We start from the raw sequence: 56,704 nt of genomic DNA on the forward strand, positions 1-56,704 counted from the left end.
GTTCCCCGCGACATTTACGAATCAGCAGCCCTGGATGGAGCCGGCGCTGTGCGTCGCTTCTTCTCGATGACGCTGCCGAGCATCCGCCCCACCATGATCTTCGTGATCATCACGGCCACGATCGGTGGCCTGCAGATCTTCACCGAACCGAAGCTCTTCAACCCCACCAGTGCGAACCTGGGCGGTGCTCACCGCGAGTACCAAACCACGGTGCTCTACCTGTGGGACATGGCCTTCAACCGCGGCGACTTCGGTAAAGCCTCCGCCATCGCGTGGCTGCTGTTCATCATCATCGTCGGCTTTGGGCTACTGAACTTTGCCATCTCGCGCAGAATCGCCTCCACCGAAGTGAAGGTCATCTCCAAGCGTCGCGCTAAGAAACTTGCGAAATACCGCGCCACCACCGCGGCGAACACCCCCGCCAATGCCAGCACTGGTGCACCGGCGGCAACCGTCGCAGACGAGGAGAAGCGCTCATGAGCACCACGAGCCCCACACGTGCCCCGAAGGAAACGACGGATGCGCGCACGCAAGTGAAGGAGAACCGCCGCGGCCGCACCCGTGCTCGCGGACTCGCCGAACGCCCCGGCTTCTTCGTCTACGGAATTCTGCTCGCCCTCTTTCTCGGCGGCTCCTATCCGCTCTGGTGGTCGTACGTCGTCGGCTCAAGCGACAACACGGCGATCACCGAGACTTGGCCGCCGCTGCTGCCCGGCGGTCGGTTCTGGATCAACGTGGGTGAAGTGCTCTCGACCGTTCCGTTCTGGCAGTCGCTGCTGAACAGCATTATCGTCTCGACGATCATCACCACCTCGGTCGTGTTCTTCTCGACGCTCGCGGGCTACGCCTTCGCCAAGCTGCGCTTCAAGGGCCGCGAAGGGCTCATGATATTTGTGATCGCTACCCTCGCTGTGCCGACTCAACTCGGAATCATCCCGCAATTCATGCTCATGAAAGAGCTCGGCTGGACCGGCACGCTCGGCGCGGTTGTCGTGCCGACTCTGGTGACAGCGTTCGGTGTGTTCTTCATGCGCCAATATTTGGTGGATGTCATTCCCGACGAACTCATCGAAGCGGCCCGGGTCGACGGGGCCAACATGTTCCGCACCTTCTGGAACGTCGGCATCCCGGCAGCGCGCCCGGCCATGGCGATCCTCGGTCTCTTCACGTTCATGACCGCGTGGACCGACTATCTCTGGCCGCTGCTGGTGGCGCCGCAAAACCCCACTCTGCAGGTGGCCCTCAGTCAACTGCAGAGCGCCAAATACGTCGACTATTCGGTCGTTCTTTCCGGCGCAGTATTGGCTACGCTGCCACTACTGATCGTCTTTGTACTCGCGGGGCGGCAACTCGTCTCGGGCATCATGTCTGGAGCAGTAAAAGGCTAATGAAGAATCTCACTACCACCTGGCCCGACGGTTTTCTCTGGGGCTCCGCCACTGCGGCCGCCCAAATCGAAGGAGCAGCCCACGAAGGCGGCAAAGAGGATTCCATCTGGGATCACTATGCTCGCCAGCCTCTCGCCGTCGCCAATGGCGACACCCCGGAAGTTGCAGTCGACCACTACCACCGCATGAACGATGACGTGCAGCTCATGAAAGAGCTCGGCCTCGACTCGTACCGTTTCTCCACGAGCTGGGCACGGGTTGTTCCGGGAGACCGCGAGCCGAATGCTGAAGGTCTCGACTTCTACAGCCGTCTCGTTGACTCGCTGCTGGAAGCCGGCATCCTGCCGTGGCTCACGCTGTATCACTGGGATCTGCCGCAGGCTCTTCAAGAGAAGGGCGGCTGGGCGAACCGCGAAACCGCGTACCGTTTCGCCGACTATGCCGAGGCCGTGTACAACGCTCTCGGCGATCGGGTCAGCCACTGGACGACCTTCAACGAGCCGCTGTGCTCCTCGCTGATTGGCTACATCGCGGGCGAGCACGCTCCCGGTCTCACCGACCCGAACCAGGGCCTCGCAGCGCTGCACCACCAGCACCTCGCGCACGGCCTCGCCGCTGAGCGACTGCGCAAGCTTGCCGCCGCCCAGGGCCGCGAGATCGAGCTCGGCATCACGCTCAACCTCACCAACGCCGTGCCGAACGACCCGAATGACCCCGTCGACCTCGACGCTGCACGCCGTATCGATGGCATCTGGAACCGCATGTTCCTTGAGCCCCTCGTGCTCGGTGCCTACCCAGCCGACGTCATCGATGACATGCGCGAGTACGACTTCGAACAGTATGTGCAGGATGGCGACCTGGCGATCATCGCCGCCCCTATCGATTTCTTGGGAGTGAACCACTACCACGATGACAACGTGAGTGGGCATCCCGCTCCCGCAGATGCTGCGCCCGGACTTCGCCCCACCACTAAGCCCGGTCGCTCCATGTTCGTCGGCAGCGAGTTTGTGTCGATGCCCCCTCGCGACCTTCCCCGCACCGCGATGGATTGGGAGGTCAACCCGAGCGGTTTGCACCACCTTCTTGTTCGCTTGGGCAAGGAATACCCCACGCTGCCGCCGCTCTACGTCACCGAAAACGGTGCCTCGTACGACGACACCCGCGTGGGCGATTCCATAGGCGACACCGAGCGTGCCAGCTACATTGCCCAGCATATTCAGGCCGTAGCGGATGCCATTGCTGACGGTGCCGATGTGCGCGGCTACTTCGTGTGGTCGCTTCTCGACAACTACGAATGGGCGTGGGGCTACAACAAGCGCTTTGGCATCGTGTACGTCGATTACGAGACGCAAGAACGCATCCCGAAACAGAGTGCCAAGGAGTACGCTGCCCTGATCGCGGCCACGAAAACCGCGGTCTAATCGCTACTCTTAGAGAAACGATCAGGCAGAGAGTGGATTCGTGAGCGATAACCTGCGCAGCGGTTCGATGCCGACACTCGAGATGGTGGCGGCAGAGGCGGGCGTTTCGCGCGCCACTGTATCGCGCGTGGTCAACGGTTCTCCCAAGGTGAGCCCGGATGTCGCGACCGTCGTTCAGGCCGCAATTGAGCAGCTCAACTATGTGCCCAATCGCGCTGCCCGCTCGCTCGTGAGCCGTCGCACGCAAGCCATCGCCATGGTGGTTCCGGAATCGGCAGCCAAGGTCTTCGATGACCCCTTCTTCGCCGCCGTTGTCCAGGGCGTTGCGCAGTACCTCGAAGACACCGACTACACGCTCAACATGATCATCGAGTCGGGAGTGACGTCGCACAAGACTCGTCGCTATCTTCTGGGCGGCAACGTGGATGGCGCGCTCGTGGTCTCGCACCACACCGGCGACCACTCCTACTCTGAACTCAGCCATAACCTTCCGGTGGTCTTCGGTGGGCGCCCGCTCGGCGAAGTCGACGGCGACAACTATTACGTGGATGTCGACAACTTCGCCGGCGCCTGTTCTGCCGTTGAGCACCTGGTGGCGTCGGGTCGCACGCACCTCGCGACGATCGCGGGACCGCAAGACATGCCGCCGGGCGTTGACCGCCTCTCGGCCTTCCACGCCACGCTGACGAAGCACGGCCTCGCGAGCCATCTTGTCGAAGGGGGCGACTTCTCGCCGCCGTCGGGCGCTGACGCAATGCGTCGCCTTCTCGCGCGGGGCGAGCCGATCGACGGAATCTTTGCGGCCAACGACCAGATGGCGATTGGTGCCTACTCGGCCATCCGCGAAGCGGGGCTGTCAGTGCCCGGAGACATCGCCGTGGTTGGTTTCGACGACGACAACTATGGGAGCACCGCGACTCCGCCCCTCACGACGGTGCGCCAGCCCTCCGTCGAAATGGGCCGACGCATGGCCGAAAAGATTGTCGGGCTGATTGAAAAGCGCACCATTGAAACCGTGACGACGCTGAAGACCGAGCTCGTCATCCGCGACTCGGCCTAGGCCGCAGCAGGCAAAGACGCGCAACCGCGCCAGTCAGTGCGGTCGATCAGTTCAACCCCGCCGGGCAGCTGGCAGTGGCGGCTAGTCGACAGCGAACGACTGCACGACCTGCTCGAGCACGTCGCGGCACGCCACGATCGAGGGGCGGCTGACGCTCGACTCGCGCACCGACGTGAACACGGTGCGTCGCGGCAGTCCCGGCATGGGCCGCAGCTCGACGGTCGCAAGGCGGGTGCCCCACACGAGTCCCGGCAAGATGGCGGTGGCGTGGCCCGATTCCACGAGGCGGATGTGCGCCTGCAAGTCGGCGGTCTCGAAGCGCACGTCGGGTTCGATCCCCGCTCGGCGGCACTGCTGTTCTGCCCAGTGGCGGGAGGCGGTGCCGCGGGGTTCCATCACCCAGGGGCTGGAGGCGGCATCCGCGAGGCTCGTGATGCCGCTGCCGGTGGGCACGGCGAGCGAGAGTTTGTCGGCGTAAAGGGGAATCATGTCGAGGTCGGGATGCCGGGGCGCGGCGTGGCCGGGGTACTGTTCGGCGATCACGAGGTCGAACTCGCGGGTCCACGTTTCGAAGAGAGCACTTTCGGGCTCACGCTGGGTCATCTTGATTCGTAGTTGCGGGTGCTCAGCGGCAATGATGCTGAGCGCTTGGGGGATGATGCCAAGGGCCGCCGATTGGAAGACGGCGAGGCGCACAGTTCCTCGCACTTCGGTGAGGGACGAGTGGAGCTCGGCCTCCATCAGTTCGAGACGTTCGAGTAGCGCGACGGTGTGCTCGACGAGCAGCTCGGCTTCGGGGGTGAGCTGTACGCGGCGACCGGCCTTCACGAGCAGAGGAACGCGCGCTTCTTCCTCCAGAAGAGCCAATTGTTGAGAGACCGCGGAGGGCGTGTAACTGAGCGCGCTGGCCACGGCAGCGATGGTGCCGCGCAGCTTGAGTTCTCGCAAAAGTCGTAGTCGTCGAACATCGAGCATTTCTCCGCCAATCGTTAACTTATTCTAACCGAAACCATGCGCTTTCCGTCGCTTTTGCTAAAGGCACTCCGGGGCGCACACTGAGAGTTCCAGCCACAATCCCGTTCGGAGGCCTATTCTCGTGAGCATGTCAAATCTTGCCGACAACATTGATGCTTCACACCAGCAGATTGCCGACCAAACGGTAGCCACCGTTCGTCGTTGGCTGGCTGAAAGTGAAGAGTTTCCGACCGATGCGAGCGCCACGCGCCTCGCCGGTGTACTGAAAGATCCGAACGGACTCGAGTTCACTCTTGGCTTCATTGACACCGTGGTTCGCCCCGAAGATTTGCGTGTCGCCGGCCGCAACCTCGAGCGCCTCACCCACATCATCCCGGCGTTCCTGCCGTGGTACCTCCGCTTCGCCATTCTCGTCGGCGGTGGCTTCGCGCCCCTGCTGCCGTGGATCATCGTTCCCATCGCTCGCCGCGTGCTTCGCGGCATGGTCGGGCACCTCATCATTGACGCCACCCCGGCCAAGCTCGACAAGGCCCTCGTGCACTTGCGTCGTGAAGGCGTCAACCTGAACCTCAACCTGCTCGGTGAAGCCGTTCTTGGCGACGACGAGGCAGACAACCGCCTCGCCGGAACCCGTGCGCTTCTGCACCGGGATGACGTTGACTACGTCTCCATCAAGGTGTCGTCGGTCGTCTCCCAACTTTCCATGTGGGCCTTCGACGAGACCGTCGACCGTGTTGTCGACCGGCTCACCCCGCTCTACTTGGTCGCATTGCGCTCGCCGCAGAAGAAGTTCATCAACCTCGACATGGAAGAGTTCAAAGACCTCGACCTCACCATCGCGGTCTTCGAGAAGCTTCTCGACCAGCCAGAACTGCTCGAACTTGAAGCGGGCATCGTGCTTCAGGCGTACCTGCCGGATGCCCTCACCGCGCTGCAGGAACTGACCCGCTGGTCAACGGCTCGTCGCGCTCGCGGCGGCGCCAACATCAAGGTTCGCGTTGTTAAGGGCGCCAACCTCGCGATGGAACACGTCGACGCGGTAACTCACCACTGGCCGATGGCTACGTGGGGAACCAAGCAAGACAGCGACACTCACTACAAGCGCGTTCTCGACTGGGCATTCACCCCCGAGCACATCGATGCTGTTCGCATTGGTGTTGCCGGCCACAACCTCTTCGACATCGCATTCGCGTGGCACCTCGCTCAAGAGCGTGGCGTCACTGAGGGCATCGAATTCGAAATGCTTCTCGGAATGGCTACCGGCCAGGCCGAAGCAGTTCGGAAGGATGTCGGCAGCCTGCTGCTGTACACGCCCGTCGTTCAGCCGAGCGAGTTCGACTCGGCCATCAGCTACCTCGTGCGCCGCCTCGAAGAGAACGCCAGCACCGAGAACTTCATGTCGGGCCTCTTCGAACTCTCCAGCAACGAGCACATTTTCGTGCGCGAGCAGGACCGCTTCTTGGCGTCGCTCGCGAACCTCGACGTACCGGCTCAGACCACCAACCGCGTTCAGGACCGCTCCACACCTGCCGCGATCATCGGCGACCGTCCCTTCAACAACGTTCCCGATACCGACCCCGCCATTGGCGAAAACCGCACGTGGGGTCGCGCTATCTTGGCCCGCAGCGCAGAGTCGCAGCTCGGTATCGAGACCGTCACCGCTGGTGCTGTCACCACCACGGAACAGATGAAGGGCATCCTCGCATCCACCACGGCTGCCGGACGCCGCTGGGGTGCGATGCCCGCCGCCGAGCGCGCCGCAATCCTGCACCGTGCCGGTGACGCCCTCGAGAACTCACGTGCCCTCCTCATCGAGGTCATGGCCAACGAAGCAGGAAAGACCATTGCTGAGGGCGACGTTGAAGTAAGCGAAGCGATTGACTTCGCGCACTACTACGCCGAGCGCTCCCTCGACCTTGAAAAGATTGAAGACGCCACCTTCGTGCCGTCAGGGCTGATCGTTGTTACCCCGCCGTGGAACTTCCCGGTCGCTATCCCCGCCGGTAGCGTGCTGTCGGCACTCGCCTCCGGCAGCGGCGTCATCATCAAGCCCGCGAAGCTGTCGCAGCGCAGCGCAGCGGTGATGATTGAAGCGCTCTGGGAAGCCGGAGTGCCCCGCGACGTTCTCACGTTCGTTGATCTGAAGGATCGTGAACTCGGTCGCGTCATGATTGCCGACCCCGCCGTTGACCGCGTGATCTTGACCGGTGCCTGGGAGACCGCAGCAATGTTCCGTTCGTGGCGCAATGACCTGCCGATTCTGGCAGAGACCAGCGGTAAGAACGCGATCATCGTGACGCCGAGCGCAGACCTCGACCTCGCCGTGGCTGACGTCACCAAGAGCGCGTTTGGGCACGCGGGCCAGAAGTGCTCGGCTGCGTCTCTCGTGATCCTCGTCGGATCGGTCGGAACGAGCGAGCGCTTCGAGCGCCAGCTTGTTGACTCGGTACGCACGCTGCGCGTTGGCCTGCCCCAGGATCCGCTCACCACGATGGGCCCGATCGTTGAGCCCGCTCAGGGCAAGCTGCTCGGTGCCCTCACCACTCTCGCTCCCGGCGAGAGCTGGCTCGTGAAGCCCCGTCAGCTTGATGACGAAGGCAAGCAGTGGACCCCCGGCGTTCGCACGGGTGTTGTTCCCGGCAGCGAGTTCCACATGACCGAATACTTCGGTCCGGTGCTCGGCGTCATGCGCGCCAAGAACCTCACCGAAGCGATCGAGATGCAGAACGCCGTGGATTACGGTCTGACGGCGGGCATCCACTCGCTCGACCCCACCGAGGTAGCGCGTTGGCTTGACGAAGTTCAGGCCGGTAACGCCTACGTCAACCGTGGAATCACGGGTGCCATTGTTCGCCGCCAGCCCTTCGGTGGGTGGAAGCGTTCCGCTGTTGGCTGCCACGCCAAGGCCGGCGGACCCAACTACTTGATGACACTCGGACAGTGGAAGGCCGTCGAGCAGCCCGCTGCTCGTGACATTCAGGTCCGCGGTCTCAGTGACCAGGTTTCTGCGGTCGTCAAGAAGGCGCAGTCGGGCATGGAATTCGACGAGTTCGACCGTGTTCGTCGCGCGGCCGAAAGCGACCAGCGCGCGTGGGAGACAGAGTTTGGCGTTAGCCGTGACGTCTCCGACCTCGGCGTTGAACGCAACGTCTTTCGCTACCGTCCGGTGCCCGTCACCGTTCGCCTGTCCGAGGGCGAGCCGATGGGCCACCTTGTGCGAATGATTGCCGGCGCCGCACGTATTGGTGCGACCGTTCACATCAGCTCTGCTATCCCGCTGCCGTCGCTGCTTACCGAATCGTTCGAGTCGGCAAACACGGGAGTCTCGGTTGGTGAAGTTGTTGTGGAGTCGGATGCTCGGTGGAACGAGCGTGCGGCCAAGGGTGAGTTGAAGACCAGCCGGGTGCGCCTCATCGGCGGTTCCGCTGTCGATCTCGCTGAAGCCGTTGACGGCAACCCCGACGTGGCTGTGTGGTCGGGAGAGCTCACGACCTCCGGTCGTGTTGAACTGCTGATCTTCGTGCAGGAGCAGTCACTTTCGATCACGGCTCACCGCTTCGGAAACCCCGACCCGGCGATGGCCGCCCTCGAGGTCTAAGGACTCTCAATAGCCAGCTCACGATAGTGCGCGGGGATTCGCTTCAGCGAGTCCTCGCGCACTGTCATATCCGTCGTTTAGCCTAAGAACATGATCCCTTCGATACCGCTCAATGATGGCCACAGCATTCCCCAGCTCGGTCTCGGAACGTGGCCGCTCAGCGATGCCGAAGTAGCCGTAGTCGTTCCCACCGCCATCGAGCTCGGGTATCGCCACATCGATACGGCCGTGCGCTACGGCAACGAAGCGGGCGTGGGCGAGGGCATCCGCCGCAGCGGTGTCGATCGCGACGAACTCTTCGTCACGACCAAACTCGATGGTGAATTTCAGGGCGACGACCGTGCCATCGAGGGCCTGCGTGGCAGCCTCGAACGGCTCGACCTTGAGTATGTCGACCTGCTGCTCATCCACTGGCCACGGCCCGACCGCGGCGAGTTTCTTTCCACCTGGCGCACCTTCGAGAAGCTGCAGGCCGATGGCTTCGCGCGCTCTATTGGTGTCTCCAACTTTAAGCCCGCACACCTTGAGGTGCTGCTGGATGCTGGTGCGACCGTTCCCGCCGTCAACCAGGTCGACCTGTCGCCGACCAACGCTCGCCTCACGGACCGGGCCTATCACGACTCCCGCGGAATCGTCACGGAATCATGGAGCCCCATCAAGGGTGTGCTCGACCAGCCAGTTCTGCTCGAGATCGCCGAAAAGCACGAACGTTCAGCGGCTCAGGTTGCCCTGCGCTGGCACCTGCAGAACGGCCTTGTCGCGATCCCGAAGTCGGCCAACCCCGACAGGCTGGCCGACAACATTGCGGTCTTCGATTTCGAGCTCGACTCGCGCGACCTTGAAGCTATCGCCGCGCTCGATGTGCCGGGGTCAGGCGCAGACTCCGACGAGGTCGGTCACTAGGCGCCACGGCGCGACCGCGATCGCGCGGCGGTGTGCAGAGCAGCGGCGCAGTACCCCAGAGGGCACCGCGCCGCAGTATCACCTCGACCGCGGGTGGCTCGCGCTAGCTCGCGAGGGGCTCGTTTGTAACGACGACCTTGCCGAGTGTGCGGCCGGTCTCGACGCTGGCGTGCGCGAGGCGCAGCTGCTCGGCGTTTAGCGGGCTGAAAGCCGAGGTCATGGTGCTGCGGATCGTGCCGGCGTCGATCATTTCGCCGACCGTGGTGAGGAGCTCGTGCTGCACCACCATGTCGGCTGTGGTGAAGACGGAACGCGTGAACATGAGCTCGGAGTGCCACGAGAGGCTCTTGCCGCCGAACAGGCCGAGGTCGACCAGACCGGGGTTGTCCGTGGCGACGATCTCACCGAAGGGGTTCAAGATCTCGACGAAGGCTTCAACCTGGCCTACGGTGTTGGTGCTGTAGATGTAGTCGATTCCTTCGGGGGCGACGCGCTTCACGTCTTCGGTGAGGTGTTCGCCGTGACGGACGACCTCATCCGCTCCGAGCGAGCGAACCCACTCTTGGCTGGCGTCGCGGCCGGCGGAGGCAATGATGCGGATGCCGGGGGTGCGTGCCTTGAGAAGCTGGATGATCATCGAGCCCACGCCGCCGGCACCGCCGACGACGAGCAAGGTTCCCGTGCTCTTGGCGGTGAGCTTGAGCTTGTCGAACAGGCCCTCCCACGCGGTGAGGGTCGTGAGGGGGAGTGCGGCGGCTTCGGCGAAGGTGGCCGACTTCGGCTTGGTACCGACGATGCGCTCGTCGACGGCCTGAAATTCAGCGTTGGAGCCTGAACGGCCCATCGCTCCCGCGTAGTACACCTCGTCGCCGACGGCATACAGGGTGACATCGCTGCCCACTGCCGCGACGGTTCCAGCGGCGTCGAAGCCGAGGACGGTCGGGACCCCACCCGGATCCATGTCGGAGCGAACCTTTACATCGGCGGGGTTTACAGAAACGGCGACGACCTTCACGAGGAGGTCGTGCGGCCCCACGGCAGGAACCGGAAGAGTCACGCCTTCCAGGCTCGTGGGGTCGTCAATGGGCAAAGCATGCGAGTACGCTACGGCGTTCATGGTGTCGGTCATGGCCATAATGCTCCTGCATGACCCCTAGTTACCCGCAAGGGAGTGAGGTTACCCGACGGTAAGCGGCACCTCGCCGCGCACCGACTCGAGCGCGCCATCCACCATGTTTACGACCGCGTGCATGCGGGGGAGATGAACGAGATCGTGGGTCACGAGCAGCGTTGACGTGTTGCGTTCGTCGGTGAGGCGCAGGATGAGTTCGATGATGCTCGCGCCGCGCTCCTGGTCGAGGGCACTGGTCGGTTCATCCACGAGCAGCACCTTCGGGTCGTTCATGAGCGCCCGCGCGATGTTGACGCGCTGGCGCTGACCGCCCGAAAGCTGATGCGGACGCTTGTGAGCCTGATCGGCCAGGCCGACGGCAGCCAGCAGTTCGCGAGCGTGGGCGGTAACCGCGGCTCGCTTGCCACGGCTGTGCGGGGCGCCGAGTTCGTTCATGACGGCGAGCTGTTCCAGCGCCGTCAGCGAGGGCAGCAAATTCGACTGCTGAAAGACGATGCCGATGCTGTCGCGGCGCAGCACTGTGGCTTCGGCGGCGGACAGTTGGGCAGCATCCACGTCATCGATCATGACCTGACCGGAGTCGGGGCGGATGAGCGTGGCGGCGACAGCCAGCAAGCTCGACTTGCCCGAACCGCTCGGGCCCGTGATGCCCGTGACAGTGCCAGGACGCGCACTGAGCGTGACGTGGTCGACGGCCGTGACGCGGCCTTCGCCGTCGGGGAAGGTGAGAGTGACGTTGTTGAGGTGGATCATCGGGTGCTCCCCAGGGCGGTGAGTGGATCGGCGGTAGTAACGGAACGCAGGGCGAAAGCGGCACCGGCGAGGCCGAGCGCGATCATGATGACGCCCGGCAGCAGGGTAGTGAAGGGACTCAGGATGAACGGCAGCGCGCTGCCCATCAGCACCCCGAGGAGAGCCGTGATGCCGATGCCGATTCCGACACCGATCAGCAGCACGATGAGCGCCTGGCCGAGGGCGTCGCGGATCAGCGATGACGTGGATGCTCCGAGCGCTTTCAGCATGGCGATGTCGGCCTTGCGCTGCATCGTCCACACGGTGAAGAACGCGCCGATCACGAGGGCCGAGATGCCGAACAGCATCGCGACCATCAGTAGCAGCGAACCGATCTCTGAACGGAACGAACTCACGGCGGTCAGCGACAGCAGAACAGAGTTGCTGAGGGTGTCAGCGTCAGCATTGATGGCGGACCAGTCGGCGTCGCCATTGACCGCAATGGCGGTCGCGTAGGCATCCGGGTTTCCGGTCGTGGCGGAGTAACCCTGCCAGTCTTCGAGCGTCATCTGAACGACGGGCGTGTGGTTGTACCACCAGTTGCCGCTGACCTTCTCGACCGTGTATTCGGTGCCGGCAACCGTGATGGTGTCGCCGGTGGAAACGTCGAGGGCGGTGGCGGCATCTTCCGAGAGGCCGACCTTGCCGTCGCCGCTCGGGGCGGTCTCGTCGAAGCCGGCAACGACTCCGAAGATGGCGATGGAGGTGCTCGACTCGGGGGACTCCGCCTTGGTCTGGGAGACGCCGATGGGGTTAGCGGAGTCGACGCCGGCGGCATCCGCCCAGGTCGTTGCCTGCTTCTCGGTGACGTTCGAGTCGGAGAAGCTCGCCTCATCCGCCCCCTTGCTGCTCGGGGTGGCAAAAACGAGCTGATCGGCGGGCAGCGACAGAACACCAGAAATGTTCTGGGCAGCGAGCCCACCGGTGAGGCCGCTCAGAAATCCGACGAGCAAAGTGATGAGCGCTACGACGGTGCCAATGAGCACAAATCGTCCGCGAGCAAAGCGCAGATCGCGCCACGCAACAAACATGGGGAGTCCTTTCGGCGTCGACGACTGGCGACAGTAACCAGACTCCTCCGTTTGCGGTCGCGATACATCGGCCGAGATAACGCACTTGCAGACGCTAAGGACGGAGCCCACAATCATCATTTCGGTGGATAGAAGGGGTCGTGCGCGGCAGTAGGGTCGAAGAATGAGCCACACTGCGTTGACCCCTGTCTTTGTGGGGTTGCGCACCAGTTTGCACATTCTCTTTGTCGCGTTAACGGTGCTCGTTGTTGTGCGGGCTCTCGTGGACGGCAACCCCTACACGGTGGCGGTGGTCGCGCTCGCGGTAGTGCTGCTCGCCACCTATGGTTTTGGCGGGTATTTGGCCCGGCATGCGATGAGCTCCGGCGCGAGTGCGCAGTCAGCAACCGCGTATGTGTGGGCTGCCGTGTTGTCGGCCGAGTGGCTTGTGCTGGTGTGGTTGAGCCCGGATGCCGCCTACCTCGTGTTCCCCCTGTTCTTTCTTTATCTGCATCTGTTGCCGCGCGGCTGGCGCACGCTCGCAGTGCTGGGCTCGACGCTGCTGGCTATTGCCGCTCTCGGTCTCCACAGCGAGTGGACGGTCGGCGGAGTCGTCGGACCTCTGGTCGGCGCAGGCGTCGCAATCGTGATTGGACTCGGCTACAAGTCGCTCGCGGCCGAGGCGGCGGATCGCGAACTGTTGGTGAAGCAACTGCTCGAGACGCGTGACCAGCTCGCGCAGACCGAACGCGAATCCGGGGTGCTGGCGGAGCGATCGCGACTCGCGCGCGAGATTCACGACACCGTCGCGCAGGGGCTGTCGAGCATCCAGATGCTGCTGCATGCTGCCGAGCGCGCTGACCCGGATGCCGCTGGCCTCGAGCATGTGCGTCTGGCCCGCGAGACTGCCGCCGCCAACCTTGCCGACACCCGTAACTTCATTCGCGAGCTTGCCCCGGCTGCCCTCGTGGAACAGGGGATCGGTGCTGCGCTGCGCCGGCTCGCCGACACCCAGTGGCAAAGCCCCGACCGCGAAGTGCGGGTGCGAGTGGCGGATGCTCTCGACCTGCCGATGCCCGTGCAAACGGCGCTGTTGCGCATTGCGCAGGGAGCCATGGCGAATGTCGTGCAGCACTCCGAAGCAACGCAGGCGACCATCTCGATCGAACGCGATCATTCGCACGTGCGGCTGACGATCGCCGACAACGGTCGTGGGTTCGACCCGGCGGAGGTTCAGGATGCTTCGGCGCGAGGGGTCTCGGATTCGTTCGGCCTCACGGCGACGCGTGAGCGGGTCGAGCAGCTCGATGGCACGCTGACGGTAACGTCGAAGCCAGACGAAGGTACTACGGTCACGGTCGATTTGACCGTGGTGCCCAGTGTGGTGGCGAACGGCGTCGGTGCTTCTGCCGCCATCGCTGATGGTGGGGCCGACGCTGCTGCTTCCAATACGACCGAGCAGGAGGAGAGCGCATGATTCGGGTAGCGATTGCTGACGATCATCCCGTGGTGCGCGCGGGATTGCGGGCTCTGCTGGAGCACGAAGACGACCTCACGGTGGTCGGCGAGGCGGCGACACCCGATGAGGCGTTCGCGCTCGTGCAGTCGGTGAACCCGAGTGTGGTGCTGATGGATCTGCAATTTGGCGAGCAGGAGACCGGTGCCGATGTCACGCGCCGCATCCGCGCTCTGGATGCGGCGCCCTACGTGTTGGTGCTGACCAACTACGACACCGATGGTGACATTCTCGGCGCGGTCGAAGCCGGCGCGAGTGGCTACTTACTCAAGGATGCTCCGCCCCATGAGTTGATCGCTGCTGTGCGTGCTGCGGCCGCTGGCGAGAGTGCGTTGGCGCCAGTGATTGCCGGGCGATTGCTGGATCGGATGCGGGCTCCGCAAGTGAGCCTGAGCAAGCGCGAGATCGAGGTGCTGGAGTGGGTTGCTGCCGGGATGTCGAACGCGGCGATCGCGGGCGAAATGTTTGTTTCGCAGACGACCGTGAAGTCGCACCTTGTGCACATCTTCTCGAAACTGAACGTGTCATCGCGCACCGCTGCGGTCTCGAAGGCGCGCGAGCTTGGGGTGCTGCGCTAGTTCGCAGTCGCTCGAGCGCACCCTCTAGTCGCAGTAGCTAGTTCGCTGTGCTGCGGATGTTGCGGCGCTGCTACTTCTTGAGCGCGATAGTGATGAAGCGCAGGGCTTCGTCACCGCTGATGCCGAGTTCTGCCGCGCGAGTGGCGTACGCCTTGGCATCGAGTTGCAGCAGGGCGGCGGCGTCGCCGGGCTGAGCTTTAACGACGGTGCCGTTGCGGCCGCGCGAGAGCAGAAAGCCATCGGCCTCAAGTTCGCGGTAGGCGCGGGCGACCGTGTTGGGCGCGATGCCGAGGTCGCTAGCAAGCTGACGAACGGTCGCGAGCTTCGTGCCAGCGAGCAAATCGCCACTCGCAATTTGGGCGATAGCTTGAGCTTTGATCTGCTCGAAGGGCGGGATCGACGCCGAGGTATCGATCTCGAAAGTAACGGGACTTTCGGTCGGAGTGCGACGCCAGGAATCAGCCATGGTTGATTCTCTCATACGGGGTTTGGCTGCATCCGGCCTGTTCACAACTCGTAGCGAGTGGCCACCGGCAAGAGCTTTTCGAGAGCCTCTACCTCGGCTATCGCGCACATTTCGGTGGCTGGTTTCGCTGCGGTGGCGCTGCCGGCGCATACAGCGGAACGGAACGCGGACTCCGGATCGCGCCCCTGCGACAGCCGCCACACGAAAGCGCCCAGAAAAGCATCGCCGGCACCGACGGCACTCTGAACCTGCACGTGGGGTACCGGCAAACGGATGACGCCCGCTGTCGACGCGAGCACGGCACCCTGGTCGCCCAGAGTGAGAGCCACGAGTTGGGCCGAGCCGCGCGCGACGAGTTCGGCGGCGGCATCCACTTCACTCTGTTCGGTTGTCAGCTCTCTGCCGACGAGTTCGCTCAGTTCGCGCAGGCTCGGCTTCACGAGGTAGACGCCTTCGGCGAGGGCCGCGGTCAGCGCTTCGCCCGAGGTGTCGATAATCGAACGTGCGCCGCGTTGGTGAGCTAGGCGCGCGACCTGAGCGTAAAAATCAGCCGGTACTCCGGGCGGCAGGCTTCCGCTCGCGACAACGTAGCCGCCGGGAACGATAGCTTCCTCTAAGGCCGCGAGGCAGCGGCGCCACTCGGCTTCAGTGAACTCGGGGCCCTGCAACACGAAACGAAACTGGGCGCCTGAGGCACCCTCGTCAACGGTGAAGCTCTCGCGCGTAGTGCCAGCAATCGGCACGACGAGGCTGGGCACGTTTTCGGCCTCGAGCAACTGGCGGTAGGTCGCACCGGTGAGGCCGCCGGCCGCATAAATGGCCAGGGCATCCCCACCGAGGCTCTGGATGGTGCGTGCCACATTCACGCCGCCCCCGCCGGGATCAATCCGGCTGGATCCGCAGCGCATCTTGTGGTCTGTGATGACCTGCGCGGTCGACGTGCTGATGTCGAGCGCGGGGTTCACCGTCAGGGTCACGATCGGCCGGGCCCTCGGAGCAAGCGGGAAAGTAGCGGATGCCATGGTCCCCATTTTATGGCGTTGTGCTGTCGCTTCGGCGGGCGTTAACTCTCGGTTGAGGGCTTATGCATTCCGAGTTCGTTGAGGGGCGCGTCGTCGACGGGCACCGGTGTGTGCTCGATGGGACAGTTAAGGATTGTCTCCGGTGTCGAATGGTCAATGAAGTGCTCAGACATTGGCCGCCCGCAGACAGGGCAGACGGCATCCGCCACCTTGGCGACGACAGCGTCGTAAGGGCCCAGCGCCGGTGTTCCCAGAATCGGGAAGAGTTTTTCGTTCAGCCAGTCGATGAATTTGACGTAGCCGTCCAGACCAGACTCTTCGCCTTCGTCTTTGGTGTGCTCGTGTTCGCTCATATTTTCAGGCTAGACCCGAGGGAGTGAGAATGTAAGGGGCGCGGACAGCCCGTTGTCGTGCGCGCTCGCGGCTGAACAACCGTCACTCTTCACATCGCAACGCGTGACACCTAGCCTGATCCCATGACGATGAATGCTCAGACTGTGCTTGCTGGCCCGCGCGGTCGCCGACTCTGCCTCGCGATCGTGCGCCAGGCTCCACGAGAGGAGTTCCCTGAAGTTGCGGTGTTCGACGGGCTGCTCGGTTGGGCAGCCGATCAGCGCGATAAGGCCCGCGGCCAAGGGGGAGCGATCTTCGGTTGGGGCATCCCCGATCCGCTTCCTGACCCGACCGTCGAGGAGATCGTTGAGGCGCTCGAAGCGATCCCGCTGAGTTCGCTGCCCACGCTCAGCTCTGCGGATCTCCTTGAGGCGCTCGCGGACTCGGTTGACAGCGCCCGGTACTGGCAGGAGCCCGACGGTACCGACGAGCTGCTGGCGGATGCCCGGCTCAGGCCGGCGCTCGAGCGCATTGCTGAGCAGGTGGTTGCTTGGCCTGCGACCGCGTGGTGGAATGAACCCCTCGCGGCCGAGCAGTGGGCGGTGCAGTTCCGGGATGCTTACCTTCAGCGATCAGCCCTGACGGAGCCAGCGCTGCTCTTCGAGCAGTGGAGCGCCGCAGCGATCGAAGAGGAGCAGTCTTTTCGGCAACTCTTCTCGGATGATCCCACCGCGGAAACATCGGGCACCTGGTGGTCGCGGCCGCCCGGCGCGCTGGCGATGTCAACGAGCGCACGGGGAGAGTCCGGTCCTGTCGGCGTGTGGCTCATCGAAGACCGCATGGATGAAGAGCCGGCGGATGTGCGGCGAGTGGAGTGGGCGCACGCTGCGCGGATATTCGAGATCGTGGACGCCGAGTCGTGGGCCCAGTTGTGCCGCTCCTATCCGTTCGACGTGAGCGAGAGTCGCCGTCATGTCTGGTACCTGACGACGGGACGCGTCGGCAAGTGGATGACTCCCGACTGGTCGCTAGTTGCCCGCGACTTCGACGCGGTGCACCTCTCGGTCGCGGCCTACCTTTCGGCGGCGGGAACGGCTATCCCGGTGAACAGCGACACCGCGAGCGTCATCGCGGGCTGGAACCCTGATGCGACCTATTGGCTGACCGATGTCGAGTTCGGCGAGCGTGCGGAGTCGAGTTGGGTGCGCGATGAGGAAACACGGCGGTGGCGCCCGCTCCCCGAGTAGCTACTCCTGCGCGTAGCTGCCCGATAGGCGTAGAGTGTTCGTATAAAGAAACTTACTTCGTCTAGCGAAAACTAGGGTACTGCGAACTGCGCAGCAATCCCTACTGCAGGGAGAGAGCATGATCGACAAAGTTGTCCCGTCTCTGGCGGATGCCGTTGCCGGGATCGAAGACGGCGCCACCATCATGATTGGCGGCTTCGGTCACGCCGGTCAGCCTCACGAACTCATCGACGCGCTCGTCGCTCAGGGCGCGAGCGACCTCACCGTCGTCAGTAATAACGCCGGGAACGGCGACGGCGGACTCGCCGCCTTGCTCTCCGCTGGCCGCGTGCGCAAGATCGTGTGTTCCTTTCCCCGCCAAGCCGATTCGTGGGTCTTCGACGCGCTTTATCGCGAGGGAAAGATCGAGCTCGAGTTGGTGCCGCAGGGAAACCTGGCCGAACGAATCCGTGCAGCGGGGGCTGGCATCGGCGCATTCTTCACGCCAACCGGTGTCGGAACCGAGCTGGCCGAGGGCAAAGAGACTCGGGAAATCAACGGGCGTACCTATGCGCTCGACTACCCGATCCATGCTGACTTCGCTGTGATCAGTGCGCTCAAAGCCGACCGCTGGGGAAACCTGGTTTACCGCCAGACGGCTCGCAACTTCGGCCCGATCATGGCCTCCGCCGCCACGACCAGCATCGTTCAGGTCGACGAGGTCGTACCGCTCGGAGAACTCGATCCCGAGACCGTGGTCACGCCGAGCATCTACGTGAACCGGGTAGTCGTGGTGGGGGAGCGACGCTGGCTCGCCAATAACGAATTTATTGGTGGTGTCGACCTCGAAGGGCAGCCACTCGACGCGGAGCTCGCAGCCACAGGAGGCACGAAATGACCACCACGCTCAGTCGCATCGAGCTCGCGCAGCAGATCGCCGCGGCCATCCCCGACGGCTCCTTCGTGAATCTGGGCATCGGCGCCCCGACCCTCGTCGCCAACTACTTGCCTGCCGACCTCGAAATCATTCTTCACACCGAGAACGGCATGCTCGGGATGGGGCCTGCCCCCGAGGCTGACCGTGTTGACCCCGACCTGATTAATGCGGGAAAGCAGGCTGTCACTGCATTACCCGGAGCGGCGTATTTTCATCAGGCTGACTCCTTCGCCATGATGCGCGGCGGTCACCTTGACGTCTGTGTTCTCGGTGCCTTTCAGGTCGCGGAGAACGGTGACCTCGCGAACTGGTCAACGGGAGCACCGGGCGCCATCCCCGCTGTCGGTGGAGCAATGGACCTCGCGATCGGCGCCAAACAGGTTTACGTGATGACTGACCTCCTCACCAAGAAGGGCGAGTCGAAGCTCGTTGCGGCGTGCAGCTACCCGCTCACCGGCGTGGGTTGTGTGTCGCGGGTGTACACCGATCACGCGGTATTCGACGTCACGCCCGACGGGTTTGCAGTGCGCGAACTCTATGGCGACAACACTCTGGAAATTCTCACCAGCCTCACCGGGCTCACTCTCGTTGACGCCACGGCAAGTGCGACGACGAGTGCTGCCGCGAACGACGCAGAAGGACACTGATCATGACGAATACCTATATTTACGACGCTGTCCGCACCCCCTTCGCGCGCCACGGGAAAGCGTTCGCCGACGTGCGACCGGATGACCTCGCGGCCGTGGTCATGAAGGCGGCGATTCAGCGCACTGACCTCGATCCGGCGCGCGTGGATGACGTCATCTTTGGTGACGCCAACCAGGCGGGCGAAGACAACCGAAACGTCGCGCGGTTCGGGGCCCTCTTGGCCGGATTCCCCACTTCCGTTTCGGGAGTGACCGTCAACCGCCTGTGTGGCTCTGCAGTGGAATCCGTGATTCAAGGCAGCCGCGCGATCGAAGCGGGCGACGCCAGCATCATCCTGGCGGGCGGAGTCGAGTCAATGACTCGGGCGCCGTTCATTGTCGAGAAGTCGTCGCGGCCGTTTCCGCTGGCTAACGAGACGATCTGGAACTCCTCGATCGGGTGGCGCATGGTCAACCCAGCGCTGCGCGAGGACTGGACGATCTCGAACGGGCAGAGCGCCGAAAAGCTGGCCTTAATGCACGACCTCAGCCGTACCCGGCAAGACGAGTTCGCCGCGCGCAGCCACCGGCTGGCCGCTGAAGCCTGGGCCGCGGGGCACTACGACGGAGAAATTGTTCAGGTGCCTGGCCACGAGTTGGCGCGCGACGAGGGAATTCGAGATGACACCACGGTGGAGACGCTGAGCGCTCTTCGCCCGGCATTTGCCAAGGACGGCACCGTGACGGCCGGCAACTCGTCCTCGCTCAATGACGGTGCATCCGCCGTGCTACTGGGAGCAGAAGGTGCGCTCGATATCGAACCGTTGGCCCGCATCACAGGCCGTGGCGTCGCCGGCAGCGATCCCGACGTATTCGGAATCGCCCCCGTGGAAGCCGCCAACCGAGCACTCGCTCGCGCCGGACGAACCTGGGCGGATGTCGACATCGTCGAGCTGAACGAAGCATTCGCCTCCCAGTCGCTGGCCTGTATCGCGCTGTGGCCCGAGCTGGACCCAGAACGCGTGAACATTCACGGCGGGGCCATCGCTATGGGGCACCCGCTCGGGGCATCCGGCGGTCGCATCATTGGCCATGCGGCCCACGAGTTGAAGCGTCGCGGCGGCGGAGTAGCCGTTGTCGCCATCTGCATCGGTGTCGGTCAAGGTTTGGCCGTTGTTCTCGAGCGCTAAGACCCCACCACGAACCGTGACGTTGCTGGCGGCGCTAGGTTCCTCGGTAGAGTTCTCGAGGAGGTGCGATGAAAGACACTGAAGTGAGCCCAACGTCAGACGCAGAAGCACCAGCGGAAGACTTCGTTCAGTCTCTCGCACGCGGAATCGCGGTGCTGCGGGTGTTCGACGCCGACAATGCGCAGCAGACGCTGAGCGAAGTCGCCCGTAACGCGGGCATCCCTGCCGCTGCGGCCCGGCGATTTCTTCGCACGCTCGAATCCCTCGGCTATGTGCGCTCATCAGGGCGTCAGTTTGCGCTGACCCCCAAGGTTCTCGAGATCGGCTTTGGCTATCTCTCTTCGCTCTCGCTTCACGACGTGGTTCAACCCCACCTCGAAGCGCTCTCGCGCGCCACGGGAGAATCCGCCTCTGTGGCCGTGCTTCTCGACGAAGAGATCGTCTACGTCGCCCGCGTTCCTACCCGCCACATCATGAACGTGCGCATTACGATCGGCACGCGCTTTCCCGCCTTCGCCACGAGCATGGGGCGCGTTCTTCTCGCAGGCATTCCGGCGACGGAGCGCGAACAGCTGCTGGCCAGCGCCACCATGCCGGCACTCACCCCGACCACCATCACGGATGCTCGACTGCTCGAAGCCGAGATCGAGCGAGTCGCCGCGCAAGGGTGGTCGATCGTGGATGGCGAGCTTGAGGCAGGGCTGCTCTCGGTGGCCGTTCCCATTCGTGATGGCGACGGCACGGTAACGGCTGCGCTCAACATTTCCACAAGTGCTACCCGGGACTCGGTGGAGTACCTGCGTGCGCACCACCTGCCGCTCGCGCTCGCGACGGCGGATGACATCCAGAGAGATCTACGCCGGATCTCTGTCTGAGCGCACTGACTGCACCGAGCGCACTGACTGCACCGAGCGTGCTCAGCGTCGCGCGAGCTGATCTTCGACGTAGACGGGCTTGCGCAGCAGGATTCCGCCGACCGATGCGATGACCGCTGACGCGATCAACATGATGAACACGGCAACCCACCCGCCCGTTGTTTCGCGCAGCACACCCACGAGCAGCGGTCCGAGTGAGGCGATGGTGTAGCCGACGCCTTGAACAAAACCGCTGAGGGCGACCGAGCCGCGCATCGTGCGTGAGCGAAGGTTGATGAGCACGAGGCACACCGGGAACAGCAGCGCGCCCAAGCCGATGCAGACTACCCAGAGGGTGGTCGCGAAGCCGGGGGCCAGCAGCAGGCCGAGGTCGCCGACAATGAAGAATACGACGCCCAGTTGCACGAGGGGGCTGACGTTCTTGAGCCTCGCCGCCAGCACCGGGATGAAGAGCGCCGCGGGCAACCCCATGGCGGCATAGAGAGCGAGCAGCGCTCCTGACTCCGCTGCTGTGGTGTCTGTTGTTTGAGCGAGAATATCGGGCAGCCACGTCAGCACGCCATAGACGTTGAACGACGAGATGGCGAAAACGATGGCCACGGTCCACGCCACGGACGATTGCCAGATCGGGCGCCCCCTCAGCGGCAGTGCTTGAGGAAGTTCGGCGGTGTCATTCGCTGAGGTGTCCCGTTTCTCGCGCGAGCGCTGCACCAGAAGCGTTATCCACGGCACGAGACTGGCAAACGCCAGAATCGACCACATTCCCAGCGACAAACGCCAGTCGGTTGCGTGAGCGACGGGAACGGCGACGAGAGCGGGTATGGCAGCGCTCGCCGAGGCCAGCGTCGCGTAGAGCGCCGTCACCATCCCGATGCGGTCGGGAAAATAACGCTTCACGAGGGGTGGCAGCAGCACGTTGCCAATTCCCATTCCCACGAGCGCGAGCGCACTGCCGACCAGAAGGATGGCGTAGCCGCCCGCAGCGGCGCGCAGCAAGTGGCCGACAATCATGAAGCCAATGGCGAGGATGAGGAACCGTTCCAGCCCGAGTCTGCGCGCGATGGGGGCGCTGAAAATAGCGGAGATGGCGAAGGCCATCGGCGGGATCATCCCGAGCAGACCGAGCGCCACGTTGTCGAGGGGAATGTCGACGGCGATCTCACGCGTAATGGGAGAGATAGCGGAGACGGCCGTGCGCAGGTTGAGCGCGACCAGAAGAATGCCGACAAGGGCGATGGTGCGCCCCGCCCACAGGGGGAGCGGATGGGAGTGCGGCATGGCGTTGCTTTCGGTCCTGGTGCACCTGAACGTCTGGGCGCCGGCTGGCGCAGTTCCGCAGCGAGCGGACGCCTAGTTGGCGACGAGGTCGTTGGCGTGAGTGTTGATGCTCGTCGTGCCGGTTTCGGTCATGAGGAAGACGTCTTCGACGCGCACGCCAACGCGACCGGGCCAGAACACCGACGGCTCGATCGTGAAGAGCATTCCGGGTTCGAGAGGGGTGTTGTCCTCTTCGGAGATGTAAGGCAGTTCGTGCACATCAAGGCCGATGCAGTGGCCGGTGCGGTGACGGAACCAGTCGCCGTAGCCGCCCTCTTCGATCACGGCGCGAGTTGCGCGGTGCACATCGCCACCGGTCGCTCCGGGAACAGCAGCTTGGCGCCCAGCTTCCTGCGCGGCGATAACGAGGTCGTACACGCGCTCGTACTCTTCGTTGGGAGTTCCGATGTGGATGGTGCGGCCGAAGTCAGAGCAGTAGCCCTGCGTAATCGCACCGAAGTCGAAGCTCACACCGGCACCCGACTTGAGGGAATCGTTGGAGACTCGCACGCTGGCATCGCGGCCCAGTTCAGGGCCCATGGCCCACACGCCGGTGTCGAACGAGGCACCGAGGGAGCCGTGCTGACGCATCCGGAGATCGATCTCAGACGAGAGTTCGAGCTCGGTGATTCCGGAAACGACCATCTTCTCGACGTCGGCGAAAACGTCGTCGACGATCTTGGCCGACTGGCGCATGAGGGCGATTTCCTGGTCGTCCTTGATGCGGCGGATCTGGTTGATGATGGTGTCGGCGATCACGAAGTCAGCATCCGGCTTGTGGTTGCGCAACTCGATGGTGGTTTCTGCCCAGCTGCGCCCGCTCAGGGCGATTCGGTTGACGGCATCCGCTTCGTGTCCGCAGCTTTCTTGGCCGGGACGAGCGCCCATGGCGACAGTGTTGGCTTTGCTCGTGTAGCTGTCGAATGCCTTGCGGAAGATCTCGCCTCCGTCGTCTTTTTCGTTCGCGGTCATGACCTCGCCGGCAATGCCGTCGGGGAGGTCGAACTCTTGAAAGTGACGGGTGAGAACGAAGAGCGGGTCGTTGCCGGGGGAGATGAACGCTCCCGAGATCCAGTGGTTGGTATAGCCGATGTTTCCGAACGACGGAAGGCGGCGACCGAGACCGGTGAAGTATTCAAGATCCGATTGCGAAGCGGGGAGAAAGACGACATCGATGTTTGATTCATCGAGTTTGGTCCAGAGCTTCGACAGGCGCTGGGTGTAGTCGAATTCGATCTTTTCCATCATGAACGTAATGCTCGTTTCTGTTCGCTTAACACAGCGGTCCGAACTGAACTGAGCGGCCGCTTGTCCTTTTTCACTGTAGCGGAAGTTTCGAAATTTGAACACTAGTTCGCTAGCCGAACAATTGAGCTGGCGAGATAGTGCAGGAATAGATTCTTTGAGTCGGGCGGTTGCCTCGATACACCCGAGGAGGGGCGGCGTCGTGAGCACACATGCCGCATGATCGCCGCCCCACCCGCAGGCCAGGTCTGCTAGGAAATGGAAGCGTCGAGAATGTCGACGTCCGAACGGTCGCCGAGCAACTCCCAGCGCTGAAGCGAGAACGGCACGTTTCCGTTGAGCCACACGTAGTCGTGGAAGTCGCGCGTCGAGAAAGCGTCCTTCTGCTGGTTGATGGCATCCGTCATTAGGCGAATGAGAAGCATCTTGCCCACGTGGTACGACATGGCGAGCCCCGGCGTCGCGATGTACATCGACGATTCATCGAGAGCGGTCTCGCGGTCCATGGGAACCAGATCAACGAAGAACTGCGTCGAGTCATGAACGCTGAACTCACCCGTTGCCAGGCTCACATCAGCGATGACCCGCAGGCTGCGCAGACGGTTGAAGTTGTGGATGACCTCTTCGGAGTGTGGCGAATCGGTGAAGAGCCCCGCCAGCATCATCATTTCCTCGTTGTAGAACGCGATTCCCTCGTTCGCCGCGGAGTCGTAGTACCGGCGACGGAGCGGGTTCTCGTGACGGGAGGCCAGCGCGAGCTGCTGGTAGTGCGCACCCTCGTGAACGATGCCCAGCCGCGGATCGCGTGCGTTCGCCGCGTAGAAGTAGGGCAGCCCAGGAGTCGGGTCTGGCGAGTAAGAAATGCCGTCCATGTCGACTCGCTGCTCGCTCGTGAGATCATCGGTCACTCCCAGCCAGCGCAAGGGCTCGACATACGCGGGCAGGGCGCCGACGAGGTAGTGGCGCAGGTTGTCGGGTTGGCTCAGAAGGTTTTCGGACTCATAGAAGTCGCGAACCTGCTGCTCTTGCTCTGCCTCGCGAGCAACCTGTGCTTCGACGTTCTCCGAGAGCGTGTCAGCGGCAAGATTGCGATAGCGGTTGGTGACGATCGTTTCGGAGACCACTGCGCGCTGGTAGTCCTGACGGGCGGCGCGAACCATGTCCTCTGGTTCGGCGGCGACGAGTGCCACGTTGCGCAGGAACCAAACGAACTTCTCGCGACCTACGGCCTGATCTGGTGCCATGGAGTCAGCATTCGCTTCCAGCCAGTCGCGGAACGCGGTGAGAGCTTCGGCGGCGGCGGGCGTAGCGCTGCGTAGCTGCTCGAGCACGGCAGCATCGACATAGCCCTCGAGCTTCTCGACGGTGTCGGCGAACTGGGCTCCGGCATCCGACAGCATTTCGGCAGCAACTTTCGCAAGGGTGCTGACGCCGGCCCGGGCGAGGTTCTCTTGAGCCGTGGCGACCTGCGAAGGAATCGCCTCGGCGACGGTCACCAAGGCCTGCTGGCGTTCGGCAGAGAAAGGAGGCACTTGAAGCAAGCGGTCGAAGAACGGGCCGAGGATCTGACTCGTGAGGAAGACGGCGTCTTTCTCCCAGTTGCGCAGCGTGTCAATGTCCCAGGTGACGCGAGCTAGGGAGGAGCCGACCAAGCGGTAGTCGACCTGTACGGGAACGGGCTCTGAGCTGACGTCGATAGCCGCCCAGCGGGCGTGGAACTCGGCGTAGCGGCTGCGGATGTCGTCGATAGCGGCAACGCTGAACTGCGGCACCCAGTCGGCGCCGCGGTCGACGCGGGGAATGTCATCGCCCGTGTGGAACGCTATCGCGTGACGCCACTGCCATATTTCGGCGCCCAGTTGTTGTACGGCGTCGTGTCCCATGTGATCTCCTTTGACGAGCTCACCCGCGGGAAGCGTTGTGAGCGTAGATGTTTGATGTGTAGATGAAGAGGTGCTGTTGGGGCCCTGCCAGGAGGGACACAACCCCAACAGGTCTAGTGCGGCTCAGCAACCCGTGTTGCAAGAAGTTCCAGTCGCACGGCGGGGCCACCGGCGGGCTGATGCCAGCAGGCGGCGGCGCGTGAATCGTCAATCATGACGAGCGACGGATCTTCGGTCGAGCAGCGGTCCATGGCGACCGGGCAGCGCGGGTGGAACCGGCATCCGGTCGGCGGGGCGGCGGGGTCGGGAACTTCGCCGTCCGGGGCAACAGGCGCAGCGGCATCCTCTTCGAGGCTCGGGATGGCTCGCACGAGGGCATCGGTATACGGGTGCAGCCGAGATTCCCACAGCTCGTCGGTTGGCGCCGTTTCTACGATCCGACCGAGGTACATCACGGCGACTTTGTCGGCGATGTGGCGCACCACCGAAAGGTCGTGCGAGATGAAGAGCAGGCCCATTCCGCGCTCTTTGGCGAGCCCCACGAGGAGGTTCGCAATCTGAGCTTGAGTCGAGGCATCGAGCGCCGACACGGCCTCATCCGCCACAATCACCGATGGCTGGGGCGCGAGAGCCCGAGCAATGGCAATTCGTTGGCGTTGGCCACCCGAGAACTCGTGAGGGTAGCGGTCGGCTACAGCTGCGGAGAGTCCTACCGCTTCGAGCAGCACTACCGCAGCGGCGCGGGCCGACGAATCGCTGGAGGTGTCAGTGAGGCCGTCGGCGATCTGGCGCCAGATGCGGCGGCGAGGGTTCAGCGAAGAATAGGGGTCTTGGAAAACCATCTGCAGCCCGCGGTCTGCCTTGGGGCGTGCGCGGCGACCCACCGGACTCACCGGGATGCCGTTGAGAGTGACAGAGCCGGAGGTCAGCTTCTGCAGGCCAACGATGCCGCGGCCGAGAGTGGACTTTCCGCATCCGGACTCTCCGACGAGTCCGACGATTTCGCCCGGTCCCACTTCAAGCGAAGCTCCGGCGACGGCGCGAACGGGGCGACGGCCCGGGGTTTTGTAATCGACAATGACGTCTCGTACTTCAAGAAGCGACATGCTGATCCTTCCGAGGAGCGAGTGAGATATCGAGGGGGATAGCGCCCTCGGGTAGCGAGCCGAAAGGGTCGACGGCGCACGCAGCGAAGTGTCCCGGTTCTAGCTCGCGGAGTTCGGGTACATCGGTGCGGCACGACTCGACGGCGAACGTGCAGCGCGGGTTGAAGGCGCAGCCGCTCGGGCGACGATCAGGCGTCGATGGCTCACCGGGAATGGGAACGAGCGCCTTGCCGAGCGCAGCGCCCTCGGGTAGCGCTTCGATAAGAGCGCGAGTGTACGGGTGGCGAGTGGAATTGAGAACTTCGCCGATGGCGCCGCTCTCGGCCAGACGGCCTCCGTACATCACGTACAGGCGATCGGCGATGACGTTCATAACGGCGAGGTCGTGGGTGATGAACACCACGGCCATTCCCGTCTCCTTGCGCAGTCGGTCAAGAAGATCGAGGATGCCGGCCTGCACGGTAACGTCGAGCGCGGTGGTGATCTCATCGGCGATCAATAGCTTCGGGTCGCACGCCAAAGCCATGGCAATGGCGATGCGTTGGCGCATTCCGCCCGAGAATCGGTGGGGGAACGCGGTCAGTGCCGACGTGGGGTCGGGAATGCGCACCATCTCGAGCAGTTCAGCGGCACGTGCCCAGGCGGCCTTGCGACCGAGACCCTTATGAACCCTCAGGTGCTCAGTGAGCTGCGTTCCGATATTGAGCATCGGATGCAACGACGTCATGGGGTCTTGAAACACCATGGCCACTTCGGTGCCGCGAACGGATTGCAGCTGCTTCGGTGTCATGGACAGCACATCGACACCGTTGACGCGCACCTCTCCGGTGCTGGTCGCGCCCGCCGGGAGGAAGCCAAGGGAGGTCATCGCGGTCACGGTTTTACCGCTGCCGCTCTCGCCGGCGATGCCGACGATCTCGCCGGCGTTCACGGTGATGCTGACACCTTCAACAAGGTTGCGACCACCGCGGATCAGGATGGAAAGGTTATCTACTTCGAGAAGGCTCATTTGTCATTCCTCACAGTTCGCTCGTGGCGACAGAGCGCGCCGAGCGTGGGTCGAGGGCATCTCTCATGGCGTCGCCGAGGAAGTTGAAGCCGAGTACGACGGTAAAGATTGCAAGCCCGGGGAACAGGGCTACCCAGTAGTTGTAGAACACCGCAGCGCCGGAGGAGACCATTGAGCCCCACTCGGGCTCCGGGGGTACAGCGCCGAGGCCCAGGAACGAGAGCCCGGAGAGGAGGAGCACAGCGTTACCCAGTTCAAGCGATGCGAGCACGAGTACGGGCCCGGCGACGTTGGGCATTACTTCTTTGACGAGTGCTTTAGCGCTCGAGTCACCCAAGAGTCGGCTCGCGGCCAAGTAGTTCGTTTCACGAAGACTCAGCACGAGTGAGCGAGTCACCCGGGCGTAGGCCGGCCACGAGACGATGACGATCGCGAGCACCGCGTTCGTCAGCGATGGGCCGAGCGAGGCGGCGACAGCCATCGCGAGGATGATCGCGGGGAAGGCGAAGAAGAGGTCAACAACACGCATGAGCGCTGCATCCACCACACCACCGACGTAGCCAGCGATAGCACCGACTGTTGCGCCGACGATCACCGAGAGAGTGACCAAGAGAACGGCGAGCGGCAAGCTGACGCGAGCTCCATAGATGACGCGCGAGAGGATGTCTCGACCGACGACATCGGTGCCAAACGGGTGATCACCCGACGGCGGAAGGTACCGGTCGAAGTCTTGAGCGAGCGGATCGTGGGGTGCAACCCAGGGAGCAAATATCGCGATGACAGTCCACGAAACGATAACGAAGATGCCGACGACCGCGAGGGGCCTGCGCCACGCGGCCGGAAGCCGCTTGCGCGCGGGCAGCCAGCGACTGCGCTTGATCGGAATGCCGTCGGGGGCGAGGGTGGGGTCTGTAGTTGAAGTTGTCATGCTCTGCGAATCCTCGGGTCGATGACGCCATATAAGAAGTCGACGATCAGGTTGACGGTGATGTACACGAGGGCGACGAACAGGGTGACGCCGACGATCGCAGGAAGGTCGAGGTTGCTTGCGCTCCGGAAGGCGTAGGCGCCGATGCCCGGCCAGCCAAAGATCTGCTCGACGAGTACGGTTCCAGCGAGAAGCGACGCGAACGCGGTTCCCAGCACGGTGATCACGGGCACTAGCGCGCCGCGCAATACGTGACGGAGCACGACGGTGTGTCGAGGCAAGCCCTTCGCTTCGGCGGCGCGCACGTATTCGTTTCCGAGTACCTCGAGCATCGAGGATCGGGTGAAGCGCAGAAGAAGGCCGATCATGGGGGCCGAGAGCACGAGCGCGGGAAGAATTAGGTGGGTGAACGCACTCACGAACAACGGCCAGTTGCCGGCCGCAAGGGCATCGAAGGTGTACATGCCGGTGATCTGAGGGGGCGGAGTCTCACCGGGGTTCAGTCGACCCGAGGAGGGGAAGATGCGATTGACGGTTGAGAACAGGTACACCGCGATGAGGGCGAGCCAGAAAATGGGGATCGAGACGCCGCCAAGGCTGACGACGCGAAGCACCTGGTCAACGATGCCATTGGCGCGCAGCGAGGCAATGATTCCGAAGCCCACTCCCATCACGATGGCGATGAGGGTGGCGGCGATGGCGAGTTCAGCGGATGCGGGGCCGAACTGAGCGAGGTCAGACAGAACCGGGTTCTGAGTTCGAATCGATGTACCCAGGTCTCCGCGAAGGAGGTTGCCTAGGTAGATGAAGAACTGCATGTATAGCGGCTGGTCGAGCCCGTAGCGGGTGCGCATTGCGGCGACGATTTCGGGGTCAGCAGCCGCGCGCTCGCCGAGTCGCGAGGTGGCGGCATCGCCGGGGAGAAGTGCGGTGAGGATGAAGGAAACGAAGATGATTCCGACGGAGAGAATTGCGGCCGAACCGAGTCGGCTAAGGATGAAGCGAAACAACATGAGGGCCTCCCTCTCGCGTCGCAGAATGCGTCGTGCGGTTAGTGGAGTGCTGGTTGGCGGTTCGAGAAGAACCGCCAACCAGCACGATCCTGATTACTTTCCGATGTAGGTCAGGTCAATTCCGAACACTGCGGAGAATACTGCTCCCTCAATGTCCTTGCCTGCGACTACAGACGCTGCGGGCTGGAACAGTGGAGCGAAGACGCCCACCTCGTTCATAGCCAGCTGGTACTCGCGGAAGATAGCTTCGCGCTCTGCCTCGTCGGTGGTAATCGCAGCCTGGTCAGAGAGCTCGACGAGCTCGGGGTGCGAGCCGCCGGTCCAACCGGCGCGGAGACCGACGATGTTGTCCGGAGCGAAGACGAGGTAGTCGGCCGGGTCCGGGTAGTCCGGGTTCCAGAGCCAGAGACCCATTTCTTCGGTTCCGCCACGGTAGGAGTCAAGCGCCGTCGAGATGGGCGACGGAGCGAGAGTGATCTCGAGTCCGACTTCCTTCAGGTTGGCCTGAATACGCTCTGCAACAGCTCCGAAGCTGATTCCGGCTACCGAGAAGTCGCTCGGGTACTCGAGTTCGATTGGGTCGATGTCGCCGAGTTCAGCTACCGCTGCCTTGGCCTTGTCGAGGTCACGAACGGTGACGTCGGCGGGCTTGAGTGCACCGAAGAAGACGCTCGGCACTACGCCGGCAACCTGTTCGGAGCCGTCGCCAGCGATTTCGAGCAGACCGTCGTAGTCGAGGCCGTACTTAACAGCATCACGGAAGGCCTGGGTCGAGGTGATCTCCGAGATCTCCGGGTTCGCGTTAGAGAACAGGAAGAAGATCGTGGGCGAGATGCCACTTTCGATTACGAGGTCAGGGTTCGACTCGATTGCGGGAAGCTGGTCAGAGCCGAGGTCGAGCGCGATGTCGATCGTTCCGCTCTGAACATCCATCAACTGGTTCTCAGCCGTGGCGTTCTTGAGCACGATCTTCTCGTACGCTGCCGGCTCTCCCCAGTAGTTGGGGTTCGCCACGATGACAGTCTCTGTCTCCGTGTTGAAGGTTTCGATGATGTACGGACCGCTACCGGCCGACGTTGTGTTGAGGAATTCCTCAGCGGTGTCGGTCGTGCTGGCGTCTTCAGCATCGGTTCCACCGTTGGCCTTGACGACCTCGGAGTTCACGATACCGAGCGTCTGGGCGGTGATGATCGCCGGGATAGCGGTGTTCGGCTTCTCGGAGGTGATCACGACGGTGCTCTCGTCGGGGGCTGTCACAGACAGACCCTCCATCAAGAAGGAACCGTTGCCCTGGATGTTCTTGACGCGGTCAAAGGAGAAGACAACGTCGGCCGAGGTGAGCGGCGTTCCATCGGAGAAGACGACGTCATCGCGAAGCGCGAAGGTGTATTCGGTAGCGCCTTCGTTGACTTCGTAGCTTTCGGCGACCATCGGGATGGGCGTGGTTGCATCGCCCTTAGCGAAGGTCAACAGGGTGTCGTACACCGCTCGGCCGAAGATTCCGCCGGTCGTTTCGAAGCTGCGAGCGGGGTCAGCAGTGGCAAGGTCAAATGACTTGCCCAATACCAAGGTGTCTTTTACTGTGTCGGGGGCCGCTGTGTCTGCCGGAGTACAACCGGTAAGCACGAGAGCGCCCGCGATGACAGCGGCAACAAAAGCGCCGCCACGTGAGATTCTCATCAGGGTCATTCCTTTCAGTTCCGTTGGTGTTGCAGGGTGTGGTGCAGTCTGTGTTTCTTTAGTGCGCCGCCGAAGCCACAAGTACGTCTTCGTGGTTGTGAGCGACCCGCCATCCTTCTGGGGTCCGACGCCAAACACCCGTGTTGCGGATGCGCTCGTCTGGCGTGTCTCCTTCGAAACGAACCACGAGCATGTGGCGAAGTACAGCGACATCGCCCCACACATCGATGACCTGATCGAAAGCCTCGAGCGATTCAACTTGTGGTTGATCGTCTCCGGTCGGTCGGGTGGCTCGCACGGCGTTCAGGCCTTCGAGGCCGAACACCAACGCTTCGTGCTCCGAGTCCCAGATGGTGCAGTCGGGGTGGATGTGGCGATCGATACGCGGGCGATCCTGCGTTTCGAACCCGCTATACATTTCGTTCTGCCCGTGCCAGATTTCGGCTTTGTCGGTTTCGATCGTCATGTGATCCCCCTCGCCAGATGGTTATCTGCCAGCGGTGCGGTTAGTGCCGTGAGGTGAAGAACAAGAGGAGGCGGTGAGTCTGCGACGCGAGAGCGAACACGACTTTCGTTGTGGGAATGTCGGTTCAGATCTAGGGTAAGACTCGAGCGTCGACCTCTTGAATCGAGAGCCTACACGCAAGTTACATCATAGAACAAGTGTTCGTGTTGCGAACAAATCTCGATTTCGATCGCGGAAACACCGCGGAAATCTGCGGTACATGCGCCCGAAACGCGAGTCAGGCCTAGCGTGGCTCCGTGCGATCCGCGACCCGCTGAGACACTCGAGCGGGTTAGTCCGCGAAGCGTTCTGGGGAGAAGGGTGAGAGGTCTCGTTCTACGGGAATGCCCGTGGCGAGGTCGGCGAGAATGCGCCCCATGAGCGGTCCAGCCGTAAACCCCATGTGCGGGTAGATGCCGACGAAGACCCCGGGGGCCGCGTCGTACTCTCCGATGATCGGGAGCAGGTCAGGCGTCGCGTTTCCGATGCCAGCCCACGTGCGAACGACGTGAGCATTCGCGATCGCCGGTGCCACTTTCATGGCGACGCGCAGATTGTCCCGGAGCGAATCGGGATTCACTACCCACTCGCCTTCAGCGTTGCGTCGCGCCGGCCAGCCTCCGCCAATCAGGAGCGCGCCGGTGTGTGCCTGCTTCAGGGTCAGCTTGTCACCGGCGTAGTACACGAGGTGCTTCACCAGGGGCTTGACCGGTTCGGTGGCGCTCACCTGCACGGGCTCGCTCGTGACGGGAATGTCGAGGCCGAGCATCCGGCCAATGGAATTCATGCCATCACCGGCTGCCAGCACGATCGACCGAGCACGGATGGTGGTTGCCCCGGCTTCGAGCTCGTAGCCGTCGCTGGTGCGCGTGATGCTTGTCACGGGCGCACCCAGCGCAAAGCGAGCGCCGTGGTTTTCGGCGGCGCGAGCGAAGGCGGGCGCGGCAAGAAGGGGGTTGGCTTTGCCCTCGGTGGGCATGTACGAGCCTCCGGACATATCGGGGGAGACCCAGGGGGCAAGTTCTTGCAGTTCAGCTTGGCTGAGCATGCGGGAGTTGTAGCCGGCCTCCTGCTCGATCGCGACCTTGCGCGCAATGTCATCGAGTTGGCCCTGAGTAGCGCCGATCAGGATGCCGCCGTTTCGAGTGACTTCAAGGTCGACTCCGAGCTCGGCGGAGAGCGCATCCCAAAGCTCGAGGGAATCGGTGAGAAACCGCAGGGCGGGGAGGAAACTGCGTGCCCAGTCTTCGCCACGTTCCATGAACGACGGATGCTGGATCATCCCGTGAAGGCTGCCAGCGTTACGACCGGAGGCCTCGGTGTTGAGGTCTTTGCCGTCGACCAGCACGACATCGACGCCGCGCTTGGCTAGTTCGTAGGCGGTCGCAGCGCCGGTAATTCCGCCACCGATGACGGCAACTTCTGCATTCTGTTTCACTGTGTCTATCCCCGATCAACCCGTGAGTTCTGTGTCTACTATGCAGCCTGGGTGCTGCGCTCACGGGAGCGCAGCACCATGAAGGCGGAGGGGGAGGTTATTCCCACGAACGCTGTTCTTGATTGTGGATGAGGCGCCATCCCTCGGGTTCACGCTGCCACACGCCGGTGTTGCGCAGAAGCTCGTCGGGGGTGTCGCCCTCGAATACGACGGTGGCGTAGTGGCGAAGGACCGCGATATCTCCCCACACGTCGGTGACGGGGTCGTGCGCGGTAAGGGAGAGGACCTTGGGCTGGTCGTCGTCGGCGGGACGTGCCGCGCGAATAGCGTTGAGTCCGTCGAGGCCGATCACCATGGACCAGTTACCTGAATCCCAGATCGTGCAATCGGCGTGGATGTACTGATCGGTGCGAGCGCGGTTGCTGGTTTCAAATCCGACGTACATGTCTTGCTGGTTCGCCCAAATCTCTGCGGCATCGGTTTCGTTCGACATTCGTTGTGCCTCTCCTTTAGATGATGTGCAATCATGAATGAGAATAACCGCTATTCGCCCTCTCGTGCGCAAAGCGGATAGATGACAGAATTGATGTGAACACCACCCACGCTCCAGGAAGGCGCCGCCATGGTTGAACCACTAGCCCCCCGAACACACTCACTGCTCAGCGACCACAAGGTTCCGCTGGGAATCTTCATCGGGGGTGCCTGGGAAGAAACCGGCCGCGAGTTCTCGGTAGTTAACCCGTCGACCGGCAGCGTTATCGCCAGCGTGAGCGACGGAGACGCCTCGGATGCCGTACGCGCGCTCGACGCCGCCGTCGCCGCGCAAGATGACTGGCGCGCGATGGCGCCTCGTGCTCGCGCAAACCTCTTCCACGCGGCACACCGTCTTCTCGAATCCCGGGCGGATGCCTTTGCCGACATCATGACGCTCGAGAGCGGAAAGCCGCGAGCAGAGTCCGTGGGCGAATTCGCGCTCTCGATCGGGTTCTTCCAGTGGTACGCCGAGCAGATCGCCCACATCCACGGCACATACTCGTCGTCGTCGAACGGCGGATTCCGCGTGATGACCACGAAGCAGCCCGTGGGGCCCGCTCTGCTCATCACCCCGTGGAACTTTCCCATGCTCATGAACGCGCGCAAGGGTGGGGCGGCGCTCGCCGCAGGATGCACCGTGGTGTTCAAGTCGGCAAGCGAGACTCCGCTGACCGCGGCTCTGTTTGTGGCGACGCTCGAGGAAGCAGGTTTTCCCGCTGGCGTGGTGAACCTCATCCACACGAGCAATTCGGCATCGATCTCGGCGCCGCTGCTTGCCGACCCGCGACTGCGCAAGGTGAGCTTCACCGGATCGACCGGGGTGGGAAGCACGCTGCTCGAACAGGCCGCTCGCAACATCGTCAACACCTCGATGGAGCTGGGAGGCGATGGACCGTTTGTTGTACTGGATGACGCGGACGTCGATCTTGCTGTGAGGGAAGCCGTCAATTGCAAGTTCCGCAACGCTGGCCAAGCCTGCGTCGCCGCCAACCGAATCATTTTGCACCGCGACATCGCCGAGGAATTCACCGAGAAGTTCGTGGCTGCAGCAGGCAAGCTTGAAGTGGGCGACGGCTTCGATGCGAGCGTCGTGGTTGGGCCGTTGATCAACGCTCGCCAGCGTGACCGCACCGGGCATCTCGTTGAAGACTTCCAAAGTGCCGCTGGCGCGACGCTGCTGCTTGGCGGCAAGGCGATTGATCGTGACGGTTTCTTCTTCGAGCCGACGGTAATGAGCTTCCCCGACAAGAAGCACGACTTCTGCAACGACGAAATCTTTGCGCCGGTCGCCGCGCTCTACACCGTTGACTCTGTTGCCGAGGCGCTTGAATTTGCCAACGACACCCACTACGGCCTGGCGGCATACCTCTTCACCCGTGACATTTCGCGGGCGGTCGCGCTGTCAGAACGACTCGACTTCGGAATGGTCGGGGTCAACCGCGGAATCATGGCCGAACCAGCGGCTCCGTTCGGCGGAGTGAAGTCATCGGGACTGGGCCGCGAGGGTGGCCACGAGGGCCTCGAGGACTTCCTGGAGACGAAGTACATCGCGCTGACAGTTGATGAGTCGAGCTTCGAATAGTCAGCACTCTTCGTAATTAACAAGTAAAGGGCCGAGATGAAATCTCGGCCCTTTACTTGTTGTTGGTTATTAGCGCTTGATGTCGCGTGAGATCTGCTCGGTCACTTCGAGCAAGCGTGGCAAGAACTTTGACTCGAGCTCTTTCATCGAGGCGCGGGACGCCGGCACGGAGATGTTGACGGCCGCCCATATCTTTCCAGCAGCGTCATAGACCGGGGCGGCGACAGCGCGAACTCCGTGCTCGAACTCCTCGTCGTTGATGGTCCAGCCCTGTTCTCCCGCCGTCGCGATGAGGGCTCGAAGTTCACCTTCATCGGTGATGGTCTTGTTGGTGAGTGCGGGGCGAGGGTAGGTCGCGAAAAAGTCGTCGAGCTCTGCAGGGGAGAGCGCCGACAGCAAAAGCCGACCGGTCGATGTGGCAAAAGCGGGGAGTCGGCGACCCACTCCGATGTTCACAGTCATGATTCGGTCTGCGGCGGCACGCGCGACGTAGACAATCTCACCGCGATCGTACGTGCACGCAGAGCAGGACTCATTGAGTTCTTTGCTGAGTTCCTCCATGTAGTGCTGAGTTACCTCAACCGTCGTTGACGACGAGAGGTAGGCGTAGCCGAGTTCGAGAACACGCGGGCGGAGGTAGTAGCGCTTGTCGTCGACTCCGAGGTAGCCCAATGACTCGAGGGTAAGGAGGAAGCGACGGGTGGCTGCGCGGCTCTGATTGGTGGCGCGAGCGACGTCGGCCATAGAGAGGCGATCATGCCGATCGCTGAATGCCCGAATGACGCGGAGGCCGCGATCGAGGGACTGGACGAAATCAGCCGCTCCGTTCGCTGGGCTTTCTGGATCGCTCACTTTTTGTCCCTACCTGAATCTTAATCGACAAGAAAACTAGCATATAGCGGATACGGACCATTTGTGTGCGCTATACGGACAACTCGACCGCATAGTGAAGCACTTTGCGTCGATTTTGGCTCCGTGGCGCGGAACTCCCGTATGCTGTAAATGTTCATTACACGCACACTCGTGCGCAGAGAGGAAACTGTGGTCGCCGAACTCCGAGGTAGTTATACCGTCGCCGTAACCCCATTCACCGCCGACGGCTCGTCAATCGACGTCCCCGCGCTCAAGCGATTCCTTGATTGGCAGCTCGAAGAAAAGGTCCCCGGCATCATCATGCTCGGCACGACCGGCGAGTTTGTTGCCATCACCGATGACGAGCGTCAGCAGGTCGTCGAGGAGACCGTCAAGCATATCGATGGTCGCATTCCTGTCGTCGTTGGCTCAATGGCCGCCAGCACGAAGGAAGCGGTTCGTCGCAGTGCTCAGGCTGAAGAGTTGGGCGCCGATGGCCTCATGATTCTTCCTCCCTTCTACTACACGCCGACGGATGACGAGATCTTCCGTCACTACAAGGCGATCAGTGAAGCCGTGCAGATTCCGATCATGTTGTACAACAACCCGGTCACCTCGAATGTCGACATGAGCGCCAAGCTGGTTGCTCGACTCGCCCGCGCTTTTGAGAACGTGCGCTACATCAAGGAATCGAGCCAAGAGCTCGGCCGGGTACGCGACGTGCTCGAAGCCAGCGACGGCCTCATCAATGTCTTCGCGGGAGAGCGCGTTGTCGACTCCTACCTTCTGGGTGCGGTCGGCTACGTCAACCCGTACGGAAACTACATTCCTCGCGCATCCGCTGGCTTTGTGCAGCTCGCCGCTGAGGGGCGCTACGAAGAAGCGCGCACGATCCAGCGACTCATTGATGAACTTGACGAGATCATCGCCGAGGGGCACCCCACGTACGGTCACCAGTGCTACTCGAAGGAGTTGGCTGCTCGCGCAGGCTACCCCGTGGGTACCGTTCGCCCGCCGCTCACGACGTTCGCGCAACTGGGCGACGAGGGTGAAGAGCGTGTCAGCCGCATTCTCCCGATCATGGAACGGATCGCGCAGCAGTCCACTCACCTGGGCCTGTGATCGACGCGTGAATACGAGCCTCGAGCACGACGGCGAAGCGCCGACCATAGCGCTTATCGGCGTCGGCACAATCGGTATCGGTTGGGCCGTAGTGTTCGCAACGAGTGGCTGCCGTGTTCGCGTGTACGACTATGAGCCCGCGATGCTTGATCGCGTCATCCCCGCTGTGGAGTTCCGCCTCAACAATCTTGCTGAGGCGGGACTCATCAGCGAATCTCCCGCGACCGTTCTGGAGCGCATCGTCGTAGCGACATCCCGCGAGGATGTAATTGTGGGTGCCGTGCACGTTCAGGAGAGTGTCACTGAGTCTGTCGAGGTGAAGAGGGATCTCTTTGCTTGGCTTGATGAGGCGACCGGGCGCGGCGTCACGCTGGCAAGCTCAACGTCGACGATTCCGTCGTCACAGTTCACCGCAGAGCTTGCCGGGCGCGATCGCTGTCTGGTCGTGCATCCGGCAAACCCGCCCTATCTACTGCGCGTGGCCGAAGTCGTGCCCTCGGAATACACGAGTGATGCAACGGTGGCAATAACCGCTGCCCTCCTCAGCTCAGTGCGAATCTCTCCGATCGTCGTGAAGAACGAGATCGAGGGCTTCGTCTTCAATCGGCTGCAAGGGGCGCTGCTGCGCGAGGCGTATTTTCTCGTCGGCGAGGGTGTCGTTACCCCGCGCGATGTCGACACTCTCGTGCGCGAAGGTCTCGGCAGGCGCTGGTCGATTACGGGCCCCTTTGCGACTTCCGAGCTCAACACCCGCGGCGGTACGGCTCAGCATGCCGAAGTCATCGGCGCCGTCTATGCCCGCATCGGAAGCGCTCGCGGCACCGGTGACCCTTGGATTCCCCAGACCATTGCTTATGTCATGGATGAGATGAATGAGCTCCTTCCCGGTGACAACTGGGAAGCGAACGTACTCCGTCGCGAGCTCGCCATGATCAAGCTCGAGGGCCTGCGCCACCAAGGCGATGTGCCGAGCGTCATTCTCGAAAGCTAGCGCCCTCACCGCACGACTAGCTACGAAGAGGGCGCCTCGCTGCTGCTGCTACGACGTGGTGTTGGTCTTGAGGATGCGCGAGAGGAACTGCTGCGTGCGTTCCTCCTTGGGGTGACCGAGAACATCTGCCGGCTTTCCCATCTCGATGATCGAGCCGCCATCCATGAAAACAACGCGGTCCGCGACGTCGTTGGCAAAGTCGATCTCATGAGTAACAACCATCATCGTGAGGCCTTCGGTCGCGAGCCGGCGCATGATCGAGAGCACTTCGCCAACTGTCTCGGGGTCGAGAGCAGAGGTCGGCTCGTCGAAGAGCATCACTTTCGGCCGCATGGCCAGTGCGCGAGCTATAGCTGCACGCTGTTGCTGTCCGCCGGAAAGCTGACGAGGGTAGGTGTTCTCCTTGCCTTCGAGTCGCACCCACTCCAGCAGCTGTAGGGCGTGCTTCGTGGCGTCGGCGCGGCTCGTTCCAAGCACCTGCATGGGTGCCTCGATGATGTTCTCGAGCACCGTCATGTGCCCGAAGAGATTGAAGCTCTGGAACACCATGCCGATGTCAACGCGTTGGCTTGCGAGTTCGGCGGGCGAGAGTTCGACGAGATGGCCGCGAGACTCGCGCACGCCGACCGGGTCGCCCTCGAGGCGCACGACCCCACCGTCCGGCTTCTCGAGGTGGTTCACGCAGCGCAGTAGCGTGCTCTTTCCCGAGCCGGAAGGGCCAATGATGCAGACGACTTCACCGGGAAAAACATCAAGGTCTACTTCACGCAAGACCTGAAGCTTGCCGTAGTGCTTCGACAGGCGCTGAATCTCGATGATGGGTTCTGTATCGGTGTTCATCAGCGCACGGGCTCCTGGGTAGCAAATTCTTGACGGGCGGATGGGCCAAACAAGTTCTTGAATTTGGTGAGGTACGAGTCGGGCACGTTGCGGTTGGCACCCTTGGCGTAGTGCTTCTCGATGTAGTGCTGACCGATCGAAAGAACGGTGGTGAGGAAGAGGTACCAGATGCAGGCCACGACGAGCAGGGGAATGGTTTCGAAGGTACGGGCGTAAATGACCTGCACGGTATAGAGGAGTTCGCTAATGGCGACGATGCTCACGAGGCTGGTTCCTTTGAGCATCGAGATGACCTGGTTGCCCGTCGGGGGAACGATGACGCGCATGGCCTGGGGGAGCACGATGCGGTTCATGGCGCGGCGGCGCGACATGCCTAACGCTGCTGCTGCCTCGGTCTGGCCATGATCGACCGATTGGATGCCGGCGCGGAAGATCTCCGACATGTAGGCGCCCTCATTGAGCCCGAGACCGAGCATCGCGGCAACCATTGCCGTGACGACAGAGTTGGTTTCGACTTCGAGAAACTGGGGACCGAAGGGGATGCCGAAGCTCAGCGTCGGGAGGAAGCTTGCGAGGTTGTACCAGAACAGCAATTGCACGAGCAGAGGTGTTCCGCGAAAGAGCCAAATGTAGCCGTCGGCTGTCACGTTCAACAGGAGGCTATTGGAGATCTTCATGAGCGCGAGTAGGAGGCCGATGACGCAGCCGAGCACCATCGCGACAACCGTGAGGAAGAGGGTGAGGCCTACGCCGCTGATGACTTTCTCGCTAAAGAGGTAGGACCAGACGACATCCCATCGCATGGCGTCGGCGGTGAGAAACTTCGAAATGATTTCGAGAATGACGAGAACGACGAAGATGCGCAGCGCCCAGCCGCCGATGGTGGAGAGAGTGGACCGCCCGCTTCGAGCAGCCTTGACTTTCTTGCCCGAGGGGAGGATGCCGAGTTGCAGCTGAGTGGTGAGGGGGCCCCGCTCGGGTTCCCTCTCTACGGTCTCTTTCGTTCCCATGGGGCGTCCCGTCTTGTCGATTCTCGGTCGCACGTGACGTGGTGACCGGCAATTTATCCATCATAGGGGTTTGTGCGCTTAGTGACCAAGTGTTCGAAAACTTTACACAATCGTAGCCAGAAGCGTGTCCCGGGTTATTGACACCTCCGCACGCTTGGTGAACACTTGCACGCTAAGCGAACAATTCTTGTTACAGCGAAGGAGCCCCACAGTTATGAAGAAGCTCACCCCCCAAACGCACCGCCGCATTGTGGCCGTCGCCGCATCCGCCGCGCTTGCCGTTTCCCTGGTCGCCTGCTCGAGTGATTCCGATTCCGATACGGATGCCGGAAACAGCTCAGAGGGCACCGAAGTCGCTGGCGTCATGATCACCAAGGATGCGGACCTCGCGGCAATGCTGCCCGAAGCTGTCGCAGAATCCGGCAAGTTGACGGCCATCCAATACGACAACGCTCCGGCAGACACCTTCCTTGACGAGAACGACGAACTCGCCGGCTGGGGCCCCGACCTTGCTCGCGCCACGGCTGCCGTGCTCGGCCTTGAGTACGACGCCGAGGTTTCGGGAGCCTTCGACACCTTCATCCCCGGTATCGAGAACGGGCGTTACGACACCTCCTGGGCGTCGATCATCGTGACCGAAGAACGTCTCGCGGTCGTCGACATTGTTGCCGTGCACGAGAGCACCACCGGCGTCATCACGAAAGAAGGCTCTGGTCTCAGCATCGGCGCCCCCGACGAGCTCTGTGGGCTGCGTATTGGAGCGCTCGCGGGTTCCGCGTTCCTAATCCAGCTCGACGAAATCATTGCCACGTGCGAGAGCGCTGGCGCAGAAGCGCCTTCCGTTGACTCGTTCCCGCAGCAGGGTGCGGCGTTGCTCGCCGTATCCTCCGACCGCATCGATGCCTTCATGACCGCAAAGGGCCAGCTCTCCTGGCTGCTGCGTGATGGTGGCAGCGCTGATGGATTCGAGATTCAGGCGCTCGACTACCAGCCGAACCTCGAAGGTGTTGCTGTGGGTAAGGACTCCGGAATGACCGAGGTGATCACCGCCGCGGTCAACAAGCTGATCGAAGACGGCTCCTACGAGAAGATTCTCGGCTTCTGGGACATCGACTTCGGCTTGGTTGACGAAGCAGTAGCGAACCCCGCGCTGTAAGGAACTCTCGCTCGAATACGCCACACACACGAAGGTCCCCGCACCGCGACAACTGTCGCAGTGCGGGGACCTTCGCTGTTAAGCGTGACGAAGGTGGCCGACTAGCCCCGGGCGGCGGCGTACTGATTCGGCCAGCGCGGCTCGGCCCCGAGCTGTTCGGCCGCGACGTTGACCCAGTGCGGGTCGCGCAGCACGGCCCGACCGAGCATGACAGCGTCGGCCTGGCCGGAGCGAATGATCGTCTCGGCCTGAGTGGCGTCGGTGATGAGGCCGACGGCAGAGGTGGTGATTCCGGAGCCAGCCTTCACCTGGGCAGCGAACGGCACCTGGTACCCCGCACCGATCGGGATCGACGTGCGCACAATGCCCCCCGTTGAACAATCGATGAGGTCGACGCCAAGATCTTTCAACACGACAGAAAGCCGTACCGTGTCGTCGATATCCCAGCCGCCCTCAGCCCAGTCGGTCGCTGACACGCGCACGAAGAGGGGGCGACCGGGCGCCCAGACTTCGCGCACCGCCGTCACGACTTCGCGGAGCATCCGGGTGCGCCCGTCGAAGTCGCCGCCGTAGCCATCGGTGCGCTGATTCGAGAGCGGTGACAGGAACTGATTGAGAAGGTAGCCGTGGGCCGCGTGGAGTTCAACAACGTCGAATCCGCAATCGAGTGCTCGTTGGGCTGCCGAAACGAAGTCGCCGGTGATCCGCTCGATCTCGGGGATCGTGAGCTCGTGGGGTTCGGGAAGTGTCGAGAACGCAATCGGCGACGGGGCGAGCGTCGACCATCCGCCCTCAGCGGGATCGATGTAACCGGTGCCCGACCACGGCGTGGAGGTCGATGCCTTGCGGCCGGAATGCACAAGCTGCACTCCGATGTGAGTGCCCTGTTCGTGAACAAAGTCGACGATGGGTTTCCAGCCGGCCGCCTGCTCGTCGTTCCAGAGGCCAGTGTCGTGGGGAGACAAGCGGCCTTCGGGGCTGACCGAGGTTGCCTCGGTCAGGATGAGACCGGTTCCTCCCATCGCAAACTGTCCGAGATGAATGAGGTGCCAGTTGAGCGGCACGCCATCCGCTCCCGCAGAGTATTGGCACATGGGCGAGACCCACGCGCGGTTCGAGAAGGTGACGTCTCCGATGGTGAGGGGGCTGAAGAGCTCTGAGGCGCTCATCGAACGTAGCTCGCGCCGTTGACGTCGAGCGTGGCGCCGGTGAGGTGACGCAGGCGCCCCTCGCACAGCATGCCCACCAGAGTCGCGATGTCCGTCGGGGGAACCCATTCCTTCATCGCGAGGCTCTCGGTGATGCGGTCGACTCCGCCAGAACTCAGTGCCGCGGTCTGGCTCATCTCGGTCTGAACGACGCCAGGAGCGATGAGGTACGCGAGCACGTTCTCTGCGGCGTAGGCGCGAGCGACAGTCTTGAGCATGGCGGCGTAGGCCGCTTTCGACGCCGAGTATCCGACGAGGCGCGAGCTGGAGGCTCCGCGCTGGGCAGCCCAGCTGGAGATGCCGACGATGACGCCGCCGCCGTTCTCGAGATGGTGTTGGGTGGCAAGACGGGTCAGGTCGGATGGTGCGCGAGTGTTGACCTGAAGGGCGAGATCCCAGGCGGCGTTCCATTCCGCTTCCGGGGCATCGAACTCCACCTCGGGCATCACGGCGGCGTTGCACACCACGGCGTCCACACGGCCGTGCCAGTCGACGGCGGTCTTCCAAAGCTGAGCCGCCGCCGCTGGGTCGGAGAAGTCTGCCGAGACGAGAAGTCTCTCGGTGGCGGATGCGGTGGCCTCTTCTGCGCCGGCAGCAGAGGTGTTGTATTGGGCGATCACGTGCGCGCCGCGCTCACTCAGTTCACGAGCGATGCTGGCCCCGATGCCGCGCGAGGCGCCGGTCACGAGAATATTCTTGCCTGCGAGATAATCCATGGTTTCCTCCGCGGAAGCTTTAATCGTCAACTATCGCGATTCCGTCGTTGATTTGGTAGGTTCATATTACGAACTTAAGTTCTTAGAACGCACTTTATTGCTTTTGAGCATAGCAAACCATAGGGAGTCAACCCATGTCGCACCAGTCCACGGCTTCCCTCCAGGAGATGGATCGTCACAACCTGTTTCACCCGTTCACGGCGCTGAAGTCGTTCGACGCAACAGGACCAGCCTTGACGATCGTGAGCGGATCAGGATCCACCCTGACGGACTCCACTGGCGGAACATACCTCGACGCCATGGCGGGATTGTGGTGCGTCAATATCGGCTACTCTCGCCCCGAAATGGCCGAAGCGCTCGCCAAGCAGGCCAATACTCTCCCGTACTATCACGCGTTCTCCGGAATGGGCACCGACCTTCCTGCCCGCCTCGCGAAACGCCTCACCGACATGGCGCCTGTACCGGTATCTCGCGTGTTCTTTGGCAACAGCGGCTCCGATGCCAATGACACTCAAGCCAAGCTCGTCTGGTACTACAACAACGTGCGCGGACTGCCCAACAAGAAGAAGATCATCTCCCGCACCCGGGGCTATCACGGGGTCACCGTACTGAGCGCGGGATTGACCGGGCTCACGAACCTGCACGATGGCTTTGACCTGCCGCTGCCGATGATTCGCCACGTACGCCCGCCGCACCGTCTGTGGGAAGCGGAACCCGGCATGACCGACGCCGACTTCGTTGCCGTTCTTGCTCGGGAACTCGAAGAGCTCATCCTCGCCGAAGGCCCCGACACCGTTGCCGCCTTCATCGCGGAGCCGATGCAGGCTGCCGGCGGAGTCATCATCCCGCCCGCCGGATACTTCGAGGCGATTCAGGCTGTGTTGAACAAGTACGACGTCCTTCTCATCGCGGATGAAGTTGTGTGTGGCTTCGGGCGTCTCGGCGTCGACTTCGGAACAACCGCCTTCGGAATGAAGCCCGACCTCATCACCGTGGCCAAGGGCATCACGTCGGCCTACGTTCCCCTCTCGGCCTGCCTCGTGACTCCGAAAGTCTGGGACGTCGTGATGGCCGGACAGGACCTCTACGGAGGATTCGGGCACGGCTACACCTACTCCGCCCACCCGCTTGCCGCCGCAGCCGCCCTCACCAACCTCGACATCATCGAGAACGAGAACCTCACCGAGCGTGCCGCTACGGTGGGCGCGCACATGCACCGTCGCCTCCAAGAAGAGTTCGCCGGGCATCCGAACGTCGGAGAAATCCGCGGACAAGGTCTCGTCGGTGCAGTGGAGTTCGTGCAGAGCACCGCACCCATGAAGGCCTTCGACCCCGGCATGGCATTCGCTGCCAAGGTCACCAAGCGCAGCCTGGCGCACGGCGTTATCACTCGTGCCCTTCCTGCCGCCGACACGATCTCGTTCTCCCCGCCGTTCACCACCACGGAAGAAGAAATCGACGCCATGGTCGCGGGAACCCGACGGGCACTCGACGACGTAGTGAAAGAAGAAGGACTGATTGGCTAAAACCCTTTCCACGGTGGTGCGGGTTGGCGTTATCGTCAACCCGATCGCCGGTATGGGTGGAGCGGTCGCACTTCACGGAACCGATGGCGATGCTTCTGAACAGGCGCGCGCCCTCGGCGCGTTGCCGGGAGCTGAGGAACGGATGCAGCGGGCGCTCGCCGTGCTGCGACGCGAGCATCCGGCCGCGATCGACATCGTGGCCGCGGCCGGTGCAATGGGCGAGAACAGTGTTCGCGCCAGCGGGCTGACCGTGGCACGCACCGTCGGAGTCGCGAGCAACACCACTTCGGCGGCCGACACTCGTGCTGCTGCGATCTCGATGCGAGATGCCGACGTTGACCTCGTGCTTTTCGCGGGTGGCGACGGAACAGCGGCCGATATCGTGGCTGAGCTCGGAACAGCAATTACGGTGCTCGGCACTCCCAGCGGAGTGAAGATGCACTCGGGAGTCTTCGCGCGCACTCCGGAGCGCGCCGGTGAGATCGCCGCCGAATATCTCGCCGCCGGCGAGCGTCGCGTTTCGTTCGAGACTGAAGTTCTGGATGTCGCCCCGGGGGAGCATGACATCAGCGACATTGCGGTGGCACGAGTTCCGCACGCGACGGCCGGAGTTCAAGGCCCGAAGGTGGCCCGTCCCGACAGCTCGGAGGCCGACATCCCGGCGCTCGGTGCCGACATCGCGGCCAGCATGACGGCGGGCACCAGTTACATTCTTGGCCCGGGCACGACCGTGGGCAGCATCCTTAGTGCATTAGGGCTCGAGGGCACGCGCAACGGTTGTGACATCGTCGCCAATGGGGCACTCGTCACGGTCGACGCTTCGGAAGAGACGTTGTTCGAGCATGTCTCCACCCACCCCGGCAGCGTTCTCATCCTTGGCGTTGTCGGCGGGCAAGGGTTCTTGCTTGGCCGCGGCAATCAGCAGATCAGTCCGCGAGTCCTCTCTCTGATCGACGAGGAGAACATCGTGATCGTCGCCGCGCAAAACAAGATCGATGCCTTGCAACCCCCTCAACTTCACGTCGACCTCGGTCGGGCTGAGCCATACCTTGCACTGCACGGGTATCGCCGCATCCGCACGTCGCCGACACGCAGCACTGTCCTCAGAATCACCAACTAGTTCCCGCTGGAAGGAAGCGAAAATGACTCCGCTCACCCCTCATCCCTATATGGGAAACTCAACCGAGGCCATTCACGAGAGAATGCTCGCCGCGGTTGGCGCCTCGTCGATTGAGGAGCTGTTCGAGCAGATTCCTGCCGAGCACTACGGCACGCAGGGCGAGACCCTGCCCGACGGGATTCTGTCGGAGGCAACGCTCGAGCTCCACGTCGATGGCATTCTGCGGGCGAACAAGAACACTCGCGACAACCTAAGTTTCTTGGGTGCCGGTAGCTGGCAGCATCATGTTCCGGCGGTCTGCGATGAAATTGCGGGACGAAGCGAATTTCTTACCTCGGTGTGGGGAACTCCATCGTCTGACCACGGACGCAACCAGGCGTGGTTCGAATTCTCGTCTCAGCTTGGCGAACTCCTCGACCTCGAGTTCGTGGGCCTCCCGGTCTACAGCTGGGGATCGGCGGGTGGCAACGCATTGCGCATGGCGGCTCGCCTCACGGGACGCAACCGGGTCATTGTCACGAAGGCCATCGATCCCGAGCGTCGTGCCGTTATCGAAAGCTACTGCGGTACTCAGGGGTCATCGCGAGCCCTCGAGATTATCGACCTCGATTACGATGCCGAGACCGGCCACACCGATCTCGACCAGCTCGCCGCGCAGCTTGATGACACCATTGCTGCCGTCTACATCGACACCCCCAACCACCTTGGAGTTTTCGAAGCTCAAGCGGCCGAAATCACCGCGCGGGCGCACGCTGTTGGCGCGGAGATGATCGTGGGAACCGATCCGCTCAGCCTCGGAATTGTCGCATCGCCCGCCAGCTATGGTGCGGACATCGTGATCGGCTCCACACAGCCTCTCGGCGTTCCTCTTAATGCGGGTGGTGGAGTCGGCGGTTTCATCGCGACCCGTGACGAAGAACGGTACGCCCGCGAGTTTCCCACGCTGCAGGTCAGCATCACAGAAACGCTGGTTCCCGGTGAGCGTGCCTTCGGCTTGACGCTCTTTGGCCAGAGCTCCTACGGTGCACGCGAAGAAGGTAACGACTGGACGGGTAACTCGGTCTACCTGTGGGCAATTCGCAACACCGTCTACATGGCGCTCATGGGTCCTGCGGGATTCACTGAAGTGGGAAGCACCATCATCTCGAACGCCCACGAAACCGCGAAGCGTATCTCCGGTATCGACGGCGTCACCGTGCGCTTTGATTCCGGCTTCTTCAAAGAGTTCGTCGTGGACTTCACCGGCACCGGGCTGACCGTCGCCGACATCAACGAGAAGCTGCTCGCCGAGGGTATCTTCGGCGGGAAAGACCTCAGCGGTGATTTCCCTGAGCTCGGCCAGAGCGCGCTCTACTGTGTGACAGAAGTGCACACAGAGGACGACATCGAGCGATTGATCAGCTCTCTAGGAAAGGCGGTCACGCGATGACCCGCAGCGAAATTCGTCCCTTCCACGCCGCACGCTGGAGCGAACCCGTCATCATGGAAATGGGTTCCCCCGGCCGTCGTGGAACAGTACCGCCCACCTCGTGGGCGAGCGCGGATGCCGCCGGGCTCGTTCCTGCCGGGTTGCATCGCACCGAAGCGCCGGGCCTTCCCGAGATGTCGGAACCCGATGTTCTTCGTCACTACCTTCACCTCTCCCAGCAGACGATGGGAATGGTGGGCATCAGCCTGTTCGGTACCTGCACCATGAAGTACAACCCCCGCATCAGTGAGCGCATCATCGCCCGCCCGTATGTTGCGGATGTGCATCCGGCCCAAGATCCGTCGACGATGCAGGGTGTTCTTCAGATCGTGGATGAGTTCTCTCAGGCGCTCACGTCGCTCTCGGGAATGCCGGCCTTCACCTTCCAACCCGGCGGTGGAGCCGCAGCGGCATTCACCCACGCGGCCGTCACTCGCGCGTACCACGCCTCGCGCGGCGAGCTCGGGCAGCGCACTGAAATCATCACCACTGCTCAGTCGCACCCGTCGAGCCCCGCCACGGCTTCCGCCGCGGGCTTCGACATCATCACCCTTCCGGTTGAAGAGGATGGATATCCGTCGGTTGAGGCGCTGCGGGCCGCGGTCAGTGATCGCACAGCAGCCCTCATGGTCAACAACCCCGACGATATGGGCATCTACAACCCCCAGATTAAGGAGTGGGTCGACATCGTTCATGAAGCGGGCGGGCTCTGCTTCTACGATCACGCCAACTTCAACGGCGTGATGACTCGTTTGCGCGCTGCCGAGCTGGGTTTCGATGCGTGCATGTTCATGCTGCACAAGACCTTCGGCGTTACCAAGGGCGGCGGCGGCCCGGCTGTCGGCGCCTACGGATGCTCCGAGGCTCTAGCGCCATTCTTGCCGGGGCCGCGCATCGAGAAGGTCGACGACACGTACACTCTCGTCGAGTCGCCGTCGAGCCTGGGCCGCATCCGGGAATACCTCGGAAACGTGCCGCAGGTTATTGCGGCGTACACCTGGCTCAAGGCGATGGGTGGCAATGGCTTGCGCGAAGCCGCCGACCTGTCGGTGCTCACTAACAACTACATGGAGAAGCGCATCCTCGAGATTCCTGGAATCACGAAGGCGTTCCCCGAAATGACCAAGCGTCGGCTCGAGATGACGCGCTTTAGTCTGGGCGACATCACCGCCGAGACGGGCGTGACGGCGGTAGACATTCAGAACCGGATGACTGACTTCGGCATCGATGCTTACTGGTTGAGCCACGAACCGTGGATTGTTCCCGAGCCCTTCACCCCGGAAGCCGGCGAAGCGTGGTCGATTGAAGATATCGACTACTGGATCGATGTGCTCGCTCACGTCGTGGACGAAGCTCGCAGTGATGCCGAGCTCGTGAAGACCTCACCCCATAATCAGGTCGTGGCGCGTCCGAACGGAGCGGGGCTTGATGACCCCGAGCGTTGGGCAACAACGTGGCGCGCTTATCAGCGAAAAAACGGTAACCACTAGTGCGAATTCATAGCAAGGGGTTCGGCGACGCTCCCCGCGCGATCACCGTCAACTACAACGGGGAAACGGTCGAGGGCCAAGCCGGTGACACGGTAGCCTCGGCGCTGATTGCGGCGGGCGATCCCGCATTGCGGGTAGCCCGAGAAGGCGACAAGCGCGGGGTCTTCTGCGGAATGGGTGTGTGCGCTGAGTGCACGGTCATGATCGAGGGCAAGGGCGAGAGTCTCGCGTGCATGACTCCGGCAATGGATGGCATGGTTGTCGACTCTGCTGAGCCGCGGCTCGATCTGCCCAGCTTGGATGAGGGTGCGAGCCTTCCGGAGTCGACGCTAACGCCCGACGTTGTCGTGATCGGTGCTGGCCCATCGGGGCTTGCCGCCGCAGCGGTGGCGGCCGAGGGCGGGCTCGATGTCATCCTGCTCGATGAGCGCGGCAAACTGGGTGGCCAGTATTACAAGCAGCCTGCGCCAGACTTCGACCTTGATGAGCAGCGCCTCGATGGCCAATATCAGCGCGGGCGGGCTCTGATTGAGCGCGCCCGGGCTTCGGGCGTGCGCATCCTCGACCGTGCCAAGGTCTGGGGAGCGTTTGCTCCCGATCACATCGTTGCCGCGAGTCCGGTAGAACGGTGGGTGATTCGGGCCAAGCGCGTCGTTCTCGCGACCGGCGCGTACGAGCGTGGTGTTCCGATGCCAGGCTGGACCCTGCCCGGAGTCATGACGACGGGAGCCGCCCAAACGCTCTCTCGGTCGTATCAGGTCTCGCCGGGTCAGCGCGTGTTGGTGGCCGGAAACGGACCGCTGAACATGCAGGTCGCGGCGGAGCTGGCGGCGGCAGGAGCGCGCGTTGTCGCGCTTGTTGAATTGGCTCGTCCGGCACAGGTGACCAACGCTCTTTCGGTGGCGACGATGGCGTTCTCGTCTCCCGGACTCATTGCCGATGGGGCAAAGTACGGCCTTGCCCTCGCGCGAGCTCGCGTTCCGATGATTACGGGGAGCGCGGTCGTACGTATGACCGGCGATGAAAACGGAGTGACCGGGGCGGTCGTTGCGCAGTTGCGCGCCGACGGAACCCCCATCGCGGACACCGAGCGCAGCTTCGACGTCGACGCAGTGTGCATGGGGTACGGCTTCTTGCCATCGAATGAGATCGCGCGGATGCTCGGCTGTCGCCACTCCTGGGACGATTCCCTCAAGACGCTCGTGGTGGAGCGCGACGCTGACGGTCGCACTTCGGTGCCGGAGGCGTTTGTGATTGGTGACTCTGCTCAAGTGCACGGTGCAAAGGTTGCGCAAGCGCGGGGCATCATCGCCGGTTCCTCGATTGTCGCCGAGCTCGGTGGAGCGTCATCGAGTGCTCACGCCAGTGAACTCAGTGCTGCTCGCCGAAACTTGGCGCGCAACCTGAGGTTCCAGAACTCCCTCAACCGAGTCTTCGCTGCGCCAGTACTCACGATCGAGCTGGCGACCCCCGAAACGACGGTATGCCGCTGTGAGAGTCTCAGCCTTGAGACGGTAGCGCGCGGCGTCGACGAACTGACGTCGAGCGCCGGTGCCAGCAAGCGAGTATCGCGAGTGGGCATGGGCAAGTGTCAGGGGCGTTATTGCGGTCCGGTTGTGGTGGCTCTTTCCGCAGAGCGAAGCGGTAATCCTGTGGATGAACGGTCGGGGTTTGCCCCGCAGGTTCCGTTCAAGCCGACCCCTATTTCTGTCATCGCGTCACCCGAACAGTAGAAAGAGGCACGCGTGAGAGTTGTTGTCATTGGAGCGACGGGACACGTCGGCGGCTATCTGATTCCCGAGCTTGTAGGGTCGGGCCACGATGTTGTCGCGGTGAGTCGCACAGCAACTCCGCGCTACCGCCAGCACGAGGCGTGGGATTCGGTTGAGCATGTCATGGTCGACCGCGAGGCTGGCGAAACGGCCGGCAGCTTCGCTGACGACATTGCGGCGCTGAACGCCGATGTCGTCATCGACATGATCTGCTTCACTCCGGAGTCAGCCGCGCACCTCGTCGAGGGGCTTCGAGGGCGCGTTCAGCGCTTCATCATGTGCAGCACAATTTGGGTGAAGGGTCGCTTGTCGGCGGTGCCCGCGGATGAAGACGTCGTGAGTGAGCCCTGGGGCGATTACGGCGTCCTCAAGGCGGCGATTGAAGAACTCTTACGCCTGGAGTCGCTGCGGCCTGACGGGCTCCCGAGCACCGTCATCCGCCCGGGCCAGATTTGTGGGCCAGGCTGGGCCGTCATCAACCCCCAGGGGCACGGCGGCCTTGACGTGTGGGAGACGCTCGCCGCCGGCGAACCGCTAGCGCTGCCGAACTTCGGGCTCGAAACGCTTCACCACGTTCACGCGAGTGATGTCGCGCAAGTGTTTCAGTTGGCTCTGGAGCGAGAAACCGCTCCGGCCTTCGACGTCTTCAACGCCGTTGCGGCGCGTGCCAGTAACCTTCGCGGGTTGGCGGCGGCGATCTCTCAGCGCTTCGGTCACGAAATCACCTATGACTTTCTCCCGTTCGAGAGCTTTCGCGAACGAGTGACACCCAAGCAAGCATCCACGTCGTTCGAGCACATCACTCGAAGCCATGTCATGAGTATCGAACGCGCGCAGACCGAATTGGGCTATCGCCCGCGCTTCACATCAGAAGAAGCCGTGGCATCATCCGTTGGCTGGCTGTGCGCAACGGGTGGGCTATCAGCAAAGGCCGCCGAGCGGTGGCTGAGTTAACCACTGCTCGACGGCCTCCCAGGACTGCGGGCGACTCGCGCGCTTAGGGAATGCTGTTCCAGTACTTTGCGCGGTTGTACTGCCACGCCCACTCAAGCTCGCCACCGAGCTCCGAGGCTGCGCGCAGTGCAAAGTTGGGCTCGCGCAAGAACTGGCGCGCGACGAACACGATGTCGGTGTCGCCGGTGACGATGGCGGCTTCTGCCTGTTGGGGCGACGTGATGAGGCCGGCAACACCAACGGGCAGGTCAACCTCGGCGCGGATCTTTCGTGCCAACGGCTGCTGGTAGCCCGGTCCCGGAACGATGTGCTGACCGGGGTTGTTGCCGCCGGAGGAGACGCTGATGAGGTCGACGCCCTCAAGGCTACGAATAACCGCGATCGTGTCATCGACGGTCACGCCGCCGTCAACCCACTCGGTGGCCGAGAGGCGCACGACAAGGGGCATGTCGGTGGGGATGACTTCGCGCACGGCGGCAACGACTTCGCGAAGGATGCGGGTGCGTCCGGCCTCATCGGTGCCATATTCGTCGGTGCGAGTGTTCGAGGTCGGCGACAAGAACTGCCCCAAGAGATAGCCGTGGGCGGCGTGCACCTCAACGAGGTCGAAGCCCGCTTCGACTGCTCGGCGTGCAGCATCCCGATAGTCGTCAATAACCTTGGTGATGCCGGCGTGATCGAGCGCGAGAGGAGCCGCGAAGGGCTCGTACGGAAGATTGGTAGGCCCGACCGTCTGCCAGCCACCCTCAGCCGGAGGAACGTAACCGCGACCGCGCGTGGGCGGGGCTGTTGAAGCCTTGCGGCCCGCGTGCGAGAGCTGCATCCCGATGAGAGAGTCCATGCTGTGCACGAAGTCCACGACGCGACGCCAGCCGATGGTGTGCTCGTCGTTCCAGAGCCCGGCATCGTCAGGCGAGATCCGGCCTTCGGGCGAGACAGCGGTGGCCTCGGTCATGATGAGACCCGCGCGGCCGAGTGCAAACGAGCCATAGTGGGCGATGTGGAAGTCAGCGGGCTGACCATCAATCGACGAGTACATGCACATGGGGGCTACCCAGAGGCGATGCGGAACAGTCAGACCATTAATCGTGATCGGTTCGAATAGTTGAGATTGGGGCTGAGACATACAGGGTCCTTTCGAGGGAGATCACTACACACGGTGGTTACTGCGGGTCAGAAGCAAGCCCTGAGCCGCGCTGTCGTTCTACGGTCAGGCCATCCCGCACCCACGTCACGCACGTGCGGGTGTTGGGAACGCCGTCGACCGTCATGACGCAATCGAAACAAATGCCCATGCCGCAGAAGTATCCCCGCGGCTCACCTGATTCGTGTTCGCGAAGATCGTTCTCGCCGCACGCCATGATTGCGGCGGCGACGCTTTCGCCTTCAAACGCATCCTGGGGCGCACCGTCAACAACGATACGCACCGGCGCTCCACGTTCCATGCCGTGGCCCGGGATGCGGCCCGAGGTCACGCGTGCCTCGCAGTGGAGCTCAGCAATCCTTCATCGACAAGCACGGCGCGCATGGCATCCAATGCAGCAGGGTCGCTGACGGGAAGGCGCGGGCGTCGAACATGGCCGGCCGGCTGGTCGAGCATGTGCATGAGGGCCTTGAGCTGCGACTGGTAGCCGCCATAAATGCCTGCCCAGCCGCCGGGAAGCCAGAGTTTCGGAAAGAGCTGGTCTTGCACCGCGGCGTAGCGTTCCATCGCGTCGAAGTCACCTGCCCAGTAGTTCTCCCAGAACTGCGGATCGGGAGAGCCGAAGAGCGAACCGCCACCGACCGTTCCGTCGCCGCCTTCGGTACGCAACACTTCGACTCCACGAGCGGACATGTACGGGCCGAAGACACGAACGCGATCGCGAACACGTCGCGAGGTTTCAAAGAACTGGTCGACGTTGGGAGTGCTGTCTTTGATTGCCACGACCGAGTCGATGTCGGCGAGACGATCAGCAAGGTCAGAATCGATATCGATGCCGGTTCCGTGCGGCCAGTTGTAGACCACGATGGGGCCCTGAACGGCGGCACTGATCTCTTCGTACCAGGCCACCACTTCGTTCGGAAAAAGCTTGATGTACGGGGGTGGCGAAACGAGAACGCCATCCGCACCGGTATCGAGCGCGTGACGCGCTAACTCTGCGACGTTCTCAACGGTGTTCGAGGTGCACCCAATGAGTACGCGCATTCTTCCGGCGGCCGCAGCGACAGCAGTTTCGGCTACCGTCTTGCGCTCATCGACACTCTGCGAGAACCATTCACCGCAGGTTCCGTTGACAGCGACACCGTGCATCCCGCGTTCGGCGTACTGATTGATCAGCGCGTGCATCGTGGTGGGGTCCAGCGCTCCCGACTCGGTAAACGGAGTCACAACGGCGGGAAAGTACCCTGCCCAATCGACATCATCACGGTTCATCTCAACACTCCTCTATATCTGGTCTAAAAAATCTGGTCTAACGAAATCTGGTCTAACGAAGCTGGGGCTGACGTCGTGCCGCGCAACCTACGACATCCGATCGAGGGAGAAGCGCTGGTGGAAGGGCGACGTGCCCTTGTGTTCTGCAGCGATCTGTTCCGATAGTTGGTAGGCGAAGATCGGTGAGAATGTAAAGCCGGTGGTGGCAACGCACGCGTAGTACCCGGGCACTTTTTCGGATTCCCCCACGATGGGCGACTTGTCGTCGGTGAAGGCAATTACTCCCGACCAGGTACGGATGACCCGCACGTCGTCGAGCGCTGGAATGATGTCGCGGGCCACGTTGAGGTTGCCCGAGGCGCTCTGCCACTGGGTGGGATACCGAGTGGGGTAGGCAGATTCGCCCGTCGGCCAGCCACCACCCACGATGAAGCCGCCCTGCGACGTTTGCTTCAGAGTGAGCCGCCGGCCGATGTGCTGAACCATCGATGGCAGCAGTGGCGGGCGTGATTCGGTGACGTTCACGTGCAGGCCTTCGCGACGAATCGGGAAGTTGAGACCTACCATTTCGGCGAGTTCGCCCGCCCACGCTGCAGCGCAATTGACCACGCGGCGAGCGTAGTACGTGCCTTGGTTGGTGCGCACGGTGAAGCGTCGTGACTCTGATGCCTCATTCACTTCGATGCCGAGCACTTCGGTATGGGTCTTGACGGTGCCGCCAGCTTCTACTGCGCGCAACGCATAGAGAGGAGCTGTCGAGAGTGGATTCGCGTGGCCTTCAAGCCCGCAGTACGTCGCGCCGATGACGCGGTCAGAAAAGTACGGAGCACGATTCGCCAGTTCGGCGCCCGTCAGAACTTCGGTTTCGATTCCCGCTTCTGCCTCGAGCAGGTGCTTGTCGCGCAGAATCTGAAGCTGTTCCGGCGTCTCGGCAACCATCCAACCGCCGGTCTGGTGAAGCCCGACATCAGCCCCAAGCTCGGCGCTGAGACCCTTCCACAGCTCGTAGGCACGAACGCTGTCGCGCGCATCGCCGAGGAGTCGATCTCGGTCAGCGGACGTTCCCTGACCAGAAAGCTGGTGGATGGCGAGTTGAAAGTGGAAGCTTCCCGCGTTGGTACCGGATGCTTCACGGTTGAGTTCGCCGCGCTCGAGCAGCGTGACATCGACGCCCTCTTTGGCGAGGTAGTAGGCCACGGCGGCCCCAGCGATTCCGCCACCGATCACCAACACGTCGGTCTCGCCGATCACGTTCGACGCTGCATCAGAGAGCGCGGCGGCGTTGAGGTCGGTGCGTTCGGGTTCCGTTTGTTGCCCGACCGAGGTGTCGAAGAGGCCGGGATCGGTGACCGCGGGGTTCGCGATCGCGCCGATTGCGGTTGGTCGCAGCGGCATCCGCGGTGTTGCGGGTTCGACGTCAGTGAGTGGTACTCCGCGACTGGTGGCAATCATTGCCGCAATGTGGCGGCCGCACATGCGTCCTTGGCAGGGGCCCATGCCGGCTCGAGTGAGGCCCTTGACGGCACTCACATCGGGAGCCTGCGTAATCGCGGCGGCGATGGTGGAGAGCTTGGTGCCCTCGCAGCGACAGACGGTGGTGTCTGGCTCGGCAAGCTCAAAGATTCCCTCGCCGACGTGGTACATCCGATCAGCGGCTGAGGTGAGGGCGCGACGCCGTGTCACTCTTTTTAGCAGTGTGGATGCTCGTGAATCACTGTCGGGAGCGCTGAGAGCACCGGCGTCATTCGCGACCGCGAGGCCGGCAAGTCGCCCTTCATCGGCGGCGACGGCGGAGCCTTCAACGCCGGCACCGTCTCCGGCCGCATAGATTCCAGAGATTGTCGTGCGGCACCACTCATCGCGGCGTACGACGGGGCCACCCAGGTCTTCGTTGCTGTCGAAGTCGCAGCCGACCAGGCGGAGCAGTTCTGTTGACGGCGAGAAGCCGTAGCCGACGCAGAGAACGTCAGCTTCGATGGTCTCTTCCGTGTTGGGCCGTACGCGCCATTCAGCGTCGACGGCGGCGTGCACGACTCGTTCAACTCGCCCGTCACCCTCAACACGCACGATGATGCGACCGTATTTCAGGGGGATCTTGTGGGTGAGGAGTGATGCCCGATACTTGGCCGCATCCAGAAGCAGTCCGATGTTTCCCGGTGCGGCGAGTCCCACGCGGGCGAGATCGCTGATGCCGGGAGTGGGGCCCGATTCAAGCGCGGTGACAATGTTCGCGCCGTACCCCGCAAGCTGGGCGGGAAAGGCTAAGGCAACCGGCCCTGAGCCGGCAAAGACGATGCGCTTTCCGGGAACGACGCCTTGAGTTTTGGCGAGGGTTTGTAAGCCACCGGCGGTGATGACCCCGGGGAGAGTCCAGCCAGGAAAAACCACTGGCCGGTCATTGGCGCCCGCAGCGACGATGACGCGCGGGGCGCTCAGCCGCTCGACGGGGTTGCCTTCGCGCTGCACCATGGCGGTCCAGCCGTTGGCGGAAGGTTCAAGATTGACGACGCTGGCGCGAAGAATGATTTCTGCGCCACTTTGCTCAGCCTCGTCAATGAGTAGACGCCCGGCACGGTACTGCGCGCCCATGGCGCGGGGGTCGGTTACCCGCATCCCGGGGCCAGGTTGTTTATAGACCTGGCCCCCGAGAGTTGGGCGTTCGTCGATGAGCGCTGCTCTGAGGCCTGCAGCCGCTGCGGTGGATACCGCAGCCATTCCAGCGGGGCCGCCCCCTACTACCAGAACATCGAAAGTACGCTCATCTGTTGTCATGGT

The 56,704-nt window shown here is 62.7% G+C and carries 50 protein-coding genes (1 of these 50 cut by a window edge); 23 read left to right on the forward strand and 27 right to left on the reverse strand.

The annotated features are described in order from the left end of the window. From ESZ53_RS10110 to ESZ53_RS10125, 4 genes are all read left to right on the forward strand, one after another. Positions 1 to 480 carry the 3' end of a carbohydrate ABC transporter permease gene (locus ESZ53_RS10110; protein ID WP_129072707.1) on the forward strand. The gene continues 633 nt to the left of window position 1, outside the view, so the window shows 480 of its 1,113 coding nt (coding positions 634-1,113); the start codon falls outside the window, past its left edge; the stop codon is at positions 478 to 480. Next, positions 477 to 1,388: a carbohydrate ABC transporter permease gene (locus ESZ53_RS10115; RefSeq protein WP_129072708.1), complete on the forward strand. Its 912-nt coding sequence runs from the start codon at positions 477 to 479 to the stop codon at positions 1,386 to 1,388. The genes ESZ53_RS10110 and ESZ53_RS10115 overlap by 4 nt, the downstream gene beginning before the upstream one ends. Then, complete coding sequence (locus ESZ53_RS10120) at positions 1,388 to 2,809, forward strand: GH1 family beta-glucosidase (RefSeq protein WP_129072709.1); 1,422 nt, start codon at positions 1,388 to 1,390, stop codon at positions 2,807 to 2,809. The genes ESZ53_RS10115 and ESZ53_RS10120 overlap by 1 nt, the downstream gene beginning before the upstream one ends. A gap of 67 nt (positions 2,810 to 2,876) precedes the next feature. Next, positions 2,877 to 3,869, forward strand: a complete 993-nt coding sequence (locus ESZ53_RS10125; RefSeq protein WP_129073584.1) for a LacI family DNA-binding transcriptional regulator — start codon at positions 2,877 to 2,879, stop codon at positions 3,867 to 3,869. An 81-nt stretch (positions 3,870 to 3,950) separates the two neighbouring features. On the opposite strand, the gene ESZ53_RS10130 is transcribed toward ESZ53_RS10125, so the two are convergent. Continuing rightward, positions 3,951 to 4,844: a LysR family transcriptional regulator gene (locus ESZ53_RS10130; RefSeq protein ID WP_129072710.1), complete on the reverse strand. Its 894-nt coding sequence runs from the start codon at positions 4,842 to 4,844 to the stop codon at positions 3,951 to 3,953. Between the two features lie 127 nt (positions 4,845 to 4,971). On the opposite strand from ESZ53_RS10130, the gene ESZ53_RS10135 reads away from it, so the two are divergent. After that, positions 4,972 to 8,442 (forward strand): bifunctional proline dehydrogenase/L-glutamate gamma-semialdehyde dehydrogenase, encoded by a 3,471-nt coding sequence (locus tag ESZ53_RS10135; RefSeq protein ID WP_129072711.1) that lies wholly within the window; start codon positions 4,972 to 4,974, stop codon positions 8,440 to 8,442. A gap of 90 nt (positions 8,443 to 8,532) precedes the next feature. Further along, positions 8,533 to 9,345 carry an aldo/keto reductase gene (locus ESZ53_RS10140; RefSeq protein WP_129072712.1) on the forward strand — a complete coding sequence of 271 codons (813 nt, stop codon included), beginning with the start codon at positions 8,533 to 8,535 and terminating at the stop codon, positions 9,343 to 9,345. Between the two features lie 103 nt (positions 9,346 to 9,448). On the opposite strand, the gene ESZ53_RS10145 is transcribed toward ESZ53_RS10140, so the two are convergent. From ESZ53_RS10145 to ESZ53_RS10155, 3 genes are read right to left on the reverse strand one after another with little or no spacing between them, the layout of a single operon-like run. Next, on the reverse strand, positions 9,449 to 10,474 hold the full coding sequence (locus tag ESZ53_RS10145) for a zinc-binding alcohol dehydrogenase family protein (RefSeq protein ID WP_246837292.1): 1,026 nt from the start codon (positions 10,472 to 10,474) through the stop codon (positions 9,449 to 9,451). Positions 10,475 to 10,522: 48 nt separating this feature from the next. Next, positions 10,523 to 11,230 carry an ABC transporter ATP-binding protein gene (locus ESZ53_RS10150; RefSeq protein ID WP_129072714.1) on the reverse strand — a complete coding sequence of 236 codons (708 nt, stop codon included), beginning with the start codon at positions 11,228 to 11,230 and terminating at the stop codon, positions 10,523 to 10,525. Continuing rightward, entirely contained in the window at positions 11,227 to 12,300 is a 1,074-nt protein-coding gene (locus ESZ53_RS10155) for an FtsX-like permease family protein (protein WP_129072715.1), read from the reverse strand. Before ESZ53_RS10155 ends, ESZ53_RS10150 begins: the two co-directional genes overlap by 4 nt. A gap of 163 nt (positions 12,301 to 12,463) precedes the next feature. Here ESZ53_RS10155 and ESZ53_RS10160 point away from each other — a divergent pair, with 163 nt between their 5' ends. Both ESZ53_RS10160 and ESZ53_RS10165 read left to right on the forward strand, forming a co-directional pair. Next, positions 12,464 to 13,756, forward strand: coding sequence for a sensor histidine kinase (locus tag ESZ53_RS10160; protein WP_129072716.1), 1,293 nt, complete (start codon positions 12,464 to 12,466; stop codon positions 13,754 to 13,756). After that, on the forward strand, positions 13,753 to 14,373 hold the full coding sequence (locus tag ESZ53_RS10165) for a response regulator transcription factor (protein WP_129072717.1): 621 nt from the start codon (positions 13,753 to 13,755) through the stop codon (positions 14,371 to 14,373). The genes ESZ53_RS10160 and ESZ53_RS10165 overlap by 4 nt, the downstream gene beginning before the upstream one ends. Before the next feature lie 70 nt (positions 14,374 to 14,443). On the opposite strand, the gene ESZ53_RS10170 is transcribed toward ESZ53_RS10165, so the two are convergent. Genes ESZ53_RS10170 through ESZ53_RS10180 form a run of 3 tightly spaced genes read right to left on the reverse strand, consistent with a single transcriptional unit; the run spans position 14,444 to position 16,214 of the window. Further along, positions 14,444 to 14,839, reverse strand: coding sequence for a GntR family transcriptional regulator (locus ESZ53_RS10170; protein WP_129072718.1), 396 nt, complete (start codon positions 14,837 to 14,839; stop codon positions 14,444 to 14,446). 41 nt (positions 14,840 to 14,880) lie between these two features. Beyond that, on the reverse strand, positions 14,881 to 15,861 hold the full coding sequence (locus ESZ53_RS10175; protein ID WP_129072719.1) for a 1-phosphofructokinase family hexose kinase: 981 nt from the start codon (positions 15,859 to 15,861) through the stop codon (positions 14,881 to 14,883). A 41-nt stretch (positions 15,862 to 15,902) separates the two neighbouring features. Next, positions 15,903 to 16,214, reverse strand: coding sequence for a hypothetical protein (locus ESZ53_RS10180; RefSeq protein WP_129072720.1), 312 nt, complete (start codon positions 16,212 to 16,214; stop codon positions 15,903 to 15,905). 123 nt (positions 16,215 to 16,337) lie between these two features. Between ESZ53_RS10180 and ESZ53_RS10185 the strand changes: the two genes are divergently transcribed. From ESZ53_RS10185 to ESZ53_RS10205, 5 genes are all read left to right on the forward strand, one after another. Next, positions 16,338 to 17,441 (forward strand): hypothetical protein, encoded by a 1,104-nt coding sequence (locus ESZ53_RS10185; protein WP_129072721.1) that lies wholly within the window; start codon positions 16,338 to 16,340, stop codon positions 17,439 to 17,441. A gap of 118 nt (positions 17,442 to 17,559) precedes the next feature. Further along, entirely contained in the window at positions 17,560 to 18,318 is a 759-nt protein-coding gene (locus ESZ53_RS10190; protein ID WP_129072722.1) for a 3-oxoacid CoA-transferase subunit A, read from the forward strand. Further along, positions 18,315 to 19,004, forward strand: a complete 690-nt coding sequence (locus tag ESZ53_RS10195; protein WP_129072723.1) for a 3-oxoacid CoA-transferase subunit B — start codon at positions 18,315 to 18,317, stop codon at positions 19,002 to 19,004. The genes ESZ53_RS10190 and ESZ53_RS10195 overlap by 4 nt, the downstream gene beginning before the upstream one ends. Before the next feature lie 2 nt (positions 19,005 to 19,006). Further along, positions 19,007 to 20,173, forward strand: a complete 1,167-nt coding sequence (locus ESZ53_RS10200; protein WP_129072724.1) for a thiolase family protein — start codon at positions 19,007 to 19,009, stop codon at positions 20,171 to 20,173. Positions 20,174 to 20,241: 68 nt separating this feature from the next. Further along, positions 20,242 to 21,048 carry an IclR family transcriptional regulator C-terminal domain-containing protein gene (locus tag ESZ53_RS10205; protein WP_129072725.1) on the forward strand — a complete coding sequence of 269 codons (807 nt, stop codon included), beginning with the start codon at positions 20,242 to 20,244 and terminating at the stop codon, positions 21,046 to 21,048. A gap of 42 nt (positions 21,049 to 21,090) precedes the next feature. Here ESZ53_RS10205 and ESZ53_RS10210 read toward each other — a convergent pair whose 3' ends face one another. The 11 genes from ESZ53_RS10210 to ESZ53_RS10260 all read right to left on the reverse strand — a co-directional run bounded on the left by ESZ53_RS10210 (position 21,091) and on the right by ESZ53_RS10260 (position 33,665). Beyond that, a complete protein-coding gene (locus ESZ53_RS10210) occupies positions 21,091 to 22,326 on the reverse strand; it encodes a CynX/NimT family MFS transporter (protein WP_129072726.1) in 1,236 nt (411 codons plus the stop codon). 72 nt (positions 22,327 to 22,398) lie between these two features. Next, complete coding sequence (locus ESZ53_RS10215) at positions 22,399 to 23,613, reverse strand: Xaa-Pro peptidase family protein (RefSeq protein ID WP_129072727.1); 1,215 nt, start codon at positions 23,611 to 23,613, stop codon at positions 22,399 to 22,401. A 248-nt stretch (positions 23,614 to 23,861) separates the two neighbouring features. Beyond that, positions 23,862 to 25,493, reverse strand: a complete 1,632-nt coding sequence (locus ESZ53_RS10220; RefSeq protein ID WP_129072728.1) for a DUF885 family protein — start codon at positions 25,491 to 25,493, stop codon at positions 23,862 to 23,864. 113 nt (positions 25,494 to 25,606) lie between these two features. Beyond that, on the reverse strand, positions 25,607 to 26,599 hold the full coding sequence (locus tag ESZ53_RS10225; RefSeq protein WP_129072729.1) for an ABC transporter ATP-binding protein: 993 nt from the start codon (positions 26,597 to 26,599) through the stop codon (positions 25,607 to 25,609). Next, positions 26,586 to 27,608, reverse strand: a complete 1,023-nt coding sequence (locus tag ESZ53_RS10230) for an ABC transporter ATP-binding protein (protein ID WP_129072730.1) — start codon at positions 27,606 to 27,608, stop codon at positions 26,586 to 26,588. Before ESZ53_RS10230 ends, ESZ53_RS10225 begins: the two co-directional genes overlap by 14 nt. A 10-nt stretch (positions 27,609 to 27,618) precedes the next feature. Further along, positions 27,619 to 28,536 carry an ABC transporter permease gene (locus tag ESZ53_RS10235; RefSeq protein ID WP_129072731.1) on the reverse strand — a complete coding sequence of 306 codons (918 nt, stop codon included), beginning with the start codon at positions 28,534 to 28,536 and terminating at the stop codon, positions 27,619 to 27,621. Continuing rightward, positions 28,533 to 29,549, reverse strand: coding sequence for an ABC transporter permease (locus ESZ53_RS10240; RefSeq protein WP_129072732.1), 1,017 nt, complete (start codon positions 29,547 to 29,549; stop codon positions 28,533 to 28,535). Before ESZ53_RS10240 ends, ESZ53_RS10235 begins: the two co-directional genes overlap by 4 nt. A 93-nt stretch (positions 29,550 to 29,642) precedes the next feature. Beyond that, positions 29,643 to 31,229 carry an ABC transporter substrate-binding protein gene (locus ESZ53_RS10245; RefSeq protein ID WP_168187225.1) on the reverse strand — a complete coding sequence of 529 codons (1,587 nt, stop codon included), beginning with the start codon at positions 31,227 to 31,229 and terminating at the stop codon, positions 29,643 to 29,645. A 58-nt stretch (positions 31,230 to 31,287) separates the two neighbouring features. Continuing rightward, a complete protein-coding gene (locus tag ESZ53_RS10250; protein ID WP_129072734.1) occupies positions 31,288 to 31,695 on the reverse strand; it encodes a nuclear transport factor 2 family protein in 408 nt (135 codons plus the stop codon). Positions 31,696 to 32,026: 331 nt separating this feature from the next. Further along, entirely contained in the window at positions 32,027 to 33,172 is a 1,146-nt protein-coding gene (locus ESZ53_RS10255) for an FAD-binding oxidoreductase (protein ID WP_168187226.1), read from the reverse strand. A gap of 97 nt (positions 33,173 to 33,269) precedes the next feature. Continuing rightward, complete coding sequence (locus ESZ53_RS10260; RefSeq protein WP_129072736.1) at positions 33,270 to 33,665, reverse strand: nuclear transport factor 2 family protein; 396 nt, start codon at positions 33,663 to 33,665, stop codon at positions 33,270 to 33,272. A 129-nt stretch (positions 33,666 to 33,794) separates the two neighbouring features. Between ESZ53_RS10260 and ESZ53_RS10265 the strand changes: the two genes are divergently transcribed. Beyond that, complete coding sequence (locus ESZ53_RS10265) at positions 33,795 to 35,288, forward strand: NAD-dependent succinate-semialdehyde dehydrogenase (RefSeq protein WP_129072737.1); 1,494 nt, start codon at positions 33,795 to 33,797, stop codon at positions 35,286 to 35,288. Positions 35,289 to 35,357: 69 nt separating this feature from the next. Here the strand turns inward: ESZ53_RS10265 and ESZ53_RS10270 are convergent, their stop codons facing one another. Continuing rightward, on the reverse strand, positions 35,358 to 36,140 hold the full coding sequence (locus ESZ53_RS10270) for an IclR family transcriptional regulator C-terminal domain-containing protein (protein ID WP_129072738.1): 783 nt from the start codon (positions 36,138 to 36,140) through the stop codon (positions 35,358 to 35,360). Positions 36,141 to 36,329: 189 nt separating this feature from the next. Here ESZ53_RS10270 and ESZ53_RS10275 point away from each other — a divergent pair, with 189 nt between their 5' ends. Together ESZ53_RS10275 and ESZ53_RS10280 are read left to right on the forward strand one after the other, a co-directional pair. Continuing rightward, complete coding sequence (locus ESZ53_RS10275; RefSeq protein ID WP_168187227.1) at positions 36,330 to 37,262, forward strand: dihydrodipicolinate synthase family protein; 933 nt, start codon at positions 36,330 to 36,332, stop codon at positions 37,260 to 37,262. A gap of 7 nt (positions 37,263 to 37,269) precedes the next feature. Continuing rightward, the gene (locus ESZ53_RS10280; RefSeq protein ID WP_168187228.1) at positions 37,270 to 38,253 is read left to right on the forward strand and encodes a 3-hydroxyacyl-CoA dehydrogenase; all 984 of its coding nucleotides are present in this window, start codon (positions 37,270 to 37,272) and stop codon (positions 38,251 to 38,253) included. Between the two features lie 48 nt (positions 38,254 to 38,301). Here ESZ53_RS10280 and ESZ53_RS10285 read toward each other — a convergent pair whose 3' ends face one another. Both ESZ53_RS10285 and ESZ53_RS10290 read right to left on the reverse strand, forming a co-directional pair. Next, positions 38,302 to 39,093 (reverse strand): amino acid ABC transporter ATP-binding protein, encoded by a 792-nt coding sequence (locus ESZ53_RS10285; RefSeq protein WP_129072741.1) that lies wholly within the window; start codon positions 39,091 to 39,093, stop codon positions 38,302 to 38,304. Then, on the reverse strand, positions 39,093 to 40,103 hold the full coding sequence (locus tag ESZ53_RS10290; protein ID WP_129072742.1) for an amino acid ABC transporter permease: 1,011 nt from the start codon (positions 40,101 to 40,103) through the stop codon (positions 39,093 to 39,095). Before ESZ53_RS10290 ends, ESZ53_RS10285 begins: the two co-directional genes overlap by 1 nt. Positions 40,104 to 40,317: 214 nt before the next feature. Here ESZ53_RS10290 and ESZ53_RS10295 point away from each other — a divergent pair, with 214 nt between their 5' ends. Continuing rightward, positions 40,318 to 41,259: a transporter substrate-binding domain-containing protein gene (locus ESZ53_RS10295; RefSeq protein WP_129072743.1), complete on the forward strand. Its 942-nt coding sequence runs from the start codon at positions 40,318 to 40,320 to the stop codon at positions 41,257 to 41,259. A 101-nt stretch (positions 41,260 to 41,360) separates the two neighbouring features. Here ESZ53_RS10295 and ESZ53_RS10300 read toward each other — a convergent pair whose 3' ends face one another. Both ESZ53_RS10300 and ESZ53_RS10305 read right to left on the reverse strand, forming a co-directional pair. Next, the gene (locus ESZ53_RS10300) at positions 41,361 to 42,428 is read right to left on the reverse strand and encodes an NADH:flavin oxidoreductase/NADH oxidase (RefSeq protein WP_129072744.1); all 1,068 of its coding nucleotides are present in this window, start codon (positions 42,426 to 42,428) and stop codon (positions 41,361 to 41,363) included. Next, positions 42,425 to 43,183 (reverse strand): SDR family NAD(P)-dependent oxidoreductase, encoded by a 759-nt coding sequence (locus ESZ53_RS10305; protein WP_129072745.1) that lies wholly within the window; start codon positions 43,181 to 43,183, stop codon positions 42,425 to 42,427. The genes ESZ53_RS10300 and ESZ53_RS10305 overlap by 4 nt, the downstream gene beginning before the upstream one ends. Before the next feature lie 134 nt (positions 43,184 to 43,317). Here ESZ53_RS10305 and ESZ53_RS10310 point away from each other — a divergent pair, with 134 nt between their 5' ends. The 6 genes from ESZ53_RS10310 to ESZ53_RS10335 are packed head-to-tail and all read left to right on the forward strand — an operon-like array spanning position 43,318 to position 51,513. After that, the gene (locus tag ESZ53_RS10310) at positions 43,318 to 44,709 is read left to right on the forward strand and encodes an aminotransferase (RefSeq protein WP_129072746.1); all 1,392 of its coding nucleotides are present in this window, start codon (positions 43,318 to 43,320) and stop codon (positions 44,707 to 44,709) included. After that, a complete protein-coding gene (locus ESZ53_RS10315) occupies positions 44,702 to 45,829 on the forward strand; it encodes an ATP-NAD kinase family protein (RefSeq protein ID WP_129072747.1) in 1,128 nt (375 codons plus the stop codon). Before ESZ53_RS10310 ends, ESZ53_RS10315 begins: the two co-directional genes overlap by 8 nt. A gap of 22 nt (positions 45,830 to 45,851) precedes the next feature. Beyond that, positions 45,852 to 47,258, forward strand: a complete 1,407-nt coding sequence (gene gcvPA / locus ESZ53_RS10320; protein ID WP_129072748.1) for an aminomethyl-transferring glycine dehydrogenase subunit GcvPA — start codon at positions 45,852 to 45,854, stop codon at positions 47,256 to 47,258. Continuing rightward, on the forward strand, positions 47,255 to 48,787 hold the full coding sequence (gene gcvPB, locus ESZ53_RS10325; RefSeq protein ID WP_129072749.1) for an aminomethyl-transferring glycine dehydrogenase subunit GcvPB: 1,533 nt from the start codon (positions 47,255 to 47,257) through the stop codon (positions 48,785 to 48,787). The genes gcvPA and gcvPB overlap by 4 nt, the downstream gene beginning before the upstream one ends. After that, complete coding sequence (locus ESZ53_RS10330) at positions 48,787 to 50,520, forward strand: FAD-dependent oxidoreductase (protein ID WP_129072750.1); 1,734 nt, start codon at positions 48,787 to 48,789, stop codon at positions 50,518 to 50,520. Before gcvPB ends, ESZ53_RS10330 begins: the two co-directional genes overlap by 1 nt. 12 nt (positions 50,521 to 50,532) lie before the next feature. Continuing rightward, on the forward strand, positions 50,533 to 51,513 hold the full coding sequence (locus ESZ53_RS10335) for an NAD(P)-dependent oxidoreductase (RefSeq protein WP_129072751.1): 981 nt from the start codon (positions 50,533 to 50,535) through the stop codon (positions 51,511 to 51,513). A 43-nt stretch (positions 51,514 to 51,556) separates the two neighbouring features. On the opposite strand, the gene ESZ53_RS10340 is transcribed toward ESZ53_RS10335, so the two are convergent. The 4 genes from ESZ53_RS10340 to ESZ53_RS10355 form a co-directional block, all read right to left on the reverse strand. Next, on the reverse strand, positions 51,557 to 52,639 hold the full coding sequence (locus ESZ53_RS10340; protein ID WP_129072752.1) for an NADH:flavin oxidoreductase/NADH oxidase: 1,083 nt from the start codon (positions 52,637 to 52,639) through the stop codon (positions 51,557 to 51,559). 37 nt (positions 52,640 to 52,676) lie between these two features. Further along, entirely contained in the window at positions 52,677 to 52,988 is a 312-nt protein-coding gene (locus ESZ53_RS10345; RefSeq protein ID WP_210403789.1) for a (2Fe-2S)-binding protein, read from the reverse strand. Further along, positions 52,985 to 53,929 (reverse strand): dihydrodipicolinate synthase family protein, encoded by a 945-nt coding sequence (locus tag ESZ53_RS10350; protein WP_129072753.1) that lies wholly within the window; start codon positions 53,927 to 53,929, stop codon positions 52,985 to 52,987. The genes ESZ53_RS10345 and ESZ53_RS10350 overlap by 4 nt, the downstream gene beginning before the upstream one ends. An 87-nt stretch (positions 53,930 to 54,016) precedes the next feature. Beyond that, positions 54,017 to 56,701 (reverse strand): FAD-dependent oxidoreductase, encoded by a 2,685-nt coding sequence (locus tag ESZ53_RS10355; RefSeq protein ID WP_129072754.1) that lies wholly within the window; start codon positions 56,699 to 56,701, stop codon positions 54,017 to 54,019. Between the last annotated feature and the right edge of the window lie 3 nt (positions 56,702 to 56,704).

This window comes from Salinibacterium sp. UTAS2018, assembly GCF_004118935.1.
GTDB lineage: Bacteria > Actinomycetota > Actinomycetes > Actinomycetales > Microbacteriaceae > Rhodoglobus.

What these genes read in the sequence shown, in the direction of transcription:
- ESZ53_RS10115 (WP_129072708.1), top strand. Translation starts at nt 477, where the DNA reads ATGAGCACCACGAGCCCCACACGTGCCCCGAAGGAAACGACGGATGCG.
- ESZ53_RS10120 (WP_129072709.1), top strand. Translation starts at nt 1,388, where the DNA reads ATGAAGAATCTCACTACCACCTGGCCCGACGGTTTTCTCTGGGGCTCC.
- ESZ53_RS10125 (WP_129073584.1), top strand. Translation starts at nt 2,877, where the DNA reads ATGCCGACACTCGAGATGGTGGCGGCAGAGGCGGGCGTTTCGCGCGCC.
- ESZ53_RS10130 (WP_129072710.1), bottom strand. Translation starts at nt 4,844, where the DNA reads ATGCTCGATGTTCGACGACTACGACTTTTGCGAGAACTCAAGCTGCGC.
- ESZ53_RS10135 (WP_129072711.1), top strand. Translation starts at nt 4,972, where the DNA reads ATGTCAAATCTTGCCGACAACATTGATGCTTCACACCAGCAGATTGCC.
- ESZ53_RS10140 (WP_129072712.1), top strand. Translation starts at nt 8,533, where the DNA reads ATGATCCCTTCGATACCGCTCAATGATGGCCACAGCATTCCCCAGCTC.
- ESZ53_RS10145 (WP_246837292.1), bottom strand. Translation starts at nt 10,474, where the DNA reads ATGACCGACACCATGAACGCCGTAGCGTACTCGCATGCTTTGCCCATT.
- ESZ53_RS10150 (WP_129072714.1), bottom strand. Translation starts at nt 11,230, where the DNA reads ATGATCCACCTCAACAACGTCACTCTCACCTTCCCCGACGGCGAAGGC.
- ESZ53_RS10155 (WP_129072715.1), bottom strand. Translation starts at nt 12,300, where the DNA reads ATGTTTGTTGCGTGGCGCGATCTGCGCTTTGCTCGCGGACGATTTGTG.
- ESZ53_RS10160 (WP_129072716.1), top strand. Translation starts at nt 12,464, where the DNA reads ATGAGCCACACTGCGTTGACCCCTGTCTTTGTGGGGTTGCGCACCAGT.
- ESZ53_RS10165 (WP_129072717.1), top strand. Translation starts at nt 13,753, where the DNA reads ATGATTCGGGTAGCGATTGCTGACGATCATCCCGTGGTGCGCGCGGGA.
- ESZ53_RS10170 (WP_129072718.1), bottom strand. Translation starts at nt 14,839, where the DNA reads ATGGCTGATTCCTGGCGTCGCACTCCGACCGAAAGTCCCGTTACTTTC.
- ESZ53_RS10175 (WP_129072719.1), bottom strand. Translation starts at nt 15,861, where the DNA reads ATGGCATCCGCTACTTTCCCGCTTGCTCCGAGGGCCCGGCCGATCGTG.
- ESZ53_RS10180 (WP_129072720.1), bottom strand. Translation starts at nt 16,214, where the DNA reads ATGAGCGAACACGAGCACACCAAAGACGAAGGCGAAGAGTCTGGTCTG.
- ESZ53_RS10185 (WP_129072721.1), top strand. Translation starts at nt 16,338, where the DNA reads ATGACGATGAATGCTCAGACTGTGCTTGCTGGCCCGCGCGGTCGCCGA.
- ESZ53_RS10190 (WP_129072722.1), top strand. Translation starts at nt 17,560, where the DNA reads ATGATCGACAAAGTTGTCCCGTCTCTGGCGGATGCCGTTGCCGGGATC.
- ESZ53_RS10195 (WP_129072723.1), top strand. Translation starts at nt 18,315, where the DNA reads ATGACCACCACGCTCAGTCGCATCGAGCTCGCGCAGCAGATCGCCGCG.
- ESZ53_RS10200 (WP_129072724.1), top strand. Translation starts at nt 19,007, where the DNA reads ATGACGAATACCTATATTTACGACGCTGTCCGCACCCCCTTCGCGCGC.
- ESZ53_RS10205 (WP_129072725.1), top strand. Translation starts at nt 20,242, where the DNA reads ATGAAAGACACTGAAGTGAGCCCAACGTCAGACGCAGAAGCACCAGCG.
- ESZ53_RS10210 (WP_129072726.1), bottom strand. Translation starts at nt 22,326, where the DNA reads ATGCCGCACTCCCATCCGCTCCCCCTGTGGGCGGGGCGCACCATCGCC.
- ESZ53_RS10215 (WP_129072727.1), bottom strand. Translation starts at nt 23,613, where the DNA reads ATGATGGAAAAGATCGAATTCGACTACACCCAGCGCCTGTCGAAGCTC.
- ESZ53_RS10220 (WP_129072728.1), bottom strand. Translation starts at nt 25,493, where the DNA reads ATGGGACACGACGCCGTACAACAACTGGGCGCCGAAATATGGCAGTGG.
- ESZ53_RS10225 (WP_129072729.1), bottom strand. Translation starts at nt 26,599, where the DNA reads ATGTCGCTTCTTGAAGTACGAGACGTCATTGTCGATTACAAAACCCCG.
- ESZ53_RS10230 (WP_129072730.1), bottom strand. Translation starts at nt 27,608, where the DNA reads ATGAGCCTTCTCGAAGTAGATAACCTTTCCATCCTGATCCGCGGTGGT.
- ESZ53_RS10235 (WP_129072731.1), bottom strand. Translation starts at nt 28,536, where the DNA reads ATGACAACTTCAACTACAGACCCCACCCTCGCCCCCGACGGCATTCCG.
- ESZ53_RS10240 (WP_129072732.1), bottom strand. Translation starts at nt 29,549, where the DNA reads ATGTTGTTTCGCTTCATCCTTAGCCGACTCGGTTCGGCCGCAATTCTC.
- ESZ53_RS10245 (WP_168187225.1), bottom strand. Translation starts at nt 31,229, where the DNA reads ATGAGAATCTCACGTGGCGGCGCTTTTGTTGCCGCTGTCATCGCGGGC.
- ESZ53_RS10250 (WP_129072734.1), bottom strand. Translation starts at nt 31,695, where the DNA reads ATGACGATCGAAACCGACAAAGCCGAAATCTGGCACGGGCAGAACGAA.
- ESZ53_RS10260 (WP_129072736.1), bottom strand. Translation starts at nt 33,665, where the DNA reads ATGTCGAACGAAACCGATGCCGCAGAGATTTGGGCGAACCAGCAAGAC.
- ESZ53_RS10265 (WP_129072737.1), top strand. Translation starts at nt 33,795, where the DNA reads ATGGTTGAACCACTAGCCCCCCGAACACACTCACTGCTCAGCGACCAC.
- ESZ53_RS10285 (WP_129072741.1), bottom strand. Translation starts at nt 39,093, where the DNA reads ATGAACACCGATACAGAACCCATCATCGAGATTCAGCGCCTGTCGAAG.
- ESZ53_RS10290 (WP_129072742.1), bottom strand. Translation starts at nt 40,103, where the DNA reads ATGGGAACGAAAGAGACCGTAGAGAGGGAACCCGAGCGGGGCCCCCTC.
- ESZ53_RS10295 (WP_129072743.1), top strand. Translation starts at nt 40,318, where the DNA reads ATGAAGAAGCTCACCCCCCAAACGCACCGCCGCATTGTGGCCGTCGCC.
- ESZ53_RS10300 (WP_129072744.1), bottom strand. Translation starts at nt 42,428, where the DNA reads ATGAGCGCCTCAGAGCTCTTCAGCCCCCTCACCATCGGAGACGTCACC.
- ESZ53_RS10305 (WP_129072745.1), bottom strand. Translation starts at nt 43,183, where the DNA reads ATGGATTATCTCGCAGGCAAGAATATTCTCGTGACCGGCGCCTCGCGC.
- ESZ53_RS10310 (WP_129072746.1), top strand. Translation starts at nt 43,318, where the DNA reads ATGTCGCACCAGTCCACGGCTTCCCTCCAGGAGATGGATCGTCACAAC.
- gcvPA (WP_129072748.1), top strand. Translation starts at nt 45,852, where the DNA reads ATGACTCCGCTCACCCCTCATCCCTATATGGGAAACTCAACCGAGGCC.
- gcvPB (WP_129072749.1), top strand. Translation starts at nt 47,255, where the DNA reads ATGACCCGCAGCGAAATTCGTCCCTTCCACGCCGCACGCTGGAGCGAA.
- ESZ53_RS10340 (WP_129072752.1), bottom strand. Translation starts at nt 52,639, where the DNA reads ATGTCTCAGCCCCAATCTCAACTATTCGAACCGATCACGATTAATGGT.
- ESZ53_RS10350 (WP_129072753.1), bottom strand. Translation starts at nt 53,929, where the DNA reads ATGAACCGTGATGATGTCGATTGGGCAGGGTACTTTCCCGCCGTTGTG.
- ESZ53_RS10355 (WP_129072754.1), bottom strand. Translation starts at nt 56,701, where the DNA reads ATGACAACAGATGAGCGTACTTTCGATGTTCTGGTAGTAGGGGGCGGC.